Here is a 57,671-nt window from a genome sequence, read left to right on the forward strand (position 1 = left end):
TAAACCACAATGTCTTGCGTCTCTCGCGCCTTCAATGACCGATAAAGCGCGCGGGCGGCCAAGTTGTCACTTTCCGTTGCCAACCAGATCCCTTCACAGCCCCGTGCACGGGCAATCCCCAGCAAGTTTTGACACATCCGCTTTGCGATCCCGCGCCGCAGGTATTCATCGCGCACCCCAACCTCGGCCACAAAAAAGGCTGGCGGTTTGTCGGGGTGCAAAAGCACCTGCCCGCTTGCCATGCCAATAATTGTGTCTCCATCAAAGGCCAATACCATCTCATGTAGCGGATCGTTCAAAAACGCCTTTGCCTGATCCGCCCTTATGGGGTTGTCGAACAGGCCCTCTTTGACATCCAACAAGACCGCCAGATCTTCTGGACCCAGCCTGCGAAGCGTGATTGTCTCGCTCATAAGAATACCTCAACCCGAAAGACCTTACTCATGAAACTCGCCGATCTTGATGTGATTGTCACGGCACCGCCTGCCCCCGGCTGGGGCGGGCGCTATTGGATCATTCCCAAGGTGACGACCGACACCGGCGTTGTGGGCTATGGCGAGTGCTATGCGTCCTCCATCGGGCCCGAGGCGATGAAGGCCGTCATCAAAGACGTGTTCGAACGCCACATGGCAGGCGAGAACCCCGAAAACATCGAACTGATGTTCCGACGCGTCTATTCCGCAGGTTTCACCCAGCGCCCCGATCTTACCGTCATCGGCGCATGGTCGGGTCTGGAGATGGCCTGCTGGGACATCTTGGGCAAGGACCGCGACCGCCCGGTCCATGCCCTGATCGGTGGGCGCATGAACGACCGCATTCGCGCCTATACCTACCTCTACCCCCGCCCCTCGCATCCGCTGCCTGACTTCTGGGCCAACCCTGATATGGCCGCTGAAGTGGCGCTCGATATGGTCGAGAAAGGCTACACAGCCGTCAAATTCGACCCAGCAGGCCCCTATACCATCCGAGGCGGGCATATGCCGTCGATGCATGACATCAGCCTTTCGGTCGCCTTTTGCCAAGCGATCCGCGAGGCGGTCGGCGACCGCACGGACCTGCTATTTGGCACGCATGGGCAGTTCAGCACCGGCGGCGCAATCCGGCTGGGCAAAGCGTTGGAACCCTATAGCCCCCTTTGGTACGAAGAACCGATCCCGCCCGATAATGTGGCCGAGATGGCGAAGGTGGCAAACGCCGTGAGCATACCAATCGCCACAGGCGAACGCTTGACGACTAAGGCTGAGTTCGCGCCGATACTACGGTCGGGTGCAGCAACCATTCTACAGCCTGCCCTCGGGCGGTCAGGCGGTATCTGGGAAACCAAGAAGATCGCCGCCTTGGCCGAAGTCTATAACGCGCAGATGGCCCCGCATCTTTACGCAGGGCCGGTGGAATGGGCAGCCAACATCCAACTGGCGGCCTCAATCCCCAACATCCTGATGGCCGAAACGATTGAGACGCCGTTCCACAACGACCTGATCAAAGGCAGCTTGCGCGTAGAGGGCGGCTACATCCCAGTGCCAACAGCGCCCGGCCTTGGGATCGACTTTGATGAGGAGCTCGCGCGGGCACATCCCTATGAGGGCGATGGGCTGCATCTGGAGATGCAGGAGGAGCCGATTGGCTATCATGATGTGAATAGCTTTGCCGGTGGGGCGCCGGTTAAGGTTTAGCAGACGGTAGGAGGTTCGACGGCATCCGCCTGAGGCACATGGAAGGCTGCTTTGAGCCCATACTGCCGGCGCAGATTTATGGTCGAATCTCTGTCTTGAGCCGACCTCAGTATTTGTAACAATCAAGAACTGCGTTAAAAGAAAAGCCAAGCGATCACGGAGAACCCGGAAAATGGTATATGCAGCATGAGTAAGACATATTTCGCACATGCTATTTGCTTTTTTCTGTGTTCACTAGGCACTTCTGCTGCGGCTGACGATGCCTATTCAGAAGACTTCATTTACTTCGAGTCACAAACAGGCGCTCCATTAAAACTCAGTATATTTCAGGAGATCCCGGGATTTCGCCAATCGCTAGCTAGGTTGGATGAGAGCCGAAACCTGATTGATAGAGCTGACGAATGGACTTCGATGTCTGGTACCGACGTTTGGGTGTTCTTCCTCGAGGACGACTCCAATGCATCATTTTTGCCGGAATTCATTTTGGACATATTGAACCTGCACTATGATGGTAGTCCAGCATGGTCCGCTATTGCCACGATTTCCATCGATGGGGAGCCCCGAGAGCAGTTGATGTTCTTTGTTTTCCTCGACAAGTTTCGCGAAAGTGACTTTGCCGCTGTTGGGTGTGACACTGCTACACTTTTGTACTCTCAGCTAAAGCGGAATGAAATTGAAGACGTAGAACGCTTGCAGATGGAATGCCTCGTGAGGTGAGTTGTACTCGCTAAGGGAGTCAAGACAGCGTCCAATTCAATTCGCCTGTCTTTAAAGTCCGTTTTGCTTAAATAGCAGACACCCACCGGTAACTCACACTTTTCGCCAAACATCCCAAAAACCTTTCCAATCCAATCAACCTCTTCTATCATTGAACTGCGTTCATTGAGATGAGGCCCCCCAATGGCAACCAAAACCGAAATCCGGCGGCAGGAACTACGCGACAAGCTGATCCTCATTGCCGAACGGACCATCGCGCAAAAAGGTCTCAGCGCCCTGCGCGCCCGTGATCTGGCGAATGAGGCAGGCTGTGCGGTCGGTGCCATCTATAATGTCTTTGGTGACCTGACCGATCTGACACTTGCCGTAAACGCGCGGACATTCCACCGTCTTGGCGCAGATGTCGCCGAAGCTTTAGCCGATGCTCCTGACGATCCTGTCGAACAACTGGTGGTCATGGCGCAAGCCTATCACCAGTTTGCAGCGCAAAACCATCTAAGTTGGCGCGCGCTCTTCGATATTGAACGCGCGCCGGGCGAGGCAGCACCGGACTGGTACTTGCAGGAAATGGGCAGACTCTTTGTCTATATCTCAGACCCGCTTGCTGTCATTTTTCCGAACCGCGACGCAGAAGAACTCGCGCTTTTGACCCGCGCCCTATTCTCTTCGGTCCATGGGATCGTGCTTTTGGGGCTTGATGAAGCCAGTGCAGGCGTCTCGTCCGAGAATATCGACCGGATGATCGCCCTTATTCTCAGGCAATTCGCGGCCAATCCAGAATAATTTGAACAATGTTCATTTTTTGCTTGCAAACAAAAAACAGATTCGTTATCTCTAATTCATGAACAGTGTTCACGCACTGAATGGAAACGGAGATAGCAATGTTCAAGACACTCGCCACACTGATCAATGGTCAGAACGCCCGCGCCGAAGACCGCGTGCGTGATGCATTCGCAATCGAGTTGATCGACCAGAAAATCCGCGAAAGCGAAAACAGCCTGCGCGCCGCAAAAGCAACGCTGGCCAGTCTGATCCAGCGTCAGCGGTCCGAGGAAAAGCAGCACGCCGCCCTCAAGACCCGCATCGGCGACCTGACCAAACGCGCCAAAGAGGCGCTGGACAATGACCGCGAAGATATGGCGGCTGAAGCCGCCCGCGCCATTGCAAACATGGAAAACGAGCTGACCGTGCGGACCGAGACACTTGATCGGCTTGCCCAGAAGGTCATGCGCCTGCGTACGTCAATCGAAAGTGGTCACCGCCGGATCATCGACCTCAAGCAAGGTGCCATTCAGGCCCGTGCCGTGCGTCGCGAACAGAATATCCAAGTGCAGTTAACCCGCACCGGCGTTCAAAACGGCAGCGTCGAAGAGGCCGAAGAACTGATCAGCCGCGTCCTTGGCCGCGATGACCCGTTCGAGCGGACCGAAATCCTGGCCGATATCAACCGCGATCTGGAAGGCGACAGCCTTGCCGACCGGATGGCCGACGCAGGCTTTGGCAGCGCCACCCGTGCAACTGCCGACGACGTCCTGAACCGCCTGAAATCAAACAAGAAGTAACCAAAACAATTCCCCGACTTTGAAAGGAAAATCCAATGTTTAACAATAAATCCGACAACGGCCTGATCATGTTCGTCAACCTGCTGGGTGTAGGCGTTGCCTACGGTATGCTTGGCATCTCGCTGTGGCTCTCAACCGAAGTCCCACTTTCGACCAAGGGTTTTTGGGGCATGGCCGTTCTGATGCTGACCCTCGCACTGGTGAACTTCGTGAAATACCGCTTTGACGACAAGATGTCAGAGGACCGCATCCAACGGATCCAGGACGCCAAGAACGAAAAGCTGCTCTCGGAATATGTCGGCAGCGACAGCGAAATCTAAACTGCTTGTCCCCTCCTCGAACCCCGTTCATCAAACGATGGATGGGGTTCACCCCTTTTCAAACGCCCTTCCCTTCGCCAAAGTTGGTCCCATGAAGTTCTTACGCCAGTTTGCCGCCCGGATCGTTGGGCAATCCATCCGCATCTTTGCCCGTGCTATCACCGCCGTGCGTGCAGATTGGAAAGGGATCGAACCTGTTCCGCGCCAACGCGTCTATTTCGCCAACCACACCAGCAACGCCGATATGCCGATGATCTGGTCGGTGCTGCCACCCGCCATGCGCCGCACCGTGCGCCCGGTGGCTGCCGCTGACTACTGGTTGAAAAACAAAGTGCGCGCCTTTGTCGGCCCAGAGGTGTTCAACTGTGTCCTTGTGGACCGCCGGCCAGAGGTAAAAGACAAACCGATGGACAAGATCATCGCGGCCCTCGACGAAGGCGCCTCGCTGATCATTTTTCCCGAAGGCAACCGCAACATGACAGACGACCCGCTGCTGCCGTTCAAAGCAGGGCTTTACAACATGGGCGTTGCCCGCCCCGACGTTGATCTGGTCCCCACATGGGTCGCCAACCTGACCGAGATTATGCCAAAGGGCGAAATCATCCCCCTGCCCCTGATCTGCACCGTGACCTTCGGCGAACCGATCCATGTGCGCGAAGGCGAAAGCAAAGACGATTTCCTCAAACGCGCCTCTGATGCCCTGTTGGCCCAGCGCCCTGAGGTGCGGACATGACCGATACAATGACCGATATCCTGCTGCTGACCATCGGCAGCTTCGGGATTCTGATCGCGCTGACCTTTGTTGGCGAAGTCCTGCGCGCGCGCGAAGAGCCAGACTTTCAGAACCCTGTCCTTGATACCTATATGACCCGCGTCCAAAGCTGGTGGGGCATGGTCGCCTTTGTGGGTTTTGCCCTGCTCATGGGCCGGATCGGCGTGATGGTGCTGTTCGCATTCGCCTCTTTCGCGGCCTTGCGCGAATTCCTGACATTGACGACCAAAGCCCAAGCCGACCATCTATCGCTCGCGCTGGGTTTCTTTGCTGTCCTGCCACTGCAATATGTTTTCGTGGGATTGGGCTGGGACGGGCTCTATGCCATCTTTATTCCGGTCTACGCCTTCCTGCTTCTGCCCATCGTGTCGGCCTTGCGCGGCAATCCCGACCGGTTCCTGATGCGTGTGGCCGAAACCCAGTGGGCGCTGATGATTGCCGTGTTCTGTGTCAGCCATGTGCCCGCCTTGATGAACCTCGACATTGCAGGATACGGCGACCGCTCACTGTTGCTGGTCGCGTTCCTTGTCATGGTCGTACAGCTTGGCGACCTGCTGGAATACTTCTTTGGCCGCCGGATTGGCCGTACCAAGATCGCACCTGGACTGTCGCCTAAAACGTGGGAAGGTGTGCTGTGCGGGGTTGGCTCTGCCATGCTGGTCGGTGCACTGCTGAACTGGATCACGCCATTCGGAACGTTTGGGGCAATGGCTATGGCAGGTGCTGCTTCGCTGGTGGGCATGTTCGGCAGTCTGGTCGTGGCGTCCATCAAACGCGACCGTGGCGTGAAAGACTGGTCGCATCTGATCCCCGGTCAGGGTGGCTTTGTTGACCAGCTGGACAGTGTGATCTTCGCGGCTCCGATCTTTTATCACCTGACCAAGTACTTTTATACCTGACCGCGCCCCACGAACTGCGGCAGCTTGGACAGGTTCTTGGCGACCAACGTTCCAAAGCCGCCGACCTTGTGTCGTTTGATCGCGCGATAGTCTTCGCGACTTTTGCGGATCATATGCGCGAAGGACCGATTGCTGACGCCCCCCAGTTTCATCTGCACCATGACCCGCGGAATGTAGCCCAACCGCACCTGCCCAGCAGTCAAAAACCGCAGCATTGCTTCGTAGTCTCCGGCAATGCGATAACTGGTGTCGTAAAGCCCCGCCTGCTCGAACACGGCGCGCCGCAGATAGAGCGTAGGATGCGGCGGCATCCAACCGCGCCCGAGTTGCGCTTGGCTATATCCCCCCGCCCGCCAATGCCGCACCACGCGGGTCGGATCGTCGCGGGCGACATACTGCAAATCACCGTAGACACCATCAAGGTCAGGATCTTCCAGCGCTGCCGCGACCCACGTCAACACGTCCGGCCCAGCCAATTGATCATCCGCATGCAACAGTCCAATCACATCCCCCGTTGCCCGGCTGATCCCTTGGTTGATCGCGTCGTAAATGCCTGTATCCGGTACGCTCTGCAGCGCTATGTTCGGATGCCCTTCAAACGACAGATAGGCCAATGTGCCATCAGTTGATCGGCCGTCCTGCACGACATGTTCGACATCGCCGTGGGTCTGCGCCTTTAGGCTGTCCAACATGGCAGGCAGCGTCGCGCGCCCGTCCTTTACGGCTGTCACAACAGAGATTTTCATGCAGCCATATCTTTCTGGAACGTGTTCATAGCGGCGACATCAACACCAAGAACCGAAGCAATCGCAGCAATCGGTTCGGCCCCCGTCGTTGCCATATGCCGCCGAACCTCTGCCAGTTTGGCATCGACCAGATAGCGATACCAAAACCCTTGCAAGACGTGGAAAGACCGTGCTTGCGGACCATCCAGAAACCCAAAGCGCAGCACATAGCGGTAAAAGAAATAGGCGCCCGCACGCAGTCCGGCAGGCAGCCGCCCATAAAGATGCAGCTTCACCCAGCGTTTCATCACCGTGCCGCCACGCCCGGGCAGATCGCCCGCGCCGGGAAGAAACTGATACTCCCGATTCAAGACATCTACGACCTCGCGACTGGCGTAGGCATTGTGCTTGGCCACCCACCAGTCCAGCGGATTGCGGTTGTCGTCTATGATCTCACCTTGCAAATGCGCGGTCGACCCCTCCACCACGATATGTTCGTCCATCCACCGCGCCTCGCAGCGCCCGCGGCCATTGCGAAACAGGCGGATGATCGGCACCGGGAACAGACCGCCGTATTTCACCATCTGCCCCATAAACTTAATCCGCCGACCGATGTAGCAGCCATCGACATCAGGCAGGCCTACCGCAATCCGAGTGGCGAGTGCGTCCGTCACGACCTCATCGGCATCCAGCCTCAGAACCCAGCCGGAGGTGCCTGCAATCTGGTCCAACGCCCAGTTGAACTGCGCCGCGTGATTGACCCAAGCGTGATGCAACACCTGCGCCCCTGCGGATTGGGCCAATGCCACGGTGTCATCGGTGGACCCGCTATCCACAACAATGATCCGGCTGGCGACCCCGCGCACGGAGGCTATCGCGCGCACGATGTGGCGGGCCTCATTCTTGGTCAGGATAATGACGGTCAGTTCAGTCATCGCGCGGCCTGACCTGCATTGGGTTGCCCACGCCGATATGCATCGCTGCTAGATCCCGCATGGCAACGGCGCGCGCGCCAAGGATTGCGCCTGCACCGACGTTTACCCCGGGACCTACAAACGCATCTGCACAAATCCACGCGTCAGCGCCGACCGACACTGGCAGCTTCCGTAAAGGTCGTGCAGAGTCTCGCCAATCATGGGTGCCCGCGCAAAGATGCGCGTATTGGGAAATCGCAGCACGCGCGCCAATGTGGATCGGCCCAAGCGCGTAAAGGATGGCGTAATCCCCGACAGCAGCATGATCGTCGATCCGCAAGTGCCAAGGCATCGTGATCCGTGCTGTTGGGTGAACGCGGACTTGCTGTCCGATCACAGCCCCAAAACAGCGCAGCATCCATCGCCGCCACCCCCAAAGAGGGCGCGGGCTGAAACGAAAAAGCGGGTGCACACCGGCCCAAAGCATGCGGCGCATATTCTCTGCACGGCTGTAACTGCGCGTGTTGCGATTGCGCGCGACATCGACCTGCGTACTCATGCCGACACCCGCGCAGGCTCGGACGCCACCATGTCGCGGTAAAGTACCGCGAATGCCGCAACCATCGCCTCTGCCGAAAAATCACGGCGCATCCAATCGCGGGCTCTCGCACCCATTGCAATCAGATCGCGCTGGCTGAGGTCCATGATTTCCTGCACCAAATCGGCCTGCGCCAGATCAATGCAACGTCCGCAACCGACCAGATCAACCTCGGCCCAAGGTGTGGCAGTTGTCGTCAACACTGGCAAGCTATGGGCCATAGCCTCGGCCACAGCGATCCCGAAGTTTTCGGAATGGGACGGCAGGACAAAAAGGTCTGCATCGGCGAAAGCCGCCGCTTTTGCAGCCCCGTCAACATGGCCATGCATGCGAACGCGCCCTCGCAATTGCGCAGCTTTGTCATGGAGAGCCGCTGTAAATGCCGCGTCCCCCGTGCCGTAGACATCCAACGAGAACACATCCGGCAGTTGTGCCACCGCGTCAAACAACTCTATCAGCCCCTTCTTGGGATGCAGACGACCCAAAACCATGAGACGGCATTGACCGTCCACCCGATTTCTAACGAGATTGGCCGCAGGAATGTCCACACTATTTGCAATCGTGACCGTCGTGATGTCACCAAGACGGCGGATGCTTTGGGCTCCTTCCTGCGCCGCCGTGACATGTAGAACCGTCTGCGCAGGTCGCAGCATATTCGCGGCCTTTTCAAACATCTGCTTGGCGTGTTGGTGGGGTGCGCCAGCCCAGTCAGCTGTCGCTTGCAACGCTCCGCGCGGGGACCAGACGACAGGTTTGCCCAGCAGTTTGGCCAACCCCAGACTGGGTAAAACCGGGGGACTATAGGTGGCACTCAGATGGACAATATCCGCCCAAGCTATAGCACTTGGCAACCGCGCGAGCAGTCCCGGTGCCACGCTATGCCCGGCGATCCGGCGGGCGTAGTGCACCGGATAGGGAAGCATTGTCGGTTGCACCCGGTCATTTACCTGCGGACCCGCAGCGTCGGTCGTCAGCACCCGCAAATCCACGTCAGGCAACGCCGCGATCCCGTCGCAGATGGCCTTGGTCGACCAGATCGGCCCACCCCAATAGGTCGCCGGATAATAGGACGGCGTGATGTGAAGCACCTTCATGCCGCCACCAGCCCGGCGTCGCGCTGACCAATCACGCGGGCAGGGTTCCCGGCCATAATGGCCCCTGCTGCAACATCCTTTGTCACGACGGCCCCAGCGCCTATCACGGCACCAGCACCGATAGTCTTGCAGCCCGGCAATATGACCGCACGCGCACCAACCCATGCGCCCGCACCGACATGCTTGCGGTGCAAAACCGGATCGCTATGCGGATCAAGCCCGTGATCATGGGTGTAAAGAATGGCGTCTTGCGAAATCATAGCATCATCAGCCAGTGTTAATCCCCCGGTGCTATCAAGCAGCACATTGCGGTTGATCTGCACCCTGTCACCAATGACCAGTCCGGCCTGCGATCCTTCGGCCGCAACACCGACCCCGCGCCAGATCAGACAATCCCTACCAATAGAAACGCTGTGCGGCTGATCAAACCTGACGCCGGCCTGCACGACAGAACCCTCACCAAGCGAAGCCAAGACACCGCGATAAATGCGCGTTGCCAAATAGCTCGTTGCACGCCGCCATGCCGCGCGTGCAAGCCGCGCACCCCAATAGATCAGCTTAGACATATGCGCGGCCTCCAACATCCGGCTGCGCCATGGCCCGCACCCGGTAGCGCGGTACAAAGACCGCGATCATGCCCACAATCAGCACCATCTGCGCTGCTGCTCCTACGATAAAACCGCTGAAGGACGACTGTAACGTTGCCTGAATAAACGGGTAAAACAGCATCGGATAAAGCAAGAACGCCCCGTATCGCAGGCTGTTCCGGGACGCCAAAAGCACCTCTTCGCCGCGCCGATAAAGCCAGCCAAGCGCAAAGCCAACGCTCACCCCGGCCCAGCCGAAATTGATGAAAGCCTCGCCCGGGCCCGTCACGTTAAAGGCTCCACCCGTTGTCAGACCCATCACGTCGCGCTTAAAGAAAACGCCCAGATCAATGGCGGGTTTGTCGACCCAGATGGCGCGCGGTACCCAACCAAAGCTCCACCAGAGATAGCTTTCACCCCATAGCTGCATGTCGGGGCGCACGCGATCCGTGACCATCACAGCTGTGTTGATATCCAAGAAATAGGTCGATCCGACGATCTGGTGCAACAGACCTGCATCATTGCCCCGCAACGCCGTCATATAGGCTGATAGCAACAGCACAGTTGCAGCGGCCACCACTGTGATTGCCCACGTCTGCCACCGCAAACGCCCCCCAAGGATCAAATGGGTGGCGGCACCGAACACCAGCAGCTCTACCAGTTCAAACCGGTCACCCGACACAAGCGCAATGAACACCAAGAGCCCTGCGAGAATGGCGGCCTGCGCCAAAAGAAGCCGATTTTGCCGCACAAGCCCCTGCGCCAGCAAGAGCACAAAGGCGAATTTCGGCACAACAAACAGGGTCTTTAACCCCGCAAGTGTGGCCCCAATCCCTTTCGCGTTTACATTGATCTGTTTGTCAGTATTCAACTGTGACAGCACGTCCAAGGACAAGCCTGACACCCCCCGCGCCTGCAACATCAACGCAAGCGTCAATGCAGCAGTCCCAAACGCCAGCGAGAACAGAATTCCATGCCTGCAAAGGTTCGCTGCCACCATACTTGCGGCGTCGATAGAAACTTTGGCGCGCATGGGTCGGACCGCACAGCGATAGCCCAGACAGACCAGTAAAACGAAAGCAGACAGATAGAGCGCACCGGTCATCAGCGCCCCTGATGTGTCGACAAAGCGGGTGTAGAACGCAAATTCCGGGATCGCCGCGAAGACTGCAACTTTGATAAGGAACCCAAAAAGGCAGAAGTATCCCAGCAGATGCATCGGCGATACCAACGCCACCACACCATAGCGCGCCCCAAGCCAAAGAGGTGTTGCCGTGCAAAACAGGGCCAGCACGATAATCAGGACGCTTTCCATGCACCCACCCTTGTTCGCCACAGCGCATAGGCTGATGTCTCAATCCCGGTTTTGCGTTTCAACTGCGCCCAGAGCAGCAGGCTGCCGCAGCTCATCGCGACCGTGTATGCGACGGCGTTGATGACCGGCGATAGCTGCCCGCCAATAATCTGCACACTCAGAAGGTAACACCCAAGCGCTGCAAGCCGCGCAAGAACCGAAAGACGCGCCTGCCCGCAAAGCGTGGCCACAGTGAACCCTGAGGCCAGCAGAACCTGAACAAGCGCCCCAACCAGCAAGACGACAAACACAACTGTCACGCCGGGCAGCAAGATCAAAATGAATGGTATTGCCGTCAGCCCCAATAAAAACAACGCAGCACCCGGCAGTAAGGCGATCCGGCTGCCGTCCCGGCTTGCCTTTTGGAGGGCAGCCATATCGCCTTGCCCGTAGGCGGCTGAAATCGCTGCGGCGCTGACCCAAGTTGCGACTGTCACGGGCAAAGCCACAAGGTTCGCGATGCGACGCAATAGCGCATAAACGCCCAGCGCCTCAGCAGGCAAAACCATCCCACCTACGATCAAGTCCATCTGCATGATCCCCATGCCAAGGACGGAAGTTCCCCAAAGCGATGCATCAATAAGACTTCGTTTGTGTTCACTGAATACGACGATCGAGTGCCTCGCACGCCAACACCAAACCGTCGCGATCAGGCCAATCAGCAGCATCACGCATGTCGCGGCTACCAGAATGCCAGCAGCCGCATGGCCTGACGCCAAAACAGCGCCAAACCCCAAAGCGGCTTGCGGCGCCCCGTCCCGCAACACCATCGACCAGTGCAAACTGCCCAGAGCGCGCATCACGCTGGCCAGACAGGTCAGCACATTCACGCCAAACCCTGCAGCCAGAATAGCGAACCAAGGCAGCGCTGGCCAAAGCGAGGCCATTAAAAGGAATACCAACAAGGTCAGGATCAAAGGAAAAGCCACGACAAGTGCGACTACGTCGCGCATCCGCATCCCGCAGCCATCCGTTAGCCCGCGCAAAAGGATCAGCGGGCCACCCAATGACAGTGCCGTTCCGGCAACCAATGCCCCGCTCCAAAAAAAGATAAGCGCGCCAAAACGCTCCAACCCCAGACCCGCGGCCAGCCCTACCATCACCACAAAACTGCTTGCGACGAGGGCACCGCGCAGCGTCAGACTACGCCCTGCGGTTCGTTCGATCAGCTTGGTCAAGGTCGTAGAAATCATCATACCATCAAAAACTTGCAGGCCCATGCCATGGCACCTGACTGATGCGTTCAGTCCTCATTCATTGAGATTAATTTTAGGTTAACCACTCTGTGTTCTTTTGCGGGCGTAAGAACAGCCGACAAGGACACCGGTTTTTGATGACACAGCACACCGCAACGGTCGCGGTTGATCCGATCCCTGTGCTTGATCTAGCGGGGATGCTGCGCGTGATCTGGCAGGGCAAGTGGATCATCGCATTAACAACAGCAATCTGCATCGTAGCAGGGGGCTATTATGCCTTTCGCATGATACAGCCTCGTTTCGCGGCCACCGCCGTTTTGCAGATTGATGTGCAACCCTCAACATTGCAGGATGTGTCCGGTGTCTTGGCCGCACCGGTGTCTGACGCCATCAGCCTGAATACGCAACGCGCGATGATGACGTCGCCTTACCTACTGGCACAGGTTGTGGATGCTTTGGCACTTGAGGATGATCCAGAGTTTAACCGCTACCTGACACCACCTTCACCGCTCTCGGTGAATGCGCTGCGCCGCACACTGCGCCATGCACTGGCTGGGACCACCGATGCGCCGCTGACCGCCGAGGCCATACGCGAAAAAACCATTGAAAACCTGCAAGCCGCGGTCACAGTCAACCGGCCCAGCAACACTTATATCTTCGATATTCGTGCACAAAGCCGATCTGCCGAAAAAGCAGCAATCCTCGCCAACACACTTGCCACTGTCTATCTAGCCGACAAAATCGCGACGCAGGACGCGGCATCGCAAGAGGCAGAAGACTGGCTCACCGGCCGCGTTGTCGCCCTGCAAAGCCAACTGCAACTGCAGGAAACCGAAATCACGGCGCTGATCGCGACGGCACAAATCCAAGAAAACACCAAGCTGGACGCGCTCAGCAATCAGGTGTTGAACGTGGAACAACAGCTTCAGGCGGCACGTGCATCACTTGCGGTGTTGGAGGCGGGGACGGGTGTGCAAAACTCCACGCGGGAACAGTTCGTATTGGTCGAATTGCGCGCAGAAATCGCCAACATTGTGCAGCAACGCGATAGGCTGCTGACCCAACTGTCAACCCAATCAACTGGCTTGGTTGCACTCAACCAAATGCAAAGGCAGGCTGACGCAACGCGGGTCCTTTACGAGACCTACCTCGCACGCCTACAGGAAACACGCATCCAACGCGGCCTCGAAACCCCCGACAGCCATCTGGTCGCCGCGGCCACACCCGGCACCTATGCCGGGGCCCGCAAGACGCTGATCGTTATCGTCAGCGCTTTCGTCGGGCTGCTGTTGGGATTGATGATCGTCACGCTGCGGCACACCTACCGCAAAGACGTGGGCGACGCCGCACGTTTGCAGCGTGAAACCGGTGTGCCGGTCTTCGTGCAGATCGCACGGTGCAAAGCGCATCGCCCGCGCGGACTGCAACAACGATTGTGCGCCAACGAACCGCTCTTTGGCAGAGCGATGCAAAACCTGCGTGCTTCATTACTGATCGCCGCAAAGGGTCCAGCACCCAAGATCATCCTGTCAACCTCCAGCATGCCAAACGAAGACAGCGCAGCCTATGCGACCGCTCTCGCCCAATCCTTTGTACATGCAGGCAAATCCGTTCTATTGATCACTGGGACGACGGGACACAGCGTGCGGTCGCGCATGGATGACATCTTGTTCGCGGGCGTCTCATCGGATCAAGCGATCGCCCACAGTGACATTCTAGGCGCTGATACCCTGCGACTGACGAATGACCACATGCAAGAAAGCGTGCTGCTTGCCGACGGGTTCGCCGCGTTTCTGAATGATGTGGCACGGCAATACGATCATGTGATCGTCGATGGCCCGCCAGTGCTTGGATCACCGCAAACCCAGCTTTTGGCGCAGATGGCCGATGCGGTGCTCTATTCTGTCAGATGGCAGCGCACGCCGCTGTCTGCGGTGCAGGCCGGGCTACGGCTTTTGGCTGATGCGGGCGCGCCTGCGACAGGGTTGATCCTATCCCAGGTCAATCTGCGCAAAGCTGCGCGACATGACACCACAGTGCCGATGAACACCGGCGCGATGTCAGGCGCGATGTAAGAAGGGCCGCGTTATCGCGGCCCTTCTTCAGTTAACTCGGTGTCATCGCAATGCTGTGACGACTAAAGAACCCAAGCGCCTCTCCGGGATCAAAGGTCATCGCCCCGCCGTCCTGCGCCTGCAAATAGGCTTTCGCCGGCCAATCAAGGGTGCCTGTTTCGGATCGCCCTTCCAAGTTCGGGCGCAGGAACGCTTCAAACCCGTTGATGATATTGCCCGACACAGGCGTCGCCCCAACCTCATGGCCGTACACAAAGCCAACACCGTCCACTTTACCTGCAAGACCCAATCGGGCCACCGCGCCAAAGTCGGTGTTCGGCGGTGTCACGCCAGCGAAGCTGGCAAGATCCACAATCGGCGCATCCGGTGCCTTGACGGTATCGACCACGGTCGTGCCGCTTTCACCATCCCAACGCACCATCGGCAGCATGCCTGCGTAAAGCCATTCGACATCCATCTGCGGACCTGTCGCATGGGCGGTGACGCTGTGGGTGATCGCACCGGGGGTCACGGTGCGAACCAGACGACAGTCCGCAACAGCAGCACCCGACTGGGTTTGCCAAGTCGTGTCTTCAACGAACGCCAGGTTGGTGCCAATCTGCAAACCCAAACCGGTCGTGGCAGGCACCCAAGGGACATCATCCAAAGTAATCGTGCGGGCCACCAAGGCATCATTGCCATGGGTCTGACCACCCGCCTCAGTCGTGGCACCCGATACGGCAAAGCGGATCGCGTACTCGCGCTCAGAGGGGTAATCAATCGCCACAAATTCAGGATAGGTAGGACGATCATCAGCGCGCCAGTCCAGCGCACCATCCGATGCGATACCACCTGAATGGCTCGGACCGGCCGCGCCGCTGACACCATTGGCGCGTGCTGAGTAGTACATGCCACCAAACTGCACTTCATCGCCCATTTCATAGGTTGTGCCAGCAGTCCATAATGGCGGCAAAACATGCGGATCGGCCAATGCACCGGAAATGCCAACAGCCTCAATCAGGATCGCGCCACCACCCGGGGATGCTGCACCGCCAAAGCTGATGGCCACATCGTGGTTACCCATCAGCCCACTTGCCACTTTTACCGTTTGCCGGCGCAGTAAATCAGTGGACGAATAAGAGGAAAACGCCTTGAACCCTAAATCAGCGGGATCATCAATCTCGTTCACCAGCGTTTGCGCGCCGTCGATCTCAACCTTGATGTAACCTCCACTGGTACGGCCCGTGTAATGCACCCAAAGATCATAGGGGGCGGCACGGCCAACCGTGACCTGAGCCAGCGCAGAGGCCGACCCGGTGCTGATCGCGCGGTTGCCCGTATAGCTGCCCGCCCGGCCAGAGCCGGACGATTGCAGCTTTGCCCATGATCCTGACAGCGTCAGAGCACCCACAGGATAGATATTGCGCAACTCGGCAATCAGGGTTTCGCGCCATGACAAACGGGTTGTAGGATCGTCGCTGTCCAGCCGCATCCGCGCAACATATCCCTGCCCCAGCTCAGTCCACGCAAACAACCCTCCGTTGATACCCTCGGCAAGGGCCACAGACTGCCCCCCGCCGTTGCGGAAATACGCAGCCAGCGGCGGGGCATTACGCGGCCCGCCTTGAAGCGTGCCCGGCGAAAGCTCAAATCCAATCATGCGTCAGTACCACGCGACCAGCTGCGCCGTGGTGCCAGAAGCCATAACACGGTTTGGGCGCAAAGGTAGTATAGACCCAGCCATCAGCTCATAGCTGACCGACTCGCCGCTTGCGTCCTGCATCACGGCGCTGCCGCCGACATTGACATACAGCGCACGCGGGCGCACCGGCAGATCGGCGGCATCAGACGGGCTGATGACATAGTGTGAAACAGCAGGGGATGTCAGGTTGACGTAGTCTGTATCGAATGGATCGGGCATTTTGCTCTCCGCTTGAATGTGATCCACCATTCCTATGTGCGGGAGTTTACCAATCGCTTGAGCCATCGGGCGCTGGCATATGCAACACCAGAGCGATTGTTTCAGGTAGGCCGTGTTCGGGGTGACAAGCCAGGCATCCGGTTGCGCAGAAGTGACGACTTGACGATTGATGTATGCGTTTCAGCGCGCTCATGAAGCGGCAGCAGGATGTCATCTAGCTCCGCAACGCTCACCAAAGCCAGCCGCGCGATGAAACAGTCGTCACCTGTCACCCGGTCGCAAGATGTGAAACGCGGCTCATTCAGGATCATTTGCTCGACGTTGTGCAGCTGCTTAGAGCGCGGCTTTATGCGGACAATCGCCTCTAAGGTATAGCCAAGTGATTTGGCATCAACCCGCACTGCAAAACCTTCGATAACCCCGTCTGACTGCAAACGCCGCAACCGCTCACCAACGGCCGGACCCGAAAGACCAACGACTTTCGCAATCTCGGCTAAGCTGGCACGACCGTCATGCTCAAGGGTAGAGATGATCTTCCGGTCAATTTCATCAATCACTTTCATATTGATGGCTGTATAACTGAAACGACCGTCGATATGAACGAGTAATAATAATTTGCCTTACAATATCACCGGGACGTGGTGCGGTAGCAGAATGTATATTCTGTCCATAACCAAATGGAGAACCAAACGTGGATATTCAGCGCATTGCAGCTTTTAGCGCCAACGGAAAAGGCGGTAACCCCGCCGGGGTCGTCCTTCTCGACAAGGCTGTTCCAGAGGAGGACATGCAAAAGGTAGCGGCAGAGGTCGGATACTCCGAAACAGTATTCGCCGTTCCGGTAGAGGGGAAAGACGGATCGTGGCGCGTCCGCTATTTTTCACCCGAGTCGGAAGTATCGTTCTGTGGACATGCGACAATTGCGCTCGGGGCAGCACTTGGGCAACGCAACGGTTCGGGAACATACAAACTAGATCTGAACAACGCCTCGATCACTGTAGATGCCGCACCCTCGGGCGAAGGCATGGCTGCAACACTGGCCTCGCCGCCAACGAAAAGCCGCGCGATAACCGACGACGAGTCGCAGGATGCGATGGAGCTGTTAGGTCTGACCAAGGACGATTTGGACGTGCGACTGCCCCCAGCCCGCATTCACGGCGGCGCTGATCATCTTATGTTCGCACTCCATGACCGTGCGCGGCTGGCCGCAATGACTTACAGTCTTGATGAGGGGCGCGACATGATGCGGCAGCACAAACTCGTGACGATCATGCTGGTTCATATCGAAGGCGACCGCGTCTTCTCGGTCCGCAATGCTTTTGCGTCCGGGGGGGTTTTGGAAGACCCCGCGACTGGTGCGGCCGCAGCTGCCTTCGCCGGCTACTTGCGTGATCGCGGCTGGCCACATGGAAAACAGTTCACGATCCGGCAAGGCGAGGACATGGGTGCCCCGTCGATCATCGAGGTTCAGTTGAGCAGTGAAGCCGGGTCATCGGTCCTTGTCTCGGGCAGCGCACGTTTGATGCAGGCTGTCTAATTGCTCATCCACGCAAAGGACTTGGTTTGACGCCTCCACGAATTCTTCGCTACATCTTATCCAAGCTTTTGCGTGCTTGGGTTTAGTCATTGAGGTAATAGTCATCGTTACCTGACGTTCAACACTGATCAAAGCTATCGTCAGAGCCTAGCTGCCACGACACCCCAGAACCACACAGAACGTCCGCCAGGTGATCCACAGATCAAACCAAAACGTTGTATGGCGCAGATAGTAAAGATCAGCCGCGACCTTTTCTTCGATCCCATCAAGACCCTCGACATATCCCACCTCGGTTTGGGCATACCCGCTGATCCCGGGCAACATCTGATGGCGTTGCGCGTATCCGGGCACCTGCCGTAAGAAGACGATCGCATGGTCAAAGGCATCAGGACGCGGGCCAATCAGGCTCATTTCGCCGTGCAGAACATTCAGAATTTGCGGCAGTTCGTCCAAGCGACTTTTGCGCAAAAACCAACCAAGCGAAGAGATGCGGTCCGTTTCCAGAGCATCAAAGGCACCACGGTGGGTCTCGGTTTCGGGCAGCATCGTGCGGAACTTGATCGCTGTAAATGCGCGACAGTCTTGCCCCATACGTTTCTGGAGAAAAATCAACGGCCCTTGATTGAGAAACGGGTTCAAAATCAACAGGACCGCAGCCACAACCACAAGCGGGATCAACAGGATCAATGAGACACCCAGGTCAAACATCATCTTGGGAACGTGGCGCCGCCGAAGGCTGGTATCATAGGTCTGATCGTCAAATTCAAAAACATCGTTACGCAAGTCAAACACGCTAAATCCAGTCTCATTTCCCGCAAGCCGCGCGCCGATACGCTAGGCTTTTCATAGTTAAGGAAAATGAAATATCTCGGTTAAAGAGACATTAACCGCAGAGCCGTCAAACGGACTAAATCTGCCCATTCGGCACCAAGAGCCCAGTATTTTGTTAACTTTTACGTTATTTTCGGCGGGAAATGACCCTAAACGTTACTTTGAAACCGACGCACCCGTTTACCAAAAATGCACGGTTAGCGGGCTTTCGCCGCATCAGACCCATGCAGTGCGCCGCATCCACCACTACTCTGCGACAGGCAGGAAAACCCGCATCACAGTGCCGGTAGTTGCCGTATCAATGGAGAGCCCGCCACCCACGCGATCGGCAATGGACACGGCCATGGACAAGCCCAGCCCGGTGCCCTTGCCCACCGGTTTTGTTGTAAAGAAAGGGTCAACCACCGATTTGAGAAGGTGATCCGGGATGCCGCTGCCAGTATCGCTCACCTCGTAAATGACGTAAGATCCAGTGTTCAGGATACGATCCCCGACCACATGTGTCTCAGCGCGCACGTCGCTTTGCCGCACGGTCAGCTTGATTTGTCCGCCCGGTTTGGTGGCATCAACGGCGTTCAGGATAAGGTTCATCAATGCGGTGACCAACTGATCGGGATCAATTCTGACCGAACGGGGTGTGGACAGTGGCGTCATCGCAAACTGCAACGTAGGCGGCACAAGATGCGCCATCAGCACTGCGATGCTTGAAAGCGGCCCATTTGCGTCAACCGTTTGCATTTCAACCGGTGACTTGCGCGCATAGATCAGGATCTGGCTAACGATCTTTGCGGCGCGTGCGCTAGAGTGCTGGGCGGCAGTGATCACTTCATCCTTCTCGGCTTCAGTCTCAAGCTCTTTGTATAGTTCAAGATTGCCGGAAATCGCCGTCAGGATATTGTTGAAGTCATGGGCGATCCCGCCCGCCAACTGCCCCAAGGCTGATAGTTTTTGCGCCTGAAACGCCTGTTGCCGGGCCGCGTTTTCGGCCAAAATCCGTGTGCGCGCCGCCAACATGGATTGGGCCAGATAGAAGATCAGTGCAAACCAGCTGACCAAGATACCGATAATTGCCACAGGTTCGGTGATCTGTGGCAGAACCGAAATCAGCAGGGAAATCATAATCCCGCAAACAGCGGCGGTCGTGCCGACGATCAAGAAAAGTGGGGTATCCCCGCGATGCACCAGATGCACCAGTTGCGCGCCAACCAAAGCTGCACCAACAAGAACTTCGTTGCGGTCCGTATCAACCAGCATCAGCGATGGCATCCACAAAAAGCTGATGGTCATGGCGATGATCAGCAAATGGACAATGACTTGCTGTCCGAACGACACGAACTGCGACAACGATCGCATGTAAATCCGGTAAATCGCGTAACAAGCGACGTAGCCACCGCTCCACAAAAACGCAGTGTATTCTTGAGTGTAAAGGAAAAGCAGCACACTGCCGATCGGAACCCCGATCAGACGGACTTTGATATCCCAACCATTGCCACGTTCAAGCAGCAGCAGCCTGTCAATCTCGTCCCGGTGGTTCAGCCCAGTGCCAAAATGGCTTAAAATGTCAAAATTCATATTACAAAAAGTACATGCTCTCTCAGCCAGCTAGCGCCCCATGCGTCAACATAATACAACCCTAAGTAATAGAGAACAGCCATGTTAGGGAAAGAGGCAACTATGACAAAATGACCCAACGGGCGCGGAACGATCAGGTCCAAAACCGCCGATTGTTGATGTGGCGTGGATAAGTAATGCTTTGCGAGAGATGATGTTGGTAAATGGCGATCCGAGAAGGACTCGAACCCTCAACCTGCTGATTAGAAGTCAGCTGCTCTATCCAGTTGAGCTATCGGACCGCACGAGCGTTGGTATGGCGCGACAAACCTGTCTTTGGCAAGCCCTAGTGCGTCCAGGACCCACGACGGTTGGTCGCAAAGTTTTCACCATAACCGCCGGGGCGGATGTTGGCTTTGCGGGCTTTGGGTTCGCGCACGACCGCATCAATCCCACGCTCTTTTGCATAGTCCAGCGCCGCTTCTTTGCTGTCAAACTCAAGCTTGACCTGCGCTTGGGTATCGGACGATGACGTCCACCCCATCAAAGGATCAACCTCGCGCGCGGTCTCAGCCACATGCTCCAATACCCAATGCTTTGTCTTGGCTGTGCCTGACGACATTGCAGTTTTGGCTGGCTTGTAGATTCGTGCGCGCATCGCAACTCTCCTTTGGGTGATCTCTATATGTGCAAAACGACACGTTTACGCAAGCATTTGCAGCAGATATTGCCGCGGTTTCGGGCGTGATCCAGAACCTCTACCTCAGGCCCACTCACCACTACGCATGACCGGCACACGCTCACCTGTCTTTGTGATGCCGTCGATATCCACCGCATCAGAGCCCATCATCCAGTCGACATGGATGATGCTCTGATTACCGCCCTTTTGCTTCAACTCTTCAGGCGAAAACTCAGACCCGCCTTCAATCGTATCCGCATAGCATTGACCCAGCGCGATGTGGCATGATGCGTTTTCATCGAAGAGCGTGTTGTAAAACAAGGTCCCCGACTGGCTGATCGGGCTGGAGTGCGGGACCAGTGCGACCTCGCCAATCCGGCTTGCACCATCGTCCGTTTTCAGCAACGCCCTGAGCACATCCTCACCCTTGCTGGCCGTCGCCTCAACAATGCGGCCCGCCTCAAAGCGCACCGCGATATCCTCTATTACGTTACCCTGATGCGCCAGCGGCTTTGTCGCCGCGACAGTGCCGTCGACCTTATACGCGTGCGGACAGGTAAAGACTTCTTCGGTCGGGATGTTTGGCTGACAGATTACCCCATTCAGCGCAGGCGACGCACCGCCTTTCCAGATATGCCCATCGGCCAGTCCCAGATGCAGATCAGTCCCCGGCCCGCTATAATGCAACGCGCTGAAGTTCTGCGCATTCAACCAGTTCACCCGCTCTTTCAAGGTCGCCGTATGCGCAGCCCAGTTCGCCACTGGATCATCCCCATCCAGACGCGATGCGGCATAGATTGCATCCATCAACTTGCCCTGCGCCTCTTCCACAGGCAAATCGGGATACACCTTCGCAGCCCAGGCAGCCCCCGGATAGGCCACAATGTTCCAGTTGACCTCAAACCCCACAATCGGCGCCATGGCGGGTTTGGCGGCAATGGATGTAGCCTTGCTGAGGCGCGCCACCTTGGCTGGGTCCTGCTCGGACAACAACATCGGATCATCACCCGTAATTGCCATGCGGGCCGCACCACCTTTGAAAGCGGCCGCCATGCCCTCAAACAACCACCCCGGCGCGCGATCAAAGCTTTCGTCCGGTGCATGCTTATACCGAGCCAGCGTAATCGCATCATCATTGAAAAACGGCGTCACAATTCCCGCGCCCGCCTTATAGGCATGCACCGTAATCAGGCGCACCAGATCAAGGGCAGCCATAGGTGCCGTGATCACCAGATCCTGCCCGGGTTGCAGGTTCACACCCGTGCGCACGGCAACTTCGGCAAGACGGTCAAGTTTTACGGGATCAATATGGTCTGACATGAAAGCACCTTTGGTTTCCAACGGATCGCGACCCTATGCGCTTGGCGGCGAAGGTCAAGCCATCACCCTGCTGACACATCCTGTCAGCAGCCGCCCTTGAACCCTGTTTCAAACGGGTCAAATATATAGGGTACTTCAAAGGACCCCTCGCCATGACCGATACGGCAACCGATCCGCATCAATACCTGTCCAACCCCGCCCCTGACGTCAAAACCCGCGAAAAGCTGGAAGGCGGCAAGCAATTCGTCCTGAAAACCGAGTTTGAGCCGGCAGGCGACCAACCAACGGCGATCAAGGAACTCAGCGAAGGCATCCGCAACGGCGAGCGCGACCAGGTCCTGCTGGGTGCCACCGGCACCGGCAAGACCTTCACGATGGCCAAAATGATCGAGGAAACCCAACGCCCCGCGATCATCCTCGCCCCCAACAAGACCCTCGCCGCCCAGCTTTACGGCGAATTCAAAGGGTTCTTCCCCGAAAACGCCGTCGAATACTTCGTGTCGTACTACGACTACTACCAACCCGAAGCCTACGTCGCACGCTCGGACACCTACATTGAGAAAGAAAGCCAGATTAACGAACAGATCGACCGGATGCGCCACTCTGCCACCCGGGCACTTCTGGAACGCGACGATGTGATCATCGTCGCCTCCGTGTCCTGCATCTACGGCATCGGATCGGTCGAAACCTATGGGGCAATGACCCAAGACATCCACGTTGGCAAAATGTATGACCAGCGCAAAATTATCGCCGACTTGATCGCACAGCAATACCGGCGCAACGATGCGGCCTTCCAACGCGGCACCTTCCGGGTGCGGGGCGATAGCCTCGAAGTCTGGCCTGCCCACCTTGATGACCGCGCGTGGAAGCTATCGTTCTTCGGTGAAGAGCTTGAAAGCATCACCGAATTCGATCCGCTGACTGGCGAAAAGACGGACACATTTGAAAAGGTCCGCATCTACGCCAATAGCCACTACGTCACGCCCCGCCCGACGATGAACCAAGCCATCATCGGCATCAAAAAAGAACTGCGCATGCGGCTGGATCAGCTGGTCGGCGAAGGCAAACTGCTCGAAGCACAACGGCTCGAACAACGTTCCAACTTCGACCTCGAAATGCTGGAAGCCACCGGCGTCTGCAACGGGATTGAGAACTACTCCCGCTACCTCACAGGCCGCGCACCGGGTGAGCCGCCCCCTACCCTTTTCGAATTCATCCCCGACAACGCCATCGTCTTCGCGGACGAATCCCACGTCTCCGTCCCGCAAATCGGCGGCATGTACAAAGGCGACTATCGGCGCAAATTCACGCTGGCCGAACACGGGTTCCGCCTGCCCTCCTGCATGGATAACCGCCCGCTAAAATTCGAAGAATGGGACGCCATGCGCCCGCAATCCGTCTTCGTCTCGGCCACCCCCGCGGCGTGGGAGCTGGAACAGGCGGGCGGTGTCTTCACCGAACAAATCATCCGCCCCACTGGCCTGATCGACCCCCAAATCGAAATTCGCCCCGTTGAGATGCAAGTAGATGATCTGCTGGACGAGGTGCGCAAGGTCGCCGCCGACGGCTATCGCACGCTGGTTACGACGCTGACCAAACGCATGGCTGAAGACCTGACCGAATACATGCACGAACAGGGAATTCGCGTCCGCTACATGCATAGCGACATCGACACGATCGAGCGCATCGAAATCCTGCGCGACCTGCGCTTGGGTGCCTTCGACGTGCTGATCGGGATCAACCTGTTGCGCGAGGGGCTCGACATCCCCGAATGCGGATTGGTGGCCATCCTTGATGCCGACAAAGAAGGCTTCCTGCGCTCTGAGACCTCGCTGGTGCAAACCATCGGCCGCGCCGCGCGCAACGCCGACGGCCGCGTGATCATGTACGCCGACCGGATCACCGGCAGCATGGAACGCGCGATGAAGGAAACCGAGCGCCGCCGCGTCAAACAGCTCAAATACAACGAAGACCACGGCATCACACCGACAACGGTCAAAAAGAACGTCGAGGATATCCTCGCGGGCCTCTACAAAGGCGACGTCGACATGAACCGGGTGACCGCGAAGGTCGACAACCCGCTTGCAGGCGGCAACCTCGCCACCGTACTGGAAGGGCTACGCACAGACATGCGCAAAGCCGCCGAGAACCTGGAGTTCGAAGAGGCCGCAAGGCTACGGGACGAGGTCAAGCGGCTGGAAACGGTCGAACTGACAATAGCCGACGACCCACTGGCCCGGCAGCAGGCCGTGGATAAAGCGGTGGGTGATGCGCAGAAAGCGTCAGGGCGAAGTACTGGTGGCCGCGGCGGAATGCGCGGCGGCAAGTCACGTTATGGTGGAAAACGGAAGTAGATCAGCGAAAGACACCCAATTCCAGCCCGCGCGTGATACTCTGTGCGTCGTCCTGCAACTCCAGCACGCGCCGCTGAATTGCGGGGCTTGCTGCCACGGCAGGCACTCTGTCAATTTCATTCTTGAGCGTTGCAATCTCGGACACCAAGGTAGAACTTGCATCTGCCGCTTCTTCTAAGGCCGCACTCTGAACAACGATCACATCTTCGGCCTCTTTCAGCCTCACTTCCTGTGCTTCAACTTCAAGGCGTGCTTCTACCAGCATTGCATTCGTGCGTTCCAGTTCTTGCTGAGACGCAACAACCTGCTGTTCGATAGACTGCAACGAAGCTAGCGCCTCTTGCTCTTGCGCCAGTGCTTCGGCAGCTCGCGCAGCGGCAGCTTCGGCCGCCTCATCGCTTTCCCTAAACGCACCTAACGCCCGAGACACATCGACAGTCAGCGACGTCGGCTCATTGATCATGACTTCCTCATCACGGCTTATCGCGGCGCCATTCTTCAAAATACGGGGCGGTGGAAAGTCGAACCCTTCAAGATCATTGGGCAGAACAGCAACAACCAACCGATGTTGCCCGGTATTGTCATAAAGCAAGGCGGTCACAAAGCATCCCGCACCCACGACCATAAAGAGGCCAAGCAAAACCGCCTTTCGCGTCGAAAGCGTCGTCGTCACCAGCGTGAAGATAACCAAAACAAGCATGAGGCCCGCCAGCCCCAAAGGACCCCATTGCAGGAACTTCTCAAACGCACCAATTGCATCTGCATCCATTTTCTTTCCTTTCAAAAATCGTCCAAAAATACCAAATATTATAATGGGATTAGGATATCACATTTTGAAAACCGAGTCTTCTGTTGGCTGGAAACACAACAAACCTTGGGTGCGACTTCGTAGGTACCTTGCTGTATTTGGCGCGCTGAAACCGCACAACCTACAACGTTGCTAAACTCTAATATCTCATTCACACATCCACCGCATACCACCTTAACTCCCTAACCCGCACACAGCGTGTGTACGCATTGCATACGCCCCAATCCCCCATGAGAACTCAGCGTTAATGCATGATTCCCCGGCGCTAGCCCGTAATCGTCCACAAACCGCCTGCGTGCGTTGCATCACCCCAACCTTGCCCGCCGCGAACATCCAGCTACATCCTCTCCATGCGTACCATTCTCGCCTTCCTCCTCCTCGCCTCACCCGCCGCCGCGTGGGAGTTTTCGGCGAGCCCGATCTGCACCCTGACCGATACGTCCGACGCAGGCGACATCATCGTCACTTACGACCCTGCAATCACCGAATACACCGTCACCGTGACCCTGCCCGAAGGGCGCTGGCCGGGGGAGCCGATCTTCGGCATGGCATTCGCCAATGACCGCCCGATCAGCATCCAGACCGACCGGCACACGATCAGCGCCGATGGCCGCAGCATCACTGTTAAGGACCGCGGCTTCGGCAATGTCCTCAACGGATTAGAGTTCAACACACGCGCCTACGCGATACTCGGCGACACGACTGTCGGCATCGACCTCACGGGTATCGGCCCCGCCATCACAGCCTTCCGCGATTGCCCGGCAGACAACCTTGCCTAAAGCGTTCCGCGCCAAACAACCGCCCCATCACGCCAAGTGCCTCCGATCAAAACACCCTTCTTATCCGCATGCGGAAACCGCACGCGCCAATCGCGATATTTGTCATTGGTGACAACGCGCAAGTGATGATCCGTGGCAAACGCAAGGATGCCCTCATCCGCCACGACACCCTTATCGACAACGCAGACATGATGCGCAGGCGCACCAATCAGCGAAGCAATCTTGGCATCATCATAGTAATGATCATCAAGGACATAACCGACATTCGCGTCGAAAAAGACGATGGGAGTATATCCCTTATCTTCCAAATTCCGGAGTATACGTAGCACTACATTCAAAGATGGCTGTTCACCCCAATACAGCACATTTGACCCATCGACGAGAATAGCATTGGGCGGCAACCCTGCCCCGGCGATCTTGTCCGCACGCGGCTTTCGCAGCCTGCGCAGCACCATCAAAATGACGAAGGCTGCTAAGGCTGGCGCGAGCAAAAGAAAATCAGACAGCAGCACGATGATCAAACCAAAAAGGGCGAAAGATTTGCACCCTCGCCCTTGTTCTTTTGTCTGTCAATAAGGGGCTTAAATCAACCCTTACCCTTCCAAGGCACCAGCCATTTTTCGGCCTGCCGCATCAACATATCAATACTGAAACCGATGATACCGATCAGGATGATCCCCATCAAAACGATATCCGTGCTTTGGAATTTCGACGCCACCATGATCATCATGCCAGCCCCCTTTTCGGCGGCAACCAGTTCGGCCGCAACAACGGTCCCCCAGCACACACCCATCGCCACGCGGGCACCGGTAAAAATCTCGGGCAGCGAGTTGGGAATAATCACGTGGCGCATGATTTGCCACTTGGATGCCCCCAACGAATAGGCCGCATGCACCTTGGAAATCCGCACGCCGGACACACCGGAACGGGCCGCAATCGCCATAATCCAAAGGGCCGCGAGGAATAGCAGGATAATCTTGCCAACCTCACCAATACCCGCCCAGATGATCACCAGCGGGATCAGAGCAAGTGGTGGAACAGGGCGCATGAATTCCACAATCGGATCAAACCAACCCCGGAACCAGTTCGACAGACCCATCGCATAGCCCAAGGGTATGCCCACCAGCGCACCCAGAATGAAACCGACAATGACGCGGAACAACGAATAACCGAGGTGCTCAGCCAAGGTCGAGTTGCGATACCCAACCGTCGCGATCTCACCAAGGCGGCTCCAAACTGCTTCGGGTGCTGGCAGCCAGATAGGTTCCATCTGAATGCCTGTCGAAGGAACAATATTCAGTGTGCCTTTGTCCGACATTGCAACCCGTCCAAAATCCACATCAACCGATCCACCCGGTGTGATAGCCTGACCATCAACGGCAGTGATGAACGTCTCCTCATCGCGGCCCATTTCATCGTTGCGATCTACGCGTAGCAGCTCATTGCGGTAGACGGGGATGGCGATCGCATCGTTCTTTGCAATGCCGTCGCCCTCTTCCACCACCGGTGCGTCAACCTCTTCACCCGTTGGGTGCACGACAACCGAAACGGTTGCAGTATCACTGTCACCTGCCGGGGTTGTGATCGTATATTCAAAGCTGCTTTCACCAGTGAACGGGCCCGGCGCATGCATGAAGCTTGGCAAAAGTTGGGACCCAGTAAAGGTGCCCCAGAACACGAAGATCAACACAATGGAAATGATAGAGGCCGCCGTGTTCGATGTCACAGCGCTTTCATCGCCAAAGGTCACGGTCTTTAACGAGCCATAATCGCTTTTCGGCGTCAGCAAACGCTTCACACCGGACCAGATCACCATCATCAAAAGAATGATCAGAATATAGCCAATCACATAGGGTGCAGCGGCAAAGAGCGTCACAAGAACGGCCCAAAGTTCGCCCCAAAGGTTACCTAGCAATTCCATTATGCGTCCTCCGTCCGGCCCATGATTTCCTCTTCCATGTCCCAGATCATGCCCAAAATTTCTTCGCGCACTTCAGCGAATTTTGGATGCTTTTTGACATCACGCAGATCTTGACCAACGCCCATTTCCGCAAATGGCAAACGATATTCGGTATGAATACGGCCCGGACGCGGTGCCATGACAAGGAGCCGTTCGCCTAGCAACAACGCCTCTTCAACCGAGTGCGTAATCAGGATGATCGTCTTACCGGTCTCTTTCCACAGCTTCAGAACCAGACCTTGCATCTTTTCGCGGGTCAGCGCGTCAAGCGCACCCAGCGGTTCGTCCATCAAGATCACGTCAGGCTCATTGGCAAGGCAGCGGGCCAAAGCCACACGCTGCTGCATACCGCCAGACAGTTCGTAGACTGCCTTTTCCTTGAAGTCCTGCAGGCCAACAACATCCAGAAGGTGATCAACAATCTTGGCCTTCTCGGCCTTGGGCATACCCTTCATTGACGGACCAAAGCCTACGTTTTCACGCACGCTCATCCATTCAAACAAAGCGCCTTGTTGAAAGACCATACCGCGTTCGGCGTCTGGCCCTGTCACAGTGTGTCCGTTGAGAATGATTTTACCATCCGTTGGGGCTAGAAAGCCCGCGACGATGTTCAAAAGTGTCGTCTTACCACACCCCGATGGGCCCAGAACCGACAACAACTCCCCTGCTTTCAGATCAAGAGAGACGTCTTTCAACGCCTGCACCGATGACCCATTCGGCAGGTCAAAGCGCATTGATAGCTTATCTATTTGTAACCCTGACATGGCTTATTCCCATTGTTTCCCCTGAAAATTCTTGGCGCAGCGGCAAGGATTATCACGAGAAAAGATGGTATGCTGGCGCAGGAGAACCCGCGCCAGCAATCAAGCAATTTACATGTCGTTTACAGCCATCAGTGGGCCGGTGTTCACAGCGCCTTCGTAGCTATCCAAGGACGCTGGGATCGAACCGGATTCGACGAATACGTCGGCCACGCCCTTCATGAATGATGGTGCCGCGCCACCAAGCCAAGCTTCGGAAAGCTGCGTTGGTACGTCTGGAAACACGAATGTCGCCATTGTTTCGGCTGTGGCCGCTTCATCCATACCAGCGTCGTTTGCGATGACTGGCAACATAGCTTCAACGCCAGAACCATCGTTCCATGCTGCATTGGCCGCAGCAGTCACTTCGAGGAACTTTGCAACCAGATCACCGTTCTCAGCTACAAAGCCTGCTGGTGCGGATGTCACGTCAAATACCAGAATACCCAGTTCTTCTTTCTCAGCACCGCTCAGCAGCACGTTGCCGTGCTCTTTCATACGACGCAGCGCACCACCCCAACCGCAAGACATGTCAACTTGGCCTTGCGCCAAAGCAGCCGCACCTTCAGCAGGCGCCATGTCAACAACGTCAAGCGATGCAAGATCTACGCCGAAGTGATCCATCTGACGCAGGAAGCCATAGTGAGCAGCTGTGCCAAGTGGAACAGCGACTTTCTTACCTGCCAACTCATTGGCGCTATCGGCGTCGATTTCGAGGCCGGAGGAAACAACGCAGTTGTCGTTCTCAGCGTAGGATACAGCCACGTCAAGGATCTGCAGGTCTTGACCGGCAGATGTCGCCACAACGAATGGCGGCACACCTTGGCTGACTGCGATCTGCACGTCGCCGGATGCCATGGCCGCAGACATTGCTGTGCCGCTGTCAAAGCTGACCCAGTTTACCTTTACGCCCATCTCTTCATCATAGGTGCCGTTCACCTTCGCGTATTGAAATGGCATTGGCCACTCAAGGAAATAGGCAACGGTAATTTCGCCATGCCCAGCGGCAAAGGCCGTTGAGGCACCTGTCATCAGTGCAACGCCAGCAGCGGCACCCATAAGTGTGTTCTTGATGTTCATTGATCGTCTCCCGTGTTGTGGCTTGTGCGTGACAAGCCGATCTTTATGGCGAGTTTTTCCCGCCTTGATGCGATAGCTGAGCATGAAAAAGCTTGGGTTCCAAGCCCCAACATACGCAGCCGGTTGTCTGCCGCGCGAGCGGCGTCTGATTGGCCTTCTCGTTTCTTGGGTGCCCAAGAAAGCGACAAGTCAGGGCGCAGCGAAAGAAATTCAGGCCGCTGCGTCAATCATGGATATTCTGCCGCAGTAATGCAGAATGCTTGGCCAGGGCCCGGGACGCAACGCATTTGTACAATTTAATCATGGAGTTACCGATGACTGCAGTGTGCCAAGGCAGATATCCGCTCCGAATTTGGCTATATTCAAGCATCACAACTGGCCCTATTGGAAAGATGCACCCTACAGGCAAACTGCACCAGCTTTGGGCGGTATTGAAATTGGAATCGGGCCACCCACCCCCTTTTATTGATGGAGTAACGGACATGGACACGCTGAACTTCGCTAATGATCCTGAGCATGTGGTCGAAGCCGACCGCGCCCACGTCTGGCACCACCTGAGCCAACACAAACCGTACGAGACGGTCGATCCGCGCATCATCGTTGAAGGCAAAGGGCTTCGGGTTTGGGACATCAAAGGCAAAGAACACATTGATGCCGTGTCAGGCGGTGTTTGGACCGTGAACGTCGGCTATGGCCGAGAGCGGATCGGCAAAGCGATGGCTGATGCCGTAACAAAGATGTGTTTCTTCGGCGGCACTGCGGGCACAATACCCGGCGCACAGTTCGCTGAAATGCTAATCGACAAAATGCCCGGTCTGGACCGTGTGTATTATGCCAACTCCGGTTCTGAGGCGAACGAGAAAGCGTTCAAAATGGTCCGCCAGATCAGCCACAAGCACTATGGCGGCAAGAAGCAGAAAATCCTCTACCGCGAGCGTGACTATCACGGCTCCACCATCGCCACGATGTCGGCAGGCGGTCAGGATGAACGTAACGCGCAATATGGTCCGTTTACTCCGGGCTTTGTTCGTGTGCCGCATTGCATGGAGTACCGTTCACAGGACGGCAGCCTTGGCGAAGAATACGGCGCAAAGGCCGCGCAAGCGATTGAAGACGTCATTCTGGCCGAAGGTGCTGACACCATCGGCGCGCTGTGCCTTGAACCGATCACCGCGGGCGGGGGTATCATCGTGCCGCCAAAGGGGTATTGGGAGCGCGTTCAGGAAATCTGCAAAAAGTACGACATCCTGCTGCACATTGACGAGGTTGTTTGCGGTATTGGACGGACCGGCACTTGGTTCGGCTACCAGCAGTTTGGCGTGCAGCCTGACATCGTGACAATGGCAAAGGGCGTGGCCTCTGGCTATGCGGCGATCTCTTGCTGCGTCACAACGAACCGAGTCTTCGACATGTTTAAGGACGACACCGATCACCTTGGGTACTTCCGCGACATTTCAACGTTCGGTGGTTGCACCGCCGGGCCAGCCGCCGCGATCGAGAACATGAAGATCATCGAGGAAGAAGATCTGCGCGGCAACTCTGTTGCGATGGGTGAGCACCTGAAAGGCAACCTTCACGCACTGATGGAAAAGCATAAGTGGATCGGTGACGTGCGCGGCATGGGTTTGTTTGCTGGTGCTGAACTGGTCAAAGATCGTGATACAAAAGAGCCGGTTGACGAAAAGCACGTCGGTGCCATCGTCGCCGATTGTATGGCGCAGGGCATCATCATCGGTGCAACGAACCGGTCCCTGCCTGGCTACAACAACACGCTGCTGTTCGCGCCATCACTGATTGCAACCGCAGACGACCTTGATCAAGTGACATCTGCCGTTGACGAAGCGATCACTCGGGTCTTGGGCTAAAGATCAACAGGAGCAGGGATAACACTTTCCTGCTCCGCCACATCACACTTTTGATGCAGTGTGCTTGAGGTGGCGTACGTAGCAAAACAAATGCTGCCAAGCACGGCAATGAAGGCGATCTGCAAAAGTTTCATAGGCCATTCTCCTAAAGCGCATAGTCTTCAAACGATGCCGCCTCCGGTTTCCGTCGCAGACTTTGGTCATTCCGGCCTGATGGACACAGCGGCGACTTGCGCTTTCGGGTGATTAAGTCCAATCTGGCCACCTGATTAAGGCCAGTACATGTCGATTTCCGTTGAAACTTTCTTCCTAGATCCGTCAGCCGAGGGCACCCTGCAAGCCCGCATTCAGCAAATGGTCGCGCAGGGTATCCTCGCTGGCCGCTTTCGCCCCGGCGAACGCCTGCCATCATCGCGCAAGATGGCAGCCCATCTTGGGGTCAGTCGGATCACGGTAACACTGGCATATACGGAACTGGTGGCTGATGATTATCTCAGTTCTCGCGGACGGTCGGGGTACTTTGTATCCGAGAACGCGCCGGAACCACCCGCCTTCCCTGCTCAGCGCTTCAACACCGGCACGGTCGACTGGTCGCGCGCAATCGGGCAACGCTTTACGCCGGGCCTCATACTCGACAAACCTGCCGACTGGGCCAACTATCGTTATCAGTTTATTTACGGGCAAGCCGACAAGACGCTTTTTGACAGTGCGAACTGGCGCCTCTGTGCTTTGCGCGCATTAGGTATGCGCGACTTCAACGCGCTGACATCGGATTACTTCGACGGGGATGACCCGCAACTGGTGGATTTCATCGCTCGGCAAACTTTGCCGCGCCGCGGGATCCTTGCCAATACGGATGAAATTCTGGTGACGATGGGCGCACAAAACGCGCTTTGGCTCTCGGCGCAGGTGCTGCTGAACAGCCGCAGACGGGCCGCCATTGAAGACCCATGTTATCCCGCATTGCGCACGATCCTGACGCAGTCGCGCTGCCAACTGAGCGTTGTGCCAGTAGACGGGGATGGGCTGGCACCCGAGGCATTACCGGAAAGCACCGATGTCGTTTTCACAACCCCCAGCCACCAATGCCCGACTGCAGCAACGATGCCGCTGGCGCGCCGCAAAGCGCTTCTGGACAAAGCCGAGGCTGAGGATTTTGTCATTGTCGAAGACGATTATGAATTTGAAATGTCGTTTCTCAAATCACCCTCGCCATCTCTTAAATCGCTCGATCAAAACGGGCGGGTCATCTATGTAGGCTCTTTTTCAAAATCACTGTTTCCCGGGCTGCGGCTTGGCTATCTTGTTGGCCCCGCACCCTTTATCCGCGAAGCACGAGCACTGCGCGCGACCGTCCTGCGCCACCCACCTGGCCATATTCAACGCACGGTCAGCTACTACCTTTCATTGGGTCATTACGACGCATTAGTGCGGCGTATGGCCAAGGCCTACCACGAACGGCGGCAAGTCATGGATACTGCGCTTACCGCGCATGGCCTGACGATTGCGGGGCAAGGCACTTACGGCGGATCGTCCGTTTGGCTGCGCGCACCCGATGGCACCGACACCACCGCATTAGCTGCGCGTTTACGGGCCGATAGCGTCTTGGTTGAGCCCGGTGCGCCCTTCTTCGCGGACGAAAACCCACCTACGGAATACCTGCGTCTGGCTTACTCTTCTATTCCCTCAGCACGTATTCCAGAGGGAATTCGCTTGATTGCTGACGCGATCAGAAATAGATGATTATTGAGACCTGCGGTCTCATTAGTATTCCATTTGGCCTTAAGAACGAACGTCATCTGGACCTAACTGTCTTTGGTTGCAGAATTTAGTGTCACCGCAGCGAAAACGGGGGGATTCTGCGCCCTCTTTTTCTTATGAATTTTTAGGGAAGGACCCACCGCAATGAAGATGACCACTGAAGAAGCCTTCGTCAAAACACTCCAAGCGCACGGCATTCGCAACGCATTCGGGATCATCGGTTCTGCCATGATGCCAATCTCTGACATCTTCCCAAAGGCTGGGATCACTTTCTGGGACTGCGCCCATGAAATGACGGCCGGCATGATGGCTGACGGCTACACCCGTGCAACTGGCGAGATGTCCATGATGATCGCGCAAAACGGTCCGGGCATCACAAACTTCGTCACATCCGTGAAGACCGCCTATTGGAACCATACACCTTGCTTGCTGGTCACACCACAGGCGGCCAACAAGACAATCGGTCAGGGCGGCTTCCAGGAAATGGAACAGATGAACCTGTTCAAGGACTGCGTGGCCTATCAGGAAGAAGTCCGCGACCCGACACGTATCTGCGAAGTTCTGGCCCGCGTGATCTCCAAAGCGCACCGTCTGTCCGGTCCTGCCCAGATCAACATCCCACGTGATTTCTGGACACAAGTTGTCGACATCGAAATCCCTGAGCCGATCAACTTCGAAGTTTCCCCCGGCGGCACGGCTTCCATCTCGCAAGCGGCCGAAATGCTGTCCACCGCGAAATTCCCCGTGATCTTGAACGGCGCAGGCGTTGTTCTGGCCGAAGGCGGCATCGAAGCCTCTCGTGTATTGGCTGAAAAGCTGGACGCGCCTGTCTGCGTTGGCTACCAGCACAACGACGCATTCCCCGGCAACCACCCGCTATTTGCAGGTCCGTTGGGTTACAACGGCTCGAAAGCAGGCATGGAGCTGATCAGCAAGGCTGACGTTGTTCTGGCACTGGGTACACGTCTGAACCCGTTCTCCACCCTGCCCGGTTACGGTATTGATTACTGGCCCACAAACGCCAAGATCATTCAGGTCGACATCAACCCAGACCGCATTGGCCTGACCAAGAAGGTCACTGTGGGCATCGTCGGTGACGCTGCCAAAGTTGCCCAAGGCATTACAGCCCAACTTGCAGACACCGCTGGCGATGCGGGTCGCGCGGATCGCAAGAACATGATCGCGCAGACCAAATCTGCCTGGGCGCAGGAACTGACCTCGCTTGACCACGAAGAAGACGATCCGGGCACCACATGGAACGAGCGTGCACGCGCCGCACGTCCTGACTGGATGTCACCACGCATGGCATGGCGGGCTATTCAGGCCGCAATGCCCGAGGATGCGATCATTTCTTCCGACATCGGCAACAATTGTGCGATTGGTAACGCTTACCCAAGCTTCCCGACAGGTCGTAAGTATCTGGCACCAGGCCTGTTTGGTCCATGTGGCTATGGTCTGCCTGCGATCATCGGTGCGAAGATCGGCCAACGTGATGTGCCGGTTATCGGTTTCGCTGGTGACGGCGCATTCGGGATTTCGGTCAACGAGCTGACAGCGATTGGTCGTCGTGAATGGCCCGCCATCACACAGATCGTGTTCCGCAACTACCAGTGGGGTGCTGAAAAGCGGAACTCTACACTGTGGTTTAACGACAACTTTGTCGGGACTGAGCTGGACACGCAGGTGTCCTATGCTGGCATCGCCAACGCATGTGGTCTGAAAGGTGTCGAAGCCCGTTCAATGGACGAGCTGACGGAAGTTCTGAACCAAGCGATCAAGGACCAGATGGAGAACAACAAAACCACGCTGATCGAAGTCATCCTGAACCAGGAACTGGGTGAACCATTCCGCCGTGATGCGATGAAGAAGCCCGTGGAAGTTGCTGGTATCTCTGCATCCGACATGGCAGCTGAGTAAGCTTGCCATTCGACCTAGGCCCCGGCACAGCGGCGGCCCTTGCATTTGCTTTGCTTGGGGCCGCCTACGTCCGGGGCTATTCGGGTTTTGGGTTTTCGGCAATTTTCATTGCCTTTGCGGCTCTTGTGACAAACCCACTCCCTCTCATTCCGGTAGTCTTTGCATGCGAAGTGTTGATGACAGTCTTTCAAGCCCGCCAAATACGCGGTCACGTGGACTGGCGTCGGGTCTTATGGATGCTTGCCGGAGCCGCAATCGCACTGCCGTTTTCGGTCACTGTGATGTTATCAGTGGGCGAGGATACAGCCCGCGTGACAATATCCGCGATGATCTTGGTCCTGTCTTTGGTGCTGCTCACTGGTTGGACGCTCAAAACGCGCATCGGCCCCTTGGGCCACGGCGGCGTGGGCGTGATATCGGGCATGTGCAACAGCGCAGGGATCGGCGGGCTGCCCGTTGCCGCGTTCATGTCGGCACAGCCAATCGAGGCCGCAGTCTTTCGCGCCACAATGATTATCTATCTGACCGGGTTGGATATCATCACCCTGCCGCTGCTTTGGGCAGGCGGGTTGGTAACATGGGATACGGCCATTGCGGTCGCACTGGCCTTTCCCATTCTTGGTGTGGGCATATGGCTAGGCAGTCGCCAGTTTTTGTCCGCGTCGCCTTCGACATTCAGGCGCTTTGCGGTGATGCTGCTTCTAACGCTCGCCGTTCTGGGCCTAATCCGTGTTCTTCTAAGGATATAAAATGACCTCTCCGTTCCTATCAACCCGCGAGGCCGTGGCCCCCGCTGACCTCATCGCCCGCGCACAAACCTTTGGCCCACCACGCGTGGCCATCGCGCGCGCAGGCTCGCCCTTACCGATGGAAGCCGCCGAGGATGCGACCAAAGCAGGCATCATGGTGCCTGTCTTTGTGGGTGAGGCTGATATGATCAAAACCGAGGCCGCAAAGCTGGACTGGGACATCTCGGGCTACGCGCTGCACGACACCACAGGCGAAGAAGAGGCGGGGAAAACTGCCGCCGGTCTTTGTGGTGCCGGTGAGGCCGATGTTCTGATGAAAGGTCAGTTGCACACCGACGTCTTTATGAAATCCGCCGTCAGCCGCGATGCCGGTCTACGGACCGGTGCGCGCTTCGTTCATATCTTCCACATTTCACACCCCGATGGGGGTAAGCCCATTCTCATCTCGGATGCCGCCGTGAACGTGGCACCCGATCTGAAAACGCGACAGTCTTCAATTGTTGAAGTCAGAAACCTTCTGCACAAACTCGGCAACGACCGTCCGAAAATCGCGATCCTCTCAGCGACGGAAAGTGCCATTCCCTCGGTGCCATCGTCGATGGACGCCAAAGAACTGGCCGACTGGGCCAAGGCAAATGTGGACGGCCTTGATGTGTCCGGCCCTCTGGCGCTGGACCTAATCATATCGCCCGCAGCGGTCGCAACCAAGAAGCTGACCAATGATCCGGTGGCAGGTCACGCTGACGCGATCATCGTCCCCGACATCGTGTCAGGCAACGCGCTGTTCAAAGCCTTTGTCTACCTCACAGGCGGCTGTGCTGCTGGTGTGGTGACAGGCGCAAAGGTCCCAATCCTGCTAACATCGCGCGCCGACCCACCTGCCGCGCGTATTGCATCCGCCGCCCTTGCGGCCATTAGCTGCGGTTTGCCAAAATGATCCTTGTTCTGAACGCTGGCTCCTCCTCGTTAAAAATCGAGGTGTTTGATGAGGGCTTAGGCTCAGTCATCTCCGGCCGCGTGACAAACCTTGGCACGGCGGGTGAACTCAAACTGGGTGAGGCCAAAACAGAGGTCACCACCCATGATCATGCCCACGCTCTGGAACTGATGCTTGCCGCCTTGGCCGAAGCAGGCTACCCGATCACAGCGTTCAGCGCCGCCGCCCACCGCATCGTGCATGGCGGTGCAGTGATGACCCAACCCGCACGCCTACGCCCGCCGGTGATCGCAACCATTGAAAGCGTTATCCCGCTGGCTCCGCTGCACAACCCCAACAACCTGGCAGGCGTTTATGCCTTGCAGAGTATTGCGCCTGATCTGCCACAGTATTGCAGCTTCGGCACCGCCTTTCACGCAACCAATCCTGAGGTTGCAACGCGCTACGCGATCCCGCAAACACACCATGATGCAGGCATCCGGCGTTATGGTTTCCACGGGCTGTCTTATGCCAACATGGTCGCAGACTTCGGGGATGCGCTCCCTGAGCATCTGCTTGCCTTCCATCTTGGAAATGGGGCCAGCCTTTGTGCAATCCACAACGGCAAATCCATCGCAACATCCATGGGCTACTCGCCCTTATCTGGTCTGACAATGGGCACCCGCTCAGGCGATATCGACGGCGCCGCGGTACTGCGCATGTCAAAGTCACTGGGCGAAGATGAAACAGACCGGATGCTCAATAAGAACTCCGGGCTGCAAGCCTTAGCAGGCGACAACAACATGAAGACCCTATTGGAACGCGATGACGACGCGGCCAAGTTCGCGGTTGAGCATTTCTGCTATTGGGCAGCGCGCAACGCAGGGTCCGCGGTCGTGGCCATGGGGGGCCTTGATGCCGTCGCCTTCACCGGCGGCATTGGCGAGAACGCGGCCCCCATCCGCGACCGCATCATGGAACTTCTCGCATGCTTTGGTGATGTTCCGGTCCATGTCATCGCGGCCGATGAAGAAAAGCAAATCGCCCGCGACGCGCTCACCTTGATTGCCGAGGGTCGCTGAGTGTTTGAAAGCCTGCTCATAACTGTCGATCTGACTGGGCAGGAATTTCTGATCCTGACGGTAATCGTAATTGTGGCAGGCATCGTGCGCGGCTTTTCTGGGTTCGCTCTGTCGGCCATGATTATGGCAACGGCCATCATCATCCTGCCACCGATCGCGCTGATCCCGATGTTATGGTGGCTGGAGCTTAGCGCGTCACTTCTGATGCTCAAAGGCGGCTGGGCCGACGCAGATCGCGGGACGGCAATTGGTCTAGTCATTGGATCGACCGCAGGCTGGCCCATCGGGCTGTGGCTGACACTGAGCCTGCCGGTTGAAACCTCCAAGCTGCTGGCGCTGGGTGTGATCATCATCCTCGCGATTTCACAACTGAGCAAACTGAAACTAACTTTTCTTGCCACAAAATCCGGCCTCTATGGGACTGGTATTGTCGCGGGGATCGTCAGCGGCATTGCCCATGTCGGGGGCATGGTCGTGGCCCTGTATGTTCTGGCCAGTGACTCGCCAGCACGCCAGATGCGCGGATCACTGGTATTGTTTCTTTTTCTAGGGTCGCTGACGTCGATGATCACATTGCTGATCTTTGGCGTAATGGATTTTTCTGGCATATCGCGCGGGTTGGTCTTTGCCTTGCCAACGCTTTTGGGTGTCTATCTGGGGCAAAAACTGTTCACGCCGGGCCTTGAAAAATACTACCGCAGCTTTTGTCTGACCCTGCTTTGCGTTTTGGCGTTGGTGAGCATGTTGCGCACGTTGGCCACATCGTGATCACTGTAAGCCCTCAAAGCATTATGGATCGTGGCAAGGTTCTGTTCCCCGGCGTTGTCGTCGCTGGCATGACCGCGATCACTGCACAGTGGTTGGCCGAACACTATGCAACGCCCGCAATGCTGCTGGCATTGCTGCTTGGGATCGCGCTGTCGTTTTTGGGTGAAGAAGGCAAAACGGTTGAAGGCATCGGCTTTTCCGCACGCACGCTTTTGCGGCTCGGCATCGCCTTTCTTGGCGCACGGATCAGCATGGAGTTGACGGCACAACTTGGCCTACCACTTGTTTTGCTGGTTGCCGGAGCCGTCGTGCTGACCATTGGCTTTGGTCTGCTCATTGGGCGGTTCTTTGGGTCCAAATGGCGGTTCTCTTTTCTGACGGCTGGATCGGTGGCGATCTGCGGCGCGTCAGCGGCACTCGCCATTGCGGCTATCCTGCCCAAGGACGAACGCTCCGAACAACGCCTGCTGTTTACAGTTATGGGCGTCACCGTTCTATCGACCATCGCGATGATCCTTTATCCGATCATCGTGAATATGCTGGGCTTGTCTGACCTTGCGGCAGGTGTGTTCTTGGGCGGCACCATCCATGACGTCGCTCAGGTGGTTGGCGCAGGCTTCTCCGTGTCCGAAAGCGTCGGTGACACCGCGACATTGGTAAAGCTGATCCGCGTGTCCATGCTGGCCCCGGTTGTTATCATTGCCGCGATCATCATTCGGTCTTTCGCCACACCAGATGAGGGCGGCGAGCGTCCACCTATCATCCCGCTATTCGTGGTCGGCTTTCTTGTTCTCGCAACGCTGAACTCATTCGGTATGATCCCACCTGCTTTGGCGGATCTGCTCTCCGAGACCTCGCGTTGGCTCCTGCTGACTGCAATCGCGGCTGTGGGCATGAAAACTAACCTAAAAAAGGTTCTGGCAGTAGGTGGATCGGCCATCGCCCTGATCATCGTCCAGACCATTTTCATTGCAACCATCATCCTATCCGGGGTTTACTTCCTCACCTGATAGCCGCCCGAAAGGTACGCCATATGTCACTTGATCAACCACAGCTGGATACATCGCCTCAAGTCTCAGACGAAGTGCGCAAAACGACCTGTTACATGTGTGCCTGCCGCTGCGGGATCAACGTGCATATGAAGGACGGCAAGGTCGCGTATATCGAAGGCAACAAGGATCATCCAGTGAACCAAGGTGTGCTTTGTGCCAAAGGTAGCGCTGGCATCATGCAGCACAATGCGCCTTCGCGGCTGCGGGCGCCGCTTAAGCGGGTCGGTCCACGTGGATCAGGCGAGTTTGAAGAAATCACGTGGGAAGAAGCGTTGACCATGGCGACAGGCTTGCTTGCGCCAATCCGGGAAAAGCACCCTGAAAAACTGGCGTTTTTTACAGGACGCGATCAATCGCAGTCTTTCACCGGTTTCTGGGCGCAAGGGTTCGGCACACCAAACTTTGCCGCCCACGGGGGCTTTTGTTCCGTGAACATGGCCGCTGCGGGTATCTACACGATGGGTGGCGCCTTTTGGGAATTCGGCCAGCCTGATTGGGACCGCACCAAGCTTTTCATGCTCTTCGGCGTGGCCGAAGACCACGACAGCAACCCGATTAAGATGGGCATCGGCAAGATCAAAGCACGCGGCGCGCGCATGGTCGGCGTGAACCCGATCCGTACCGGATATAATGCCGTCGCTGATGACTGGGTCGGCATAACGCCCGGCACCGACGGTCTGTTCATCCTCGCGATGGTGCACTGCCTGATGAAGGCCGGCAAGGTTGATCTGGACTATCTGGCGCGCTTCACCAACGCCTCGGTTCTGATCAACGAAGACCCCAAGTCCGAACAGTTCGGCCTGTTTCTGCGCGACGACGACGGCCAACCGCAGGTCATCGACAGGAACACAGGTCAGCTTGCCCCATGGAACGGCCAAGGCGTTGAACCCGATCTGGCAGCGACCTACCGCGCCAAAGGCATCACCCACCGCCCTGTCTTTCACCAAATGGCAGACCGCTATCTGTCAGACGAATACGCACCCGAAGCCGTAGCCGACCGCTGCGGCATCCCTGCCCAGCGCATTCGCGCATTGGCCGCTGATCTGGCGCGTGTCGCATTCGACGAAGCCATCGAACTGGACCGCCCCTGGACCGACTTCCGTGGTAAGAAACACGAAAAAATGGTCGGGCGTCCGGTCAGCTTTCACGCTATGCGCGGCATCTCGGCCCATTCCAACGGCTTCCAGACCTGCCGGGCACTGCACACGTTGCAAATCATCCTCGGCTCGGTCGAAGTGCCCGGCGGTATGCGCTTCAAACCACCCTACCCCAAGCCTGCAACGGCGCACCCCAAGCCGCACGGCAAAGTCACACCCGGTGCTGCCCTCGACGGCCCGCATCTAGGCTACACGCATGGGCCCGAAGACCTGTTGCTCGACGAAGAGGGCAACCCCACCCGCATCGACAAAGCGTACTCGTGGGAAAACCCAATGTCAGCCCACGGGCTGATGCATATGGTGATCTCAAACGCGCATGCAGGCGTGCCCTACAAGATCGACACGCTGTTTATGTATATGGCGAATATGTCGTGGAACTCGTCCATGAACGTGGGCGGCGTGCATAAGATGCTGACGGATAAGGATGAAGACGGGAACTATGTCATCCCCAACATCATCTATTCCGATGCCTATTCGTCGGAAATGGTGGCTTACGCCGATCTGATCCTGCCCGACACGACCTATCTGGAACGGCACGACTGTATCTCGCTGCTCGACCGCCCCATCTGCGAAGCGGACGCGGTGGCCGATGCGATCCGCTGGCCGGTTGTGGAACCTGATCGTGATGTGCGCGGCTTCCAATCGGTGCTGTGCGATCTTGGCGCGCGCCTTGGCATGCCCGGTTTCGTCAACGAAGACGGCAGCCAGAAATACCAGGATTACGCCGACTACATCACCAACCACATCCGCCGCCCCGGTGTGGGTCCGTTGGCCGGGTTCCGCAAAGGCGAGGACGGCCCCCAAGGCGGACGCGGCGACGTGAATCCGAACCAAATCCAAGACTACATCGACAATGGTGGTTTCTGGATCGAACACGTCCCCGAAAACGCAGCCTTCTACAAACCATTCAGCATGGATTACCAAAACTGGGCGGTGAAGATGGGTTTCTACGATGTAGTCCAACCCTATATCTTTCAGCTCTATGTCGAACCACTACGCAAATTCCAGGCGGCCGCCGAAGGTATCGGTGAACGCCAACCGCCCGAACACCTGCGCGAGCGGCTGAAGCTGACAATGGACCCGCTGCCGATCTGGTACGGCGCGCTAGAGGATGACGGCGTTGATCTGGATGAATACCCCGTCCACGCGCTGACCCAGCGCCCGATGGCGATGTATCACTCTTGGGGCACGCAAAACGTATGGCTGCGACAAATCCACGGTCACAACCCCCTGTATGTGCCCACCAAGATCTGGGAAGAGAAGGGGTTTCAGGATGGGGATTGGGCCAAGGTCAGCTCGACCCACGGTTCAATCGTCGTGCCGGTCGCGCACCAAGCCTCGCTGAACGCCAACACAGTCTGGACATGGAACGCCATCGGCAAGCGCAAAGGCGCATGGGCGCTGGACGAAGGCGCGTCCGAGGCCACGAAAGGCTTCCTGCTCAACCACCTGATCCATGAATTGCTGCCGCCTAAAGGGGACGGATTACGTTGGGCAAACTCCGATCCGGTCACCGGTCAAGCGGCTTGGTTCGATCTGCGGGTGAAGATTGAAAAATCCGACGTGCCGAACGAGGCCCAACCCGCAATGCCAGCAATCAAGTCACCTGTCGGAAAAGGCCCGAATGAGTTGGAATGGAAGGTAGGCAAATGACCAATCGCCAAGTCCTGATGCTGATTGCCGCATTCGTCACGCTCATTTTGGGGAGTTTCATTTGGTTCATCGCCACATGGGACGCCGCCAAAGAACAACCTATTGGCATGCAAATGCCAACATACATCGAAGGGGCCACAGTATGACCCAACTCCCTCCACCCTCCGCCAAAAAGCTGGGACTGGTTATTGACCTTGATACATGCGTCGGCTGTCACGCCTGTGTGGTGTCCTGCAAAGGCTGGAACACCGAAAACTACGGCGCACCTTTGTCGGATCAGGACGCATACGGCGCCAACCCATCAGGCACATTCCTGAACCGGGTGCATTCCTACGAGGTGCAGCCAGACCAAGGCGAAGCCCAACTCATCCATTTCCCCAAATCCTGTTTGCACTGCGAAGACGCGCCTTGTGTGACCGTCTGCCCGACAGGCGCCAGCTACAAGCGGGCGGAAGATGGGATCGTCTTGGTCAACGAAAGCGACTGCATCGGTTGCGGCCTTTGCGCCTGGGCCTGCCCCTACGGCGCGCGCGAATTGGACGCCAAAGAAGGGGTGATGAAGAAGTGCACCCTTTGCGTGGACCGCATCTATAACGAAAACCTGCCCGAAGAAGACCGCCAGCCTGCTTGTGTGCGGACCTGCCCCGCAGGTGCACGGCACTTTGGTGATCTGGGGGACGAAAACAGTGACGTGTCCAAACTGGTCGCCGAACGTGGTGGGTTTGATCTGATGCCGGAACAAGGCACCAAGCCGGTCAACAAATACCTGCCACCGCGCCCCAAGGACGAGATGCCCGAATTCGACATCCTCGCACCCTACCTTGAGCCGATTGCCAGCGACGGTAAAGGCTTCGTCGGCTGGCTCGACAAGGCGCTGTCATCTCTGCCCGGAGGAGCCAAATAATGCATCCCGCAGCTTCCGTTATTCTTTTCAACACGTTCTCCGGCCTCGGCTTTGGTCTGTTGTTCTGGCTGGGCATGGGCGCGCTGGTGCCGACAGGCACAAGCGCATTCATCTGGTTCGCCATTGCCTATGTCTTGGCGGTTGGCGGCCTGATCGCCTCTACTTTCCATCTCGGCCACCCCGAACGCGCGATCAAAGCCTTTAGCCAATGGAAAACCAGTTGGCTCAGCCGCGAAGGTATCTGCGCCGTTTTTGCATTGGTCATGATGGCAGTTTACGGCGCTGGATTGGTGTTTGCCGGAACACAGCTTGCACTGCTTGGCATCATCGGTGGCATTGCATCCCTTGGCGTCGTTTTCACGACCTCCATGATCTATGCTCAGATGAAGACCGTACCCCGTTGGCGACATTGGACCACACCAGCGATGTATCTGCTCTTGTCCATTGGCGGCGGCGCATTGTTGTCCGGCCAGGTCAGGATCGCTGCAGTCTTGTTTATTGCCAGCGGTATCTTGCAAATCTTCGCTTGGGCCTCGGGCGATACACGTTTCAAATCCTCTGGCACCAATATGGAAACCGCCACCGGCCTTGGTCACATCGGCAAAGTCCGCGCGTTCGAACCACCTCATACCGGTACGAACTACCTGATGCGCGAATTCATCCATCAGGTCGGGCGTAAACATGCGGATCAGTTACGGATCATTACAATCGGTCTGGCATTTGTCCTGCCCGTCGTGCTGCTGCTCTTGCCGTTCAGTCACACTTTGGCGGCGCTGGCAGTACTGAGCCACATCGCAGGGGTGCTAACTTTGCGCTGGCTCTTCTTCGCGCAGGCAGAACATGTGGTCGGTCTTTACTACGGCAAGCGCTGAACGAACAAAGGCCCGCAATTTTGCGGGCCTTTCATTTATCAATCAAACTTAACTCAGGTCCGAATGCGCATCTCTGTTTCCGCGTCAAACAGATAGATCCGGCTTGCGTCAATCTCGATCCCGACCTTTGCACCCTCTTCGCTGCGTACGTCGCCACGTTCTTCAACCACGATGCGCTCTCCGGTAGCACCGGCGAGGTAAGCAAAGGATACACCACCAAGGCTCTCTGTCATTTCGACCGTGTGCGTATCACCTGCCGGGTTAATCGTGATGTGCTCAGGACGGGCACCAACGCTCAGCGCTTTGCCTTCATAGGCTGCGTTGATCATACCCTCATATGAAGCAGCAAGGCCGGGTGCTACGACCGCCCCGTCTTTGGCACTGCCATTCACAAAGTTCATCGCCGGTGAGCCGATAAAGCCCGCCACAAATTTGTTGTCGGGATCACGGTAGAGGTCCATCGGCGCGCCGACTTGTTCAATCACACCCAAACGCAGCACGACGATCTTGTCGGCCAAGGTCATCGCCTCGACCTGATCGTGGGTCACGTAGATCATCGTCGCCCCGATTTCCTTGTGCAGACGCGCGATCTCGACGCGCATCTCGACACGCAGTTCAGCATCTAGATTTGAAAGGGGTTCGTCGAACAGGAAAACCTCAGGTCCACGCACAATCGCACGGCCAATAGACACACGCTGGCGCTGACCACCGGACAAAGCGGCTGGCTTACGGTCAAGATACGGTTCAAGCTTTAGAATGCGGGTAGCCTCAGCGACCTTTTCCTCGATCTCAGACTTCGGGTGGCCGTTCATCTTGAGGCCGAACCCCATGTTATCTTTAACGGTCATATGCGGGTAAAGCGCATAGGTCTGGAACACCATCGCCACGCCACGCTGCGACGGATCCATGCGGGTGACATCGCGATCACCGATATGCATCGCACCTTCGGTTGTTTCCTCAAGACCCGCGACCATCCGCAACAGCGTGGATTTACCACAACCTGACGGCCCGACGAAAACGCAAAACTCACCATCTGCGATTTCCAAATCGACGCCATGAATGACTTGCACGTCGCCATAGCGCTTGATGACCTTATTCAGCGTGACACCTGACATGGCTTAAATCCCCGTTGTTTCTTTTGTTTGGTAGTCCGGAAAGCTCCAGTTTTGGGCATCCCGCGTAATCTTATGCGCCGTCTCTTTCAGGATCGGCACAAACGCCTCTAATCCAGCAAGGTTCGTGCGGCGCGTCGTGCTGGTTACAGACAAAGCACCCAGCACCCGACCTGTTTCGGTGAGAATCGGCATGGCGACACAAATAATGCCAGGTTCATGTTCTTCACGATCAAACCCGTATCCGTTCTGGCGAATGTCCGCCAACTCGGCGCGCAACGCGTCTGCACAATCCAGCGTGTGTTCTGTAAAGACGTGAAAGGACTGTTGTTCGATAACAGCGTCTGCGCTGGCTTCATCGAGAAAGGCCAGCATCACCTTACCAACGCCCGTGCAGTACGCAGGCCCAACTTTGCCGGCTTGGCTATACATCACAACCGGGTGCCCGGAATTGCGTTTGTCGATGTAAAGGACCTGCGCATTATCCAATTGGGCCAAGTGGACTGTCTCGCCCACAGCCGCACTGAGCGCGTCGATGTGTGGGCGGGCCACAGGGGCCAATGTGGATTGCTCCCAAGCTGCATGTGCCAGCCGCACCAAACGCACGCCGGGACTATATGTCTGGCGGTCCGGGTCATAGGCCAGCATTTGCTGGTTGGTCAGCGTCTGGACGAACCGGTAAAGGGTGGGCTTGGGGAATGAGGACTCTGACAGCAACTCACTGAACCTCACAGGTCGCCCAAAAGCTGCCACCTGATCAAGCACTTCAAGTGCCTTTCCGACTGTGCCGTCACCGGTCACGCGTCCCATCAATCCTCCCTCATCTCAATCGCGCTTTTGACACCGGTCTCCTCACCGGTGCAGCTTTGAGATGTTGACAAGGCTAGCCGAGTCGCGGTTTAGTATCAACATCCAAAACTAAGTTTCAAATAATGAGACAATTATTGAAACGGCGTTTTATACGAGGAAGCATACTGGGAGGAAACCATGCATTCCATTTTGAAGACGTCGCTCGCGGCGTTGGTTGCTGCTGGCGTTACAGCGTCATCCGCTGCTGCTGATGGCCACGCGCTGTCCGGCGAGTTGAATATCATCTCTGACATGTCGAACCCTGCGCCGCGCGCAGTGATGGAAGGCCTTGCAGAAGACTTTGGTGCGCTGCACCCCGGACTTGAGGTTAATCTGACAATCGTTGACCGCGAAGCATGGAAAACACAAATCCGCAACGCGTTGGGCGCAAACCCACCGGACGTTGTGAACTGGTATGCAGCCAACCGTATGCGTCCTTATGTTGATGCTGGTCTGTTTGCTGACATCTCTGACCTGTGGGCCGAGCCGGAATTCGAAGCGCTGGCATCCACCAAAGGTGCGATGACACTCGACGGAGCACAGTGGGGTGTACCTTACACGTATTACCAGTGGGGCGTTTACTACCGCAAAGACATCTTCGACCAGTACGGCCTGTCTGAGCCATCCAACTGGGAAGAAGAGTTGGCAAACTGCCAGACTCTGCTCGACAATGGTGTGAAGTGCTACACCATCGGCACCAAGTTTCTTTGGACGGCTGGCGGCTGGTTTGACTACATCAACTCGCGCACAAACGGCTATGATTTCCACATCGCACTGGCCCGTGGCGAAGTTGAATGGACAGACGACCGCGTGCGTCAGACATTCGCCAACTGGCGTCAGCTGATCGACATGGGCGCGTTCATTGATGATCACCAGACATACAGCTGGCAGGAAGCGCTGCCTTTCATGGTCAACGGCGAAGCGGCATCATACCTGATGGGTAACTTTGCGGTTGCCGCGATGCGTGATGGTGGCCTGACCGATGACCAGTTGGACTTCTACCAGTTCCCGGTCATCAACCCAGATGTTGATTTCGCGGAAGACGCGCCAACAGATACGTTCCACATCCCATCGGGCGCGCAGAACATGGACGCCGCGAAAGAGTTCTTGCGGTTTGTCACATCTGCTGAAGTCCAGACCGAGATCAACAGCGGTGCGGGCCTTGGCCAGCTGCCTGTAAATGCGAATGCATCAATCGACGATGACAAGTTCCTTGCGCAGGGTTTCGACATGCTGTCGAACAACGCAGGCGGCGGCATCATGCAGTTCTTTGATCGCGACTTTGAAGCTGAAATGGCCTCTGTCGGCATGGAAGGCCTACAGGAATTCATGGTGTTCCCAGACAATCTGGACGACATTCTTGAGCGTCTCGAAGAGACACGTCAGCGTATCTACCAGTAAGCTAAAGGGTAAGGTGGGTTCAAACCCACCTTACTTACCCAACACAGCCTATCCGCAAATCTGATCTTAGATTTCCGCATGTGCTGTCCGCAGGGGAGACAATTCCATGGCAACCGCCGCACCAAACCGAGGCTGGTATAAACGCAACGAGATCGCGATTACGCCGTGGCTTTTCCTGCTGCCTGCGATGATCTTCTTCGCGGTCTATGTGATCATTCCAATTGGACAGTCGTTCTGGATTTCGCTCCACGAATGGGACGGTTTGGGTGACAAAACATGGGTTGGCACGGCGAACTACGAACGCCTGCTCGGCTGGGGCGATGCCAACATCGACCGCAAGTTTGAGACATCGTTCTGGAACAACATCAAGTGGCTGGTGCTATATCTGCTGGCGATCCCCGCAGGTCTGTTCATCGCGCTTTTCCTGAACCAAACAGTCACAGGCATCCGTTTTTACAAATCAATGTTCTTCTTCCCCTTTGTGATCAGCCAAGTCGTTGTTGGTCTGGTCTTCAGCTGGTTCTACCTGCCACGCGAGGGCCTGTTGAACGCGGTATTGGGCTTTTTTGGTGCAGGCCCGGTGAATATCCTTGGCGATCCTACACTTGCCACATACGGCATCATCGCTGCAGGCCTCTGGCCGCAGACGGCATATTGTATGATCTTGTACCTGACCGGGCTGAACGCCGTTGATCCTGAACAGGTTGAGGCTGCGCGCCTTGATGGCGCAAAGGGTCACAAAATGCTGTGGTACGTGATCCTGCCGCAGCTTAAGCCCGCAACCTTCATCGCCTTTGTCGTGACAATCATCGGCGCGCTGCGGTCCTTTGACCTGATCAGCGTTATGACCAACGGAGGACCGTTCGGATCAACGCGGGTACTGTCGTTCTATATGTTCGAGGAATCGCTTTCAGAATTCGGGTTCCGCATGGGCTTTGGCGCGGCCATTGCGGTGGTCTTGTTCTTCATCATGCTCGGGTTCATCGCCTACTTCCTTTACTCCATGTACCGTGACGAAAAGGGAGCGCACTGATGTTTCCAACCCCGCTCGCAAAGACGTCACGCCAGTGGCAGATCTCTTACCAAGTGCTTTTGCCCATTATGCTGATCGTCTGGCTGTTACCGCTGATCGCGGTTGCCAATTTCTCGATCAAACCAGAGGCTGATTTCGTTAACGGCAACTATTGGGGTATCCCAAGCAGTTTCTCGGCGTTTGAGAACTACGGCAAAGTCTTCTTTGAATCGAACATGCCGCGCTATCTGTGGAATTCGCTGTTTATCACCATTCCGACGGTGATCGGTGCCGTCGCGCTATCCTGCATGGCTGGTTTCGCGCTGGGAGTGTACAAGTTCAAAGGGAACCTGCTGATTTTCTTCATCTTTATTGCAGGCAACTTTGTGCCATTCCAAATTCTGATGGTGCCAGTACGCGACCTGACTGTGAACCTGAACCTGTACGACACAAAGACCGGTCTGGTGCTGTTCCACATCGCCTTCCAAACCGGGTTCTGTACGCTTTTCATGCGTAACTTTATCCGCGCACTGCCCTTCCCCTTGATCGAAGCGGCCCGGGTCGAAGGCATCGCTGAGTGGAAGATCTTCCTCTATGTCGTCCTACCTTTGATGAAGCCTGCGCTGGCCGCCTTGGCTGTGCTGATCTTTACCTTCATCTGGAACGACTATTTCTGGGCTGTGGTCCTGACCCAAGGGCCAGACGCACAACCTGTTACTGCCGGGATCACCGAGTTCAACTCGCAGTTCCGCGCCGCCTATCACCTGATGAGCGCAGGCTCTATCGTGGCAGCCCTGCCACCTGTGGCCATGTTCTTTTTGATGCAGAAACACTTTATCGCGGGCCTCACCCTCGGAGCTGTAAAGTAAACCACCATGAACCGAACCTATCGTATCGACGATGGCCGTCAGACACTTGTTCTGGCGGCCCGAAATGACCGTCTGCCCGAAGTTGTCTATTGGGGGGCTTTGCTGCCAGCTGACGAAAATCTCGACACGCTGCATGCAGCCCACGCGATTGACGTGACCGGCGGAATGCTGGACGAAAATCCCGACCTGTCGATCTGTCCAGAGGCGACGCGGAGCTTTCCCGGTCAGCCCGGTCTGATTGTACGGGACAGCGATGGTACGCCGCTTCTGCCAAAGTTTTGTTTTGCAGATGCAGTGCAAAAAGATGACCTTTTGTACCTCGCCTACTGGGATAAAGAAAATCGCATTGGTCTGAAGTTTGCCTTCAAGAGCGACGATGAAACTCACGTCATTGCTTGTGAAACACATCTAGATGCGACCCGCCCCGTACACCTGCACTGGCTCGCAGCCCCCGTCCTACCGGGACCGCAGCAGTCGGATGAGATGATCGACGTTTCAGGCCGTTGGTGTGGCGAATTCCAACTGTCGCGCACCGCCTGGGCGCCCGGCATGCGTTACCGTGAAAACCGCACAGGACGCACAGGGCACGAACATTTTCCCGGCTTGATCGTCCCCTGCCGGGGTGCAACTAACACCGAAGGTGAGGCGTACGCGTTCCACTATGGCTGGTCGGGCGGCCACAAGATGATCGCCGAAGAGCTGCAAGACGGTCGCCGCCAGATCCAATGGGGACACGCCGCCCGGATGGAGACAGAAGCGGCGACCCAGTTCAAAACTGCACCGCTTTATATCGTCTACTCAGATACCGGCCTGAATGGCTGCGCCGTGGCCTTCCAACGCCATCTGCGCGACCGCATCGTCACTTGGCCCAAACCAAATGCGCCCCGCCCCGTGCATTATAACTGTTGGGAAGCCGTCTATTTCGACCATAAACTGCCTGTTCTGCAAGACATCGCAGACCGCGCCGCCGCCCTTGGCGCAGAACGCTTTGTGTTGGACGATGGCTGGTTCGGCAACCGCGACGACGACACACGCAGCCTGTCGGATTGGACAGTCGATCCGCGCAAATACCCCGATGGCCTGCACCCGTTGATCGAACATGTGCATGGGCTGGATATGACATTCGGCATCTGGTTCGAACCCGAGATGATCAACGAAGACAGCGACATCCACCGCGCAAACCCGCATTGGGTGTTTGGCGCCGAAGATCAGACGCTGGGACGCCAACAAAAGGCGCTCAACATGGCGCTGCCTGAAGTGCGTGATTTCCTTTATGAGCGTATGTCGGCGATCCTGCGCGACCATCATATCGACTATATCAAGTGGGACCATAACCGCGTTTTGCCTATGCCAGACGCATCGCAAACGCGCGGGTCTTATGCGCTCATCGACCGCCTGCGGGCGGAGTTCCCGCTTGTCGAAGTCGAAAGCTGCGCTTCCGGCGGCGGGCGCATCGACTTTGGCATCCTGCAACGTACCCAGCGGGTCTGGTTGTCAGACAGCAACGACGCGCTTGAGCGGCTGCGCATCCAGCATGATGCAGCCCTTTTCCTACCGCTTTCGGTCACCGGCAGCCACGTTGGTCCGCGTCATTGCCACACATCCGGGCGCACCCTCGATATCTCGTTCCGCGCCTGGGTTGCGGCGCAGCGCCATATGGGTTTTGAGATGGATCCGCGCGAGTTGGATGAAACCGAAGCAGCCGTGTTGACCGAGGTGACAAGCTGGTGGAAGCACAACCGAAATTGGATGCAGACCGCCGATATCCTGCGGCTTGATAGCGCCGATCCTGCGGTGATCGCCGAACAGCAGCTGGCCCGCGACAAAAACCGCTTTGTGGTCTTTGCAGGCAAGGCTGCGACCAGTGCGCAGATCGCACCACGCCCCTTGCGCCTGACCGGGCTGGAACCAACGGCGACGTACCGGATCAACCTGACGAACCGGAACACGCTGCACCGGCTTTCACGCGGCACTACGGCGTTGAAGACTGACGCGCTGGAAGTCTCAGGCGCGTACCTCATGCGGCACGGTGTGACACTGCCGTGGTCCTTCCCGGAACGCATGTGGGTGCTGGAAGGCACGCGGCTATGAACGCGACTTTCCATGATATCAAAGGTGCATCAGTGTTTATCACCGGCGGAGGCAATGGCATCGGTGCCGCACTGACTGATGGGTTCATCGCACAGGGGGCAAAGGTCGCCTTCGTCGGGCGCTCTGATGCAACCGCGTTCGCCAATGAGATGGCGGATAAGCATGGCACTCGCCCGCTTTTCATCCAATGCGACATCACCGATACAAGCGCGCTCCAAGCCGCAATAGATCAGGCCGTTGCCGCCCACGGACCGCTGCGCGCACTGGTGAACAACGCCGCCAACGATATGCGCTATGACGCATCAGAGGTTGATGAAGCGACATGGGATAGCCAGCAAGCTGTTAATCTGAAAGCCTACTTCTTTGCATGCCAGAAAGCGGCAGAGGTGATGGGGGCCAATGGGTCAATCATCAATTACTCATCCATCACCTATATGATGGGGGCATCGGGTATGGTGCCTTATGTGACCGCTAATGCTGGCATTATGGGAATGACGCGGGCTCTGGCGCGCGAGTGGGGACCAAAAGGCATACGCGTGAATGCGATAGCGCCAGGGTGGGTCTTTACCGAAAAGCAGGAAACCAAATGGGCCACGCCAGAAAGCAAGGCGGCATTTCTACAAAAACAGTGCCTGCAAGCATTCATCCAGCCACAGGATATGGTCGGTGGAACCCTGTTTCTCGCGTCCACTGCATCCGCTATGATGACAGGGCAAACGATGGTCATTGATGCAGGCGTGGTAGGAACAGGATGACGGACCCAAAGATCAAAACCGATTGGGTCGCCGTCGATTGGGGTACCAGCAACATGCGCGCCTGGGCCATGTCGGCATCAGACACAGTTCTGGCTGAGGCGACATCGGATCAGGGCATGGGTAAGCTTACCCGTGATAGGTTCGAGCCTGCGCTGCTGGCCGCGATTGGTGACTGGATTAGCGGACCGACGACAGTGGTTGCCTGTGGTATGGTCGGATCACGACAAGGCTGGGTCGAAGCGCCCTATGCCACTGTCCCTTGCGGCATTTTACCAACCGACCTCGTGCAAGCACCGACCACACACCCTGACCTGACGGTCCATGTGATCCCCGGGATCAAACAAACGAACCCCGCCGACGTCATGCGCGGCGAAGAGACCCAGATCAGCGGTTTTCTGGCCCGCAATCCCGGCTGGGATGGGGTGATCTGCCTGCCGGGCACCCATACCAAGTGGGTCCACATCAGCGCGGATGAGGTTGTCAGCTTTCAAACCTTCATGACCGGAGAACTCTTCGACACCATCGCCAAACAAACTGTCCTGCGCCATTCGATTGCGACCAATGGCTGGGATGATGATGCCTTCGCCGAAGGTTTGGATATGGGGCTGTCCCGGCCTGAACGCATTGCGGCCCGGCTGTTCTCACTGCGTGCAAACGGACTGTTGAACGATATGCCCGGCACGGCGGCGCGCGCGCAACTGTCGGGCCTTTTGATAGGTGTCGAACTGGCAGCGGCAAAGCCGTATTGGCTGGGCCAGAGAATCGCCGTCATCGGTAGCAGCGGCTTGTCAAAACTCTATGTCGATGCGCTCGCAACACAAGCGGCACCTGCAACCCAGGTCAACGCATCAACGATCACGCTTGCCGGTCTGACCGCCGCCTACAAGCGTCTGAAAGGATAAATCATGGACCGCCCTTTGATCGCCATTCTACGCGGTGTGACCCCAAGTGAGGCTGCACCAATCGCCGCTGCCTTGATTGACACAGGGATCACGAAAATCGAGGTGCCCCTCAACTCTCCTGACCCTTTCGACAGCATCAAGGCGATGGCAGATGCATATGGGCGCGATGCGCTCATTGGGGCGGGCACGGTTTTGTCCACCGACGATGTTGGTCGCGTCGCGCAGGCGGGCGGAAAACTGGTGGTATCGCCCAACTGCGACCAGAGGGTCATTGTGGCCACAAAAACCGCAGGCATGCAAAGCTGGCCTGGCGTCATGACACCGACCGAATGCTTTGCCGCCCTCAAAGCCGGTGCTGACGGGCTAAAGATCTTTCCCGCCAGCTTGCTTGGCCCCGATGGCATCAAAGCAATTCGGGCCGTTTTACCCAAAGGCACGCAGGTCTACGCCGTAGGCGGTGCTGGCGCGGATAACTTCGCCAAATGGATGGCCGCCAGCGCGGATGGATTTGGTATTGGCTCTGCGCTTTACAAGCCGGGGCTGTCGGTCGCCGAGGTGACGGCGCGCGCCCGCGACATTGTCGCCGCCTATGATGCGGCGGCAGCATGATTTACGACGAAACCCAATGCCAGCTTGGCGAAGGGCCCCTGTGGCACCCATTGCGCAAGCAGCTGTTTTGGTTCGATATCCTGGGTAAGCGGCTACACACCAAGGGCCAGCACTGGCAGTTTGACGATTATGTCAGCGCGGCCGGTTGGACCTCTGAGACGACGCTGATGATCGCGACCAGCAATGCGCTGCGCCACTTCGATATCACCACCGGCGAACACCATGTCATCACCCCGCTTGAGGCTGACAACACAGTCACCCGGTCCAATGATGGGCGCGCCGATCCGCAAGGTGGTTTTTGGATCGGCACAATGGGGATCGAAGCCGAGGAAGGCGCGGGCGCGATCTATCGCTACTACAAGGGCGAATTACGCAAGCTTTTCGCCCCGATCACGATCTCGAACGCGATATGCTTTGCCCCGGACGGCAAGACCGCCTATTTCACCGATACACCAACACAAATGATCATGCGCGCAGCCCTTGACGATGATGGGTGGCCCAAGGGCGAACCTCATCTGCACATCGACCTGCGCGGCACGGACTTCCGACCCGATGGCGCGGTTGTCGATGCTGCGGGTAATTTGTGGAACGCGCAATGGGGTGTGGGGCGGGTTGCCGGATACGATCCCGCCGGTGCTTTCATCGAAAGCTATAGCTTTGCAGCCAAGCAAACATCTTGCCCGGCATTTGGCGGCGATAACTTCAGCACGCTCTATTGCACAAGCGCCGCCGTCGGCCTTGAAGGTCCAGATCAGGGCAAGACTTTCGCCGCCAAAACACACTACATTGGTCAGGCAGAACATCGGGTCATTCTTTAAGTCCCTCACGCCATCATCCTGACCAAAGAAACGCAAGAGATCTCGCCCATGAAACGCACACTTGGTGTCTGTTATTATCCTGAACACTGGCCCCAAGATAAGTGGGCCAGCGATGCCGCCCAAATGGTCGCTACCGGACTAACTTGGGTCAGGATCGGTGAGTTCGGGTGGAGCCGGATGGAACCGTCACCAGAGACATTCACTTGGGATTGGCTGGATCACGCGATTGAAGTGCTGGGCGGCGCAGGGTTAAAAGTCATCCTTGGCACACCGACAGCCACGCCACCTCGCTGGATGATCGACAAGCATCCCGACATGCTCGCAGTGGATGCCGAAGGACGCCCCCGCAAATTTGGCTCGCGCCGTCATTATGATTTCAGCCATCTGGGTTATCGTGACGAATGTCGGAGGATCGCCCGGCTAATGGGGGAACGCTATGGCGCAAACCCCCATATCGCCGCCTGGCAGATCGACAACGAATACGATTGCCACGATACCACGCTCAGCTATTCAGACGCAGCGCGGCGTGGATTTCAGGACTGGCTGGCACAAAAATATCAGTCAACCGACGCGCTGAACCGGGCTTGGGGCAATGTGTTCTGGTCGATGGAATATGACAGCTTTGACCAGATTGATCTGCCCAACCTGACCGTGACGGAACCGAACCATCCGCATCAGCTGGCGTTCCGCCGCTACAGCTCTGATCAGGTTGTGGCTTTCAACAAGGTGCAGGCAGATGTGCTGCGCCGCCACACCAAGGCCCCGCTGATCCACAACTACATGGGTCGGATCACCACGTTTGATCATTGGAAGGTCGGGCAAGACCTCGATATCGCGTCATGGGACAGTTACCCTATTGGCTTTCTGTCTGATCGGCTTGAGGGCAGCCCAGCATTCAAGCATGCATTTCTGCGCCAGGGTCACCCCGATATGCAAGCCTTTCACCACGACCTTTATCGCGCGGTGGGAAAAGGCCGGATGTGGGTCATGGAACAGCAGCCCGGTCCGGTGAACTGGGCCCCTTACAACCCCGCCCCGCTACCCGGCATGGCGCGGCTTTGGGCGTGGGAGGCTTTCGCGCATGGGGCTGAAACGGTCTGCTATTTCCGTTGGCGACAGGCCCCCTTTGCCCAAGAGCAGATGCATGCAGGGCTTTTGCGGCCCGACAGCGCGCCAGCCCCTGCACTGGACGAGGCCCGTCAGGTTGCCGATGAAATCGAGACGCTTGCAGAGGTAGGCACTGCGCCTTCACCGGCCGCGCTCGTTTTCGATTACGAAAGCGCATGGGCTTGGGATGCCCAACCCCAAGGGGCTGATTTTGAAATGTTCCGCCTTGCATTTGCCGCCTACTGCGCCCTGCGGCGGGCGGGTTTGAACGTGGATATCCTGCCGCCTGAAACGGCTGATCTGTCGGCCTACAGACTGGTCATGGCACCGGGGATTATGAAGCTTTCTGATCCAATGCGAGAGGCACTTGCCAGCTTCAAAGGGATCGCGTTGATCGGCCCGCGGACAGATACAAAAACGGACGAACTGAGCATCCCCACACCGCTTGGCCCCAACCTGCCTGGTGCCGATATCAGCGTTAGCCTGACCGAAAGCATGCCCCCCGATGACGCCATTGCGCTGGAAGGCGGTGGGACATTTGCGCATTGGTTTGAACATCTGGAAGGCAGCGCCGAGGTACACGTCCGCACGACAGCAGGGCATCCCGCGATCATGGGTACAGCGCATTTGCGCTATCTGGCGGGCTGGCCAGATGATGCGACCTTTGATCAGATCATCGCCGATGCTTGCGGTGAACTTGACCTCAAAACCCAACAATTGCCCGACGGACTGCGTATCCGTGACACCGCCACCCATCGTTTCGTCTTCAACTACGCCAATCACCCGACTGACTGGCACGGCACAACGATCCCCGCTGCTGGCGTGCATTGGGAGCCGCTATCGTGATCCACTTTGGAACAACGCAGAACGGTGAAGACGTCCAAAAGATCACACTTGCCGCTGGCGATCTGACGGTGCAACTGCTCACATGGGGGGCTGTTGTTCAAGACGTGCAATTGGCGGGCGCAGACAGGTCACTGACGCTGGGGTCCGATCAACTCTCTGATTATGAAGGGGACATGCGCCATCACGGGGCACTGATAGGCCCCGTCGCCAACCGGATCAGCAACGCGCGGGTCAGGTTAGACGGCATGATGTATGAGCTGGAGCGCAATCAGGATGGGCGGATCCACCTGCACTCAGGCGCGCAGGCGACACATCTGCAAGTCTGGGATGTGGTTGAGGTCACGCCCAGTGCCGCCACCCTTGCCATCACGTTGCCCGACGGCATGTGTGGGCTGCCGGGCACTCGGAAAATTACCGCAAGGTTTGAGATCACTGCCCCTGCGACCCTGACAATGACCGTTCATGGCACGACCGATGCCACCACGCTGATGAACTTCGCCAACCATAGCTATTGGAACC

Annotated in this window: 57 protein-coding genes and 1 tRNA gene (2 of these 58 running past the window's edge); 34 read left to right on the forward strand and 24 right to left on the reverse strand. The window is 56.9% G+C overall.

From position 1 onward, the window contains the following. A protein-coding gene (locus tag MWU60_RS13105; RefSeq protein ID WP_247227821.1) for a GNAT family N-acetyltransferase crosses the window boundary here: on the reverse strand, positions 1–413 show its 5' portion. The gene continues 28 nt to the left of window position 1, outside the view; 413 of the gene's 441 nt are visible here — the first part of the coding sequence; its start codon is at positions 411–413; its stop codon lies beyond the left edge, outside the window. A 30-nt stretch (positions 414–443) separates the two neighbouring features. Between MWU60_RS13105 and MWU60_RS13110 the strand changes: the two genes are divergently transcribed. The 7 genes from MWU60_RS13110 to MWU60_RS13140 all read left to right on the forward strand — a co-directional run bounded on the left by MWU60_RS13110 (position 444) and on the right by MWU60_RS13140 (position 5,943). Beyond that, the gene (locus MWU60_RS13110; protein WP_247227822.1) at positions 444–1,673 is read left to right on the forward strand and encodes a mandelate racemase/muconate lactonizing enzyme family protein; all 1,230 of its coding nucleotides are present in this window, start codon (positions 444–446) and stop codon (positions 1,671–1,673) included. A gap of 186 nt (positions 1,674–1,859) precedes the next feature. Further along, a complete protein-coding gene (locus MWU60_RS13115) occupies positions 1,860–2,390 on the forward strand; it encodes a hypothetical protein (RefSeq protein ID WP_247227823.1) in 531 nt (176 codons plus the stop codon). Between the two features lie 183 nt (positions 2,391–2,573). Continuing rightward, positions 2,574–3,173, forward strand: a complete 600-nt coding sequence (locus MWU60_RS13120) for a TetR/AcrR family transcriptional regulator (RefSeq protein WP_247227824.1) — start codon at positions 2,574–2,576, stop codon at positions 3,171–3,173. 98 nt (positions 3,174–3,271) lie between these two features. Further along, positions 3,272–3,952, forward strand: coding sequence for a PspA/IM30 family protein (locus MWU60_RS13125; protein ID WP_247227825.1), 681 nt, complete (start codon positions 3,272–3,274; stop codon positions 3,950–3,952). Positions 3,953–3,987: 35 nt separating this feature from the next. Next, positions 3,988–4,272 carry a hypothetical protein gene (locus tag MWU60_RS13130; protein WP_247227826.1) on the forward strand — a complete coding sequence of 95 codons (285 nt, stop codon included), beginning with the start codon at positions 3,988–3,990 and terminating at the stop codon, positions 4,270–4,272. Positions 4,273–4,363: 91 nt separating this feature from the next. Then, the gene (locus MWU60_RS13135) at positions 4,364–5,005 is read left to right on the forward strand and encodes a lysophospholipid acyltransferase family protein (RefSeq protein ID WP_247227827.1); all 642 of its coding nucleotides are present in this window, start codon (positions 4,364–4,366) and stop codon (positions 5,003–5,005) included. Beyond that, positions 5,002–5,943, forward strand: coding sequence for a phosphatidate cytidylyltransferase (locus MWU60_RS13140; RefSeq protein WP_247227828.1), 942 nt, complete (start codon positions 5,002–5,004; stop codon positions 5,941–5,943). Before MWU60_RS13135 ends, MWU60_RS13140 begins: the two co-directional genes overlap by 4 nt. Here the strand turns inward: MWU60_RS13140 and MWU60_RS13145 are convergent. The 7 genes from MWU60_RS13145 to MWU60_RS13175 are packed head-to-tail and all read right to left on the reverse strand — an operon-like array spanning position 5,934 to position 12,435. After that, positions 5,934–6,689, reverse strand: coding sequence for a glycosyltransferase family 2 protein (locus MWU60_RS13145; protein ID WP_247227829.1), 756 nt, complete (start codon positions 6,687–6,689; stop codon positions 5,934–5,936). The genes MWU60_RS13140 and MWU60_RS13145 overlap by 10 nt on opposite strands. Beyond that, the gene (locus tag MWU60_RS13150; protein ID WP_247227830.1) at positions 6,686–7,603 is read right to left on the reverse strand and encodes a glycosyltransferase family 2 protein; all 918 of its coding nucleotides are present in this window, start codon (positions 7,601–7,603) and stop codon (positions 6,686–6,688) included. The genes MWU60_RS13145 and MWU60_RS13150 overlap by 4 nt, the downstream gene beginning before the upstream one ends. Beyond that, positions 7,596–8,141 carry an acetyltransferase gene (locus MWU60_RS13155; RefSeq protein ID WP_247227831.1) on the reverse strand — a complete coding sequence of 182 codons (546 nt, stop codon included), beginning with the start codon at positions 8,139–8,141 and terminating at the stop codon, positions 7,596–7,598. The genes MWU60_RS13150 and MWU60_RS13155 overlap by 8 nt, the downstream gene beginning before the upstream one ends. Continuing rightward, on the reverse strand, positions 8,138–9,274 hold the full coding sequence (locus MWU60_RS13160) for a glycosyltransferase (RefSeq protein ID WP_247227832.1): 1,137 nt from the start codon (positions 9,272–9,274) through the stop codon (positions 8,138–8,140). Before MWU60_RS13160 ends, MWU60_RS13155 begins: the two co-directional genes overlap by 4 nt. After that, positions 9,271–9,840 (reverse strand): DapH/DapD/GlmU-related protein, encoded by a 570-nt coding sequence (locus tag MWU60_RS19525; RefSeq protein ID WP_281493290.1) that lies wholly within the window; start codon positions 9,838–9,840, stop codon positions 9,271–9,273. The genes MWU60_RS13160 and MWU60_RS19525 overlap by 4 nt, the downstream gene beginning before the upstream one ends. Then, positions 9,833–11,176: an oligosaccharide repeat unit polymerase gene (locus tag MWU60_RS13170; protein ID WP_247227833.1), complete on the reverse strand. Its 1,344-nt coding sequence runs from the start codon at positions 11,174–11,176 to the stop codon at positions 9,833–9,835. Before MWU60_RS13170 ends, MWU60_RS19525 begins: the two co-directional genes overlap by 8 nt. After that, positions 11,161–12,435: a hypothetical protein gene (locus tag MWU60_RS13175; RefSeq protein ID WP_247227834.1), complete on the reverse strand. Its 1,275-nt coding sequence runs from the start codon at positions 12,433–12,435 to the stop codon at positions 11,161–11,163. The genes MWU60_RS13170 and MWU60_RS13175 overlap by 16 nt, the downstream gene beginning before the upstream one ends. A gap of 113 nt (positions 12,436–12,548) precedes the next feature. Between MWU60_RS13175 and MWU60_RS13180 the strand changes: the two genes are divergently transcribed. Beyond that, positions 12,549–14,486 carry an exopolysaccharide transport family protein gene (locus MWU60_RS13180; RefSeq protein WP_247227835.1) on the forward strand — a complete coding sequence of 646 codons (1,938 nt, stop codon included), beginning with the start codon at positions 12,549–12,551 and terminating at the stop codon, positions 14,484–14,486. A gap of 31 nt (positions 14,487–14,517) precedes the next feature. Here the strand turns inward: MWU60_RS13180 and MWU60_RS13185 are convergent, their stop codons facing one another. The 3 genes from MWU60_RS13185 to MWU60_RS13195 form a co-directional block, all read right to left on the reverse strand. Then, entirely contained in the window at positions 14,518–16,125 is a 1,608-nt protein-coding gene (locus MWU60_RS13185) for a hypothetical protein (RefSeq protein ID WP_247227836.1), read from the reverse strand. 3 nt (positions 16,126–16,128) lie between these two features. Then, on the reverse strand, positions 16,129–16,386 hold the full coding sequence (locus MWU60_RS13190) for a hypothetical protein (RefSeq protein WP_247227837.1): 258 nt from the start codon (positions 16,384–16,386) through the stop codon (positions 16,129–16,131). Between the two features lie 101 nt (positions 16,387–16,487). After that, the gene (locus MWU60_RS13195) at positions 16,488–16,949 is read right to left on the reverse strand and encodes an Lrp/AsnC family transcriptional regulator (RefSeq protein WP_247227838.1); all 462 of its coding nucleotides are present in this window, start codon (positions 16,947–16,949) and stop codon (positions 16,488–16,490) included. A 128-nt stretch (positions 16,950–17,077) separates the two neighbouring features. On the opposite strand from MWU60_RS13195, the gene MWU60_RS13200 reads away from it, so the two are divergent. After that, positions 17,078–17,923 (forward strand): PhzF family phenazine biosynthesis protein, encoded by an 846-nt coding sequence (locus MWU60_RS13200; protein WP_247227839.1) that lies wholly within the window; start codon positions 17,078–17,080, stop codon positions 17,921–17,923. A gap of 147 nt (positions 17,924–18,070) precedes the next feature. On the opposite strand, the gene MWU60_RS13205 is transcribed toward MWU60_RS13200, so the two are convergent. The 5 genes from MWU60_RS13205 to MWU60_RS13225 form a co-directional block, all read right to left on the reverse strand. Beyond that, complete coding sequence (locus MWU60_RS13205; protein ID WP_247227840.1) at positions 18,071–18,706, reverse strand: sugar transferase; 636 nt, start codon at positions 18,704–18,706, stop codon at positions 18,071–18,073. Between the two features lie 294 nt (positions 18,707–19,000). After that, positions 19,001–20,326: an ATP-binding protein gene (locus MWU60_RS13210; RefSeq protein ID WP_247227841.1), complete on the reverse strand. Its 1,326-nt coding sequence runs from the start codon at positions 20,324–20,326 to the stop codon at positions 19,001–19,003. Positions 20,327–20,530: 204 nt separating this feature from the next. Beyond that, positions 20,531–20,607: transfer RNA gene (locus tag MWU60_RS13215), tRNA-Arg, on the reverse strand. Positions 20,608–20,651: 44 nt separating this feature from the next. After that, positions 20,652–20,963, reverse strand: coding sequence for an ETC complex I subunit (locus MWU60_RS13220; protein WP_247227842.1), 312 nt, complete (start codon positions 20,961–20,963; stop codon positions 20,652–20,654). Positions 20,964–21,068: 105 nt separating this feature from the next. Further along, positions 21,069–22,304, reverse strand: a complete 1,236-nt coding sequence (locus tag MWU60_RS13225; protein ID WP_247227843.1) for an aminopeptidase — start codon at positions 22,302–22,304, stop codon at positions 21,069–21,071. Positions 22,305–22,456: 152 nt separating this feature from the next. Here MWU60_RS13225 and uvrB point away from each other — a divergent pair, with 152 nt between their 5' ends. After that, positions 22,457–24,658, forward strand: a complete 2,202-nt coding sequence (gene uvrB / locus MWU60_RS13230; protein ID WP_247227844.1) for an excinuclease ABC subunit UvrB — start codon at positions 22,457–22,459, stop codon at positions 24,656–24,658. Between the two features lies 1 nt (position 24,659). On the opposite strand, the gene MWU60_RS13235 is transcribed toward uvrB, so the two are convergent. Then, the gene (locus MWU60_RS13235; RefSeq protein WP_247227845.1) at positions 24,660–25,427 is read right to left on the reverse strand and encodes a hypothetical protein; all 768 of its coding nucleotides are present in this window, start codon (positions 25,425–25,427) and stop codon (positions 24,660–24,662) included. Positions 25,428–25,816: 389 nt separating this feature from the next. On the opposite strand from MWU60_RS13235, the gene MWU60_RS13240 reads away from it, so the two are divergent. After that, positions 25,817–26,245, forward strand: coding sequence for an excinuclease ABC subunit B (locus tag MWU60_RS13240; protein WP_247227846.1), 429 nt, complete (start codon positions 25,817–25,819; stop codon positions 26,243–26,245). Here the strand turns inward: MWU60_RS13240 and MWU60_RS13245 are convergent. From MWU60_RS13245 to MWU60_RS13260, 4 genes are all read right to left on the reverse strand, one after another. Next, positions 26,242–26,757 (reverse strand): hypothetical protein, encoded by a 516-nt coding sequence (locus MWU60_RS13245; protein WP_247228018.1) that lies wholly within the window; start codon positions 26,755–26,757, stop codon positions 26,242–26,244. The genes MWU60_RS13240 and MWU60_RS13245 overlap by 4 nt on opposite strands. A 74-nt stretch (positions 26,758–26,831) precedes the next feature. Beyond that, positions 26,832–28,064 carry an ABC transporter permease subunit gene (locus MWU60_RS13250; RefSeq protein ID WP_247228019.1) on the reverse strand — a complete coding sequence of 411 codons (1,233 nt, stop codon included), beginning with the start codon at positions 28,062–28,064 and terminating at the stop codon, positions 26,832–26,834. Between the two features lie 101 nt (positions 28,065–28,165). Continuing rightward, positions 28,166–28,969: an ABC transporter ATP-binding protein gene (locus MWU60_RS13255; RefSeq protein ID WP_247227847.1), complete on the reverse strand. Its 804-nt coding sequence runs from the start codon at positions 28,967–28,969 to the stop codon at positions 28,166–28,168. A gap of 108 nt (positions 28,970–29,077) precedes the next feature. Further along, positions 29,078–30,085, reverse strand: coding sequence for an ABC transporter substrate-binding protein (locus MWU60_RS13260; RefSeq protein ID WP_247227848.1), 1,008 nt, complete (start codon positions 30,083–30,085; stop codon positions 29,078–29,080). A gap of 82 nt (positions 30,086–30,167) precedes the next feature. On the opposite strand from MWU60_RS13260, the gene MWU60_RS13265 reads away from it, so the two are divergent. Next, positions 30,168–30,335 (forward strand): hypothetical protein, encoded by a 168-nt coding sequence (locus MWU60_RS13265; RefSeq protein WP_247227849.1) that lies wholly within the window; start codon positions 30,168–30,170, stop codon positions 30,333–30,335. Between the two features lie 232 nt (positions 30,336–30,567). Then, positions 30,568–31,950: an aminotransferase class III-fold pyridoxal phosphate-dependent enzyme gene (locus MWU60_RS13270; RefSeq protein ID WP_247227850.1), complete on the forward strand. Its 1,383-nt coding sequence runs from the start codon at positions 30,568–30,570 to the stop codon at positions 31,948–31,950. Here the strand turns inward: MWU60_RS13270 and MWU60_RS13275 are convergent. Then, the gene (locus MWU60_RS13275; protein ID WP_247227851.1) at positions 31,947–32,084 is read right to left on the reverse strand and encodes a hypothetical protein; all 138 of its coding nucleotides are present in this window, start codon (positions 32,082–32,084) and stop codon (positions 31,947–31,949) included. The two genes, MWU60_RS13270 and MWU60_RS13275, sit on opposite strands and share 4 nt — an antisense overlap. Before the next feature lie 148 nt (positions 32,085–32,232). On the opposite strand from MWU60_RS13275, the gene MWU60_RS13280 reads away from it, so the two are divergent. From MWU60_RS13280 to MWU60_RS13330, 11 genes are all read left to right on the forward strand, one after another. Beyond that, positions 32,233–33,693 (forward strand): PLP-dependent aminotransferase family protein, encoded by a 1,461-nt coding sequence (locus MWU60_RS13280; RefSeq protein ID WP_247227852.1) that lies wholly within the window; start codon positions 32,233–32,235, stop codon positions 33,691–33,693. Positions 33,694–33,855: 162 nt separating this feature from the next. Then, the gene (gene xsc / locus MWU60_RS13285; RefSeq protein WP_247227853.1) at positions 33,856–35,628 is read left to right on the forward strand and encodes a sulfoacetaldehyde acetyltransferase; all 1,773 of its coding nucleotides are present in this window, start codon (positions 33,856–33,858) and stop codon (positions 35,626–35,628) included. 2 nt (positions 35,629–35,630) lie between these two features. Beyond that, complete coding sequence (locus tag MWU60_RS13290) at positions 35,631–36,377, forward strand: sulfite exporter TauE/SafE family protein (RefSeq protein WP_247227854.1); 747 nt, start codon at positions 35,631–35,633, stop codon at positions 36,375–36,377. A gap of 1 nt (position 36,378) precedes the next feature. Further along, the gene (locus tag MWU60_RS13295; protein WP_247227855.1) at positions 36,379–37,314 is read left to right on the forward strand and encodes a phosphate acyltransferase; all 936 of its coding nucleotides are present in this window, start codon (positions 36,379–36,381) and stop codon (positions 37,312–37,314) included. Then, positions 37,311–38,375 carry an acetate kinase gene (locus MWU60_RS13300; protein ID WP_247227856.1) on the forward strand — a complete coding sequence of 355 codons (1,065 nt, stop codon included), beginning with the start codon at positions 37,311–37,313 and terminating at the stop codon, positions 38,373–38,375. Before MWU60_RS13295 ends, MWU60_RS13300 begins: the two co-directional genes overlap by 4 nt. Then, positions 38,376–39,143: a sulfite exporter TauE/SafE family protein gene (locus tag MWU60_RS13305; RefSeq protein WP_247227857.1), complete on the forward strand. Its 768-nt coding sequence runs from the start codon at positions 38,376–38,378 to the stop codon at positions 39,141–39,143. A gap of 23 nt (positions 39,144–39,166) precedes the next feature. Next, positions 39,167–40,153 carry a putative sulfate exporter family transporter gene (locus MWU60_RS13310; protein ID WP_247228020.1) on the forward strand — a complete coding sequence of 329 codons (987 nt, stop codon included), beginning with the start codon at positions 39,167–39,169 and terminating at the stop codon, positions 40,151–40,153. A 23-nt stretch (positions 40,154–40,176) separates the two neighbouring features. After that, entirely contained in the window at positions 40,177–43,005 is a 2,829-nt protein-coding gene (locus tag MWU60_RS13315) for a molybdopterin oxidoreductase family protein (RefSeq protein WP_247227858.1), read from the forward strand. Beyond that, a complete protein-coding gene (locus MWU60_RS13320; RefSeq protein ID WP_247227859.1) occupies positions 43,002–43,151 on the forward strand; it encodes a hypothetical protein in 150 nt (49 codons plus the stop codon). The genes MWU60_RS13315 and MWU60_RS13320 overlap by 4 nt, the downstream gene beginning before the upstream one ends. Beyond that, positions 43,148–43,909, forward strand: a complete 762-nt coding sequence (locus MWU60_RS13325; RefSeq protein ID WP_247227860.1) for a 4Fe-4S dicluster domain-containing protein — start codon at positions 43,148–43,150, stop codon at positions 43,907–43,909. Before MWU60_RS13320 ends, MWU60_RS13325 begins: the two co-directional genes overlap by 4 nt. Then, on the forward strand, positions 43,909–44,781 hold the full coding sequence (locus tag MWU60_RS13330) for a DmsC/YnfH family molybdoenzyme membrane anchor subunit (protein ID WP_247227861.1): 873 nt from the start codon (positions 43,909–43,911) through the stop codon (positions 44,779–44,781). Before MWU60_RS13325 ends, MWU60_RS13330 begins: the two co-directional genes overlap by 1 nt. A gap of 53 nt (positions 44,782–44,834) precedes the next feature. Here MWU60_RS13330 and ugpC read toward each other — a convergent pair whose 3' ends face one another. After that, the gene (ugpC, locus tag MWU60_RS13335) at positions 44,835–45,896 is read right to left on the reverse strand and encodes a sn-glycerol-3-phosphate ABC transporter ATP-binding protein UgpC (protein WP_247227862.1); all 1,062 of its coding nucleotides are present in this window, start codon (positions 45,894–45,896) and stop codon (positions 44,835–44,837) included. 3 nt (positions 45,897–45,899) lie between these two features. Continuing rightward, positions 45,900–46,694 (reverse strand): IclR family transcriptional regulator, encoded by a 795-nt coding sequence (locus tag MWU60_RS13340; RefSeq protein WP_247228021.1) that lies wholly within the window; start codon positions 46,692–46,694, stop codon positions 45,900–45,902. A 186-nt stretch (positions 46,695–46,880) separates the two neighbouring features. Between MWU60_RS13340 and MWU60_RS13345 the strand changes: the two genes are divergently transcribed. From MWU60_RS13345 to MWU60_RS13390, 10 genes are all read left to right on the forward strand, one after another. Then, the gene (locus MWU60_RS13345; protein WP_247227863.1) at positions 46,881–48,143 is read left to right on the forward strand and encodes an ABC transporter substrate-binding protein; all 1,263 of its coding nucleotides are present in this window, start codon (positions 46,881–46,883) and stop codon (positions 48,141–48,143) included. 106 nt (positions 48,144–48,249) lie between these two features. Further along, complete coding sequence (locus MWU60_RS13350; RefSeq protein ID WP_247227864.1) at positions 48,250–49,176, forward strand: sugar ABC transporter permease; 927 nt, start codon at positions 48,250–48,252, stop codon at positions 49,174–49,176. Further along, positions 49,176–50,024: a carbohydrate ABC transporter permease gene (locus tag MWU60_RS13355; RefSeq protein ID WP_247227865.1), complete on the forward strand. Its 849-nt coding sequence runs from the start codon at positions 49,176–49,178 to the stop codon at positions 50,022–50,024. The genes MWU60_RS13350 and MWU60_RS13355 overlap by 1 nt, the downstream gene beginning before the upstream one ends. A gap of 6 nt (positions 50,025–50,030) precedes the next feature. Next, entirely contained in the window at positions 50,031–52,115 is a 2,085-nt protein-coding gene (locus tag MWU60_RS13360) for an alpha-galactosidase (RefSeq protein WP_247227866.1), read from the forward strand. Beyond that, positions 52,112–52,870 carry an SDR family oxidoreductase gene (locus tag MWU60_RS13365; protein ID WP_247227867.1) on the forward strand — a complete coding sequence of 253 codons (759 nt, stop codon included), beginning with the start codon at positions 52,112–52,114 and terminating at the stop codon, positions 52,868–52,870. Before MWU60_RS13360 ends, MWU60_RS13365 begins: the two co-directional genes overlap by 4 nt. Beyond that, positions 52,867–53,772: a 2-dehydro-3-deoxygalactonokinase gene (locus tag MWU60_RS13370; protein WP_247227868.1), complete on the forward strand. Its 906-nt coding sequence runs from the start codon at positions 52,867–52,869 to the stop codon at positions 53,770–53,772. The genes MWU60_RS13365 and MWU60_RS13370 overlap by 4 nt, the downstream gene beginning before the upstream one ends. A gap of 3 nt (positions 53,773–53,775) precedes the next feature. Next, positions 53,776–54,381 (forward strand): 2-dehydro-3-deoxy-6-phosphogalactonate aldolase, encoded by a 606-nt coding sequence (locus tag MWU60_RS13375; RefSeq protein WP_247227869.1) that lies wholly within the window; start codon positions 53,776–53,778, stop codon positions 54,379–54,381. Next, complete coding sequence (locus MWU60_RS13380; RefSeq protein ID WP_247227870.1) at positions 54,378–55,199, forward strand: SMP-30/gluconolactonase/LRE family protein; 822 nt, start codon at positions 54,378–54,380, stop codon at positions 55,197–55,199. Before MWU60_RS13375 ends, MWU60_RS13380 begins: the two co-directional genes overlap by 4 nt. Before the next feature lie 48 nt (positions 55,200–55,247). Continuing rightward, the gene (locus MWU60_RS13385) at positions 55,248–57,152 is read left to right on the forward strand and encodes a beta-galactosidase (RefSeq protein ID WP_247227871.1); all 1,905 of its coding nucleotides are present in this window, start codon (positions 55,248–55,250) and stop codon (positions 57,150–57,152) included. Further along, positions 57,134–57,671 carry the 5' portion of an aldose epimerase family protein gene (locus tag MWU60_RS13390; RefSeq protein WP_247227872.1) on the forward strand. It continues 443 nt past the right edge of the window, so only the first 538 of its 981 coding nucleotides appear in the window; it begins with the start codon at positions 57,134–57,136; the stop codon falls past the right edge of the window. Before MWU60_RS13385 ends, MWU60_RS13390 begins: the two co-directional genes overlap by 19 nt.

Origin of the sequence: Yoonia sp. F2084L (assembly GCF_023015625.1) — a bacterium.
GTDB lineage: Bacteria > Pseudomonadota > Alphaproteobacteria > Rhodobacterales > Rhodobacteraceae > Yoonia.

Coding starts and splice junctions, on each gene's coding strand:
- MWU60_RS13110 (WP_247227822.1), top strand. CDS start 444: ATGAAACTCGCCGATCTTGATGTGATTGTCACGGCACCGCCTGCCCCC.
- MWU60_RS13350 (WP_247227864.1), top strand. CDS start 48,250: ATGGCAACCGCCGCACCAAACCGAGGCTGGTATAAACGCAACGAGATC.
- MWU60_RS13320 (WP_247227859.1), top strand. CDS start 43,002: ATGACCAATCGCCAAGTCCTGATGCTGATTGCCGCATTCGTCACGCTC.
- MWU60_RS13385 (WP_247227871.1), top strand. CDS start 55,248: ATGAAACGCACACTTGGTGTCTGTTATTATCCTGAACACTGGCCCCAA.
- MWU60_RS13135 (WP_247227827.1), top strand. CDS start 4,364: ATGAAGTTCTTACGCCAGTTTGCCGCCCGGATCGTTGGGCAATCCATC.
- MWU60_RS13355 (WP_247227865.1), top strand. CDS start 49,176: ATGTTTCCAACCCCGCTCGCAAAGACGTCACGCCAGTGGCAGATCTCT.
- MWU60_RS13120 (WP_247227824.1), top strand. CDS start 2,574: ATGGCAACCAAAACCGAAATCCGGCGGCAGGAACTACGCGACAAGCTG.
- MWU60_RS13150 (WP_247227830.1), bottom strand. CDS start 7,603: ATGACTGAACTGACCGTCATTATCCTGACCAAGAATGAGGCCCGCCAC.
- MWU60_RS13365 (WP_247227867.1), top strand. CDS start 52,112: ATGAACGCGACTTTCCATGATATCAAAGGTGCATCAGTGTTTATCACC.
- MWU60_RS13145 (WP_247227829.1), bottom strand. CDS start 6,689: ATGAAAATCTCTGTTGTGACAGCCGTAAAGGACGGGCGCGCGACGCTG.
- MWU60_RS13250 (WP_247228019.1), bottom strand. CDS start 28,064: ATGATGGTGATCTGGTCCGGTGTGAAGCGTTTGCTGACGCCGAAAAGC.
- MWU60_RS13255 (WP_247227847.1), bottom strand. CDS start 28,969: ATGTCAGGGTTACAAATAGATAAGCTATCAATGCGCTTTGACCTGCCG.
- MWU60_RS13345 (WP_247227863.1), top strand. CDS start 46,881: ATGCATTCCATTTTGAAGACGTCGCTCGCGGCGTTGGTTGCTGCTGGC.
- uvrB (WP_247227844.1), top strand. CDS start 22,457: ATGACCGATACGGCAACCGATCCGCATCAATACCTGTCCAACCCCGCC.
- MWU60_RS13370 (WP_247227868.1), top strand. CDS start 52,867: ATGACGGACCCAAAGATCAAAACCGATTGGGTCGCCGTCGATTGGGGT.
- MWU60_RS13310 (WP_247228020.1), top strand. CDS start 39,167: ATGGATCGTGGCAAGGTTCTGTTCCCCGGCGTTGTCGTCGCTGGCATG.
- MWU60_RS13170 (WP_247227833.1), bottom strand. CDS start 11,176: ATGGAAAGCGTCCTGATTATCGTGCTGGCCCTGTTTTGCACGGCAACA.
- xsc (WP_247227853.1), top strand. CDS start 33,856: ATGAAGATGACCACTGAAGAAGCCTTCGTCAAAACACTCCAAGCGCAC.
- MWU60_RS13195 (WP_247227838.1), bottom strand. CDS start 16,949: ATGAAAGTGATTGATGAAATTGACCGGAAGATCATCTCTACCCTTGAG.
- MWU60_RS13140 (WP_247227828.1), top strand. CDS start 5,002: ATGACCGATACAATGACCGATATCCTGCTGCTGACCATCGGCAGCTTC.
- MWU60_RS13155 (WP_247227831.1), bottom strand. CDS start 8,141: ATGAGTACGCAGGTCGATGTCGCGCGCAATCGCAACACGCGCAGTTAC.
- MWU60_RS13315 (WP_247227858.1), top strand. CDS start 40,177: ATGTCACTTGATCAACCACAGCTGGATACATCGCCTCAAGTCTCAGAC.
- MWU60_RS13330 (WP_247227861.1), top strand. CDS start 43,909: ATGCATCCCGCAGCTTCCGTTATTCTTTTCAACACGTTCTCCGGCCTC.
- MWU60_RS19525 (WP_281493290.1), bottom strand. CDS start 9,840: ATGTCTAAGCTGATCTATTGGGGTGCGCGGCTTGCACGCGCGGCATGG.
- MWU60_RS13190 (WP_247227837.1), bottom strand. CDS start 16,386: ATGCCCGATCCATTCGATACAGACTACGTCAACCTGACATCCCCTGCT.
- MWU60_RS13360 (WP_247227866.1), top strand. CDS start 50,031: ATGAACCGAACCTATCGTATCGACGATGGCCGTCAGACACTTGTTCTG.
- ugpC (WP_247227862.1), bottom strand. CDS start 45,896: ATGTCAGGTGTCACGCTGAATAAGGTCATCAAGCGCTATGGCGACGTG.
- MWU60_RS13115 (WP_247227823.1), top strand. CDS start 1,860: ATGAGTAAGACATATTTCGCACATGCTATTTGCTTTTTTCTGTGTTCA.
- MWU60_RS13175 (WP_247227834.1), bottom strand. CDS start 12,435: ATGGGCCTGCAAGTTTTTGATGGTATGATGATTTCTACGACCTTGACC.
- MWU60_RS13270 (WP_247227850.1), top strand. CDS start 30,568: ATGGACACGCTGAACTTCGCTAATGATCCTGAGCATGTGGTCGAAGCC.
- MWU60_RS13275 (WP_247227851.1), bottom strand. CDS start 32,084: ATGAAACTTTTGCAGATCGCCTTCATTGCCGTGCTTGGCAGCATTTGT.
- MWU60_RS13130 (WP_247227826.1), top strand. CDS start 3,988: ATGTTTAACAATAAATCCGACAACGGCCTGATCATGTTCGTCAACCTG.
- MWU60_RS13180 (WP_247227835.1), top strand. CDS start 12,549: ATGACACAGCACACCGCAACGGTCGCGGTTGATCCGATCCCTGTGCTT.
- MWU60_RS13380 (WP_247227870.1), top strand. CDS start 54,378: ATGATTTACGACGAAACCCAATGCCAGCTTGGCGAAGGGCCCCTGTGG.
- MWU60_RS13260 (WP_247227848.1), bottom strand. CDS start 30,085: ATGAACATCAAGAACACACTTATGGGTGCCGCTGCTGGCGTTGCACTG.
- MWU60_RS13220 (WP_247227842.1), bottom strand. CDS start 20,963: ATGCGCGCACGAATCTACAAGCCAGCCAAAACTGCAATGTCGTCAGGC.
- MWU60_RS13300 (WP_247227856.1), top strand. CDS start 37,311: ATGATCCTTGTTCTGAACGCTGGCTCCTCCTCGTTAAAAATCGAGGTG.
- MWU60_RS13265 (WP_247227849.1), top strand. CDS start 30,168: ATGAAAAAGCTTGGGTTCCAAGCCCCAACATACGCAGCCGGTTGTCTG.
- MWU60_RS13280 (WP_247227852.1), top strand. CDS start 32,233: ATGTCGATTTCCGTTGAAACTTTCTTCCTAGATCCGTCAGCCGAGGGC.
- MWU60_RS13375 (WP_247227869.1), top strand. CDS start 53,776: ATGGACCGCCCTTTGATCGCCATTCTACGCGGTGTGACCCCAAGTGAG.
- MWU60_RS13325 (WP_247227860.1), top strand. CDS start 43,148: ATGACCCAACTCCCTCCACCCTCCGCCAAAAAGCTGGGACTGGTTATT.
- MWU60_RS13295 (WP_247227855.1), top strand. CDS start 36,379: ATGACCTCTCCGTTCCTATCAACCCGCGAGGCCGTGGCCCCCGCTGAC.
- MWU60_RS13210 (WP_247227841.1), bottom strand. CDS start 20,326: ATGAATTTTGACATTTTAAGCCATTTTGGCACTGGGCTGAACCACCGG.
- MWU60_RS13240 (WP_247227846.1), top strand. CDS start 25,817: ATGCGTACCATTCTCGCCTTCCTCCTCCTCGCCTCACCCGCCGCCGCG.
- MWU60_RS13225 (WP_247227843.1), bottom strand. CDS start 22,304: ATGTCAGACCATATTGATCCCGTAAAACTTGACCGTCTTGCCGAAGTT.
- MWU60_RS13235 (WP_247227845.1), bottom strand. CDS start 25,427: ATGGATGCAGATGCAATTGGTGCGTTTGAGAAGTTCCTGCAATGGGGT.
- MWU60_RS13125 (WP_247227825.1), top strand. CDS start 3,272: ATGTTCAAGACACTCGCCACACTGATCAATGGTCAGAACGCCCGCGCC.
- MWU60_RS13185 (WP_247227836.1), bottom strand. CDS start 16,125: ATGATTGGATTTGAGCTTTCGCCGGGCACGCTTCAAGGCGGGCCGCGT.
- MWU60_RS13160 (WP_247227832.1), bottom strand. CDS start 9,274: ATGAAGGTGCTTCACATCACGCCGTCCTATTATCCGGCGACCTATTGG.